The 57,671-nt window shown below is 34.8% G+C and carries 57 protein-coding genes (1 of these 57 cut by a window edge); 41 read left to right on the top strand and 16 right to left on the bottom strand.

Annotated elements, in window-relative coordinates; genetic code table 11:
* From FD688_RS05260 to FD688_RS05245, 4 genes are all read left to right on the top strand, one after another.
* Positions 1 to 541, top strand: partial view of a KxYKxGKxW signal peptide domain-containing protein gene (locus FD688_RS05260; protein WP_138742087.1) — the 3' end only. 3,452 nt of this gene lie to the left of the window's left edge; 541 of the gene's 3,993 nt are visible here — the last part of the coding sequence; the start codon falls outside the window, past its left edge; it ends in the stop codon at positions 539 to 541.
* Between the two features lie 81 nt (positions 542 to 622).
* Positions 623 to 1,435 carry a CPBP family intramembrane glutamic endopeptidase gene (locus tag FD688_RS05255; RefSeq protein WP_138742086.1) on the top strand — a complete coding sequence of 271 codons (813 nt, stop codon included), beginning with the start codon at positions 623 to 625 and terminating at the stop codon, positions 1,433 to 1,435.
* A gap of 223 nt (positions 1,436 to 1,658) precedes the next feature.
* Entirely contained in the window at positions 1,659 to 2,996 is a 1,338-nt protein-coding gene (locus FD688_RS05250; protein ID WP_138742085.1) for an FAD-dependent oxidoreductase, read from the top strand.
* 105 nt (positions 2,997 to 3,101) lie between these two features.
* A complete protein-coding gene (locus FD688_RS05245; protein ID WP_138742084.1) occupies positions 3,102 to 4,616 on the top strand; it encodes a hypothetical protein in 1,515 nt (504 codons plus the stop codon).
* Positions 4,617 to 4,663: 47 nt separating this feature from the next.
* On the opposite strand, the gene FD688_RS05240 is transcribed toward FD688_RS05245, so the two are convergent.
* The 7 genes from FD688_RS05240 to FD688_RS05210 all read right to left on the bottom strand — a co-directional run bounded on the left by FD688_RS05240 (position 4,664) and on the right by FD688_RS05210 (position 12,909).
* Positions 4,664 to 6,124 carry an APC family permease gene (locus FD688_RS05240; protein WP_138742083.1) on the bottom strand — a complete coding sequence of 487 codons (1,461 nt, stop codon included), beginning with the start codon at positions 6,122 to 6,124 and terminating at the stop codon, positions 4,664 to 4,666.
* A 200-nt stretch (positions 6,125 to 6,324) separates the two neighbouring features.
* Entirely contained in the window at positions 6,325 to 7,647 is a 1,323-nt protein-coding gene (locus FD688_RS05235; RefSeq protein ID WP_138742100.1) for an amino acid permease, read from the bottom strand.
* A 369-nt stretch (positions 7,648 to 8,016) separates the two neighbouring features.
* Entirely contained in the window at positions 8,017 to 9,339 is a 1,323-nt protein-coding gene (locus tag FD688_RS05230; protein WP_138742099.1) for an amino acid permease, read from the bottom strand.
* A gap of 365 nt (positions 9,340 to 9,704) precedes the next feature.
* Complete coding sequence (locus tag FD688_RS05225) at positions 9,705 to 10,151, bottom strand: MarR family winged helix-turn-helix transcriptional regulator (protein ID WP_138742082.1); 447 nt, start codon at positions 10,149 to 10,151, stop codon at positions 9,705 to 9,707.
* Positions 10,152 to 10,306: 155 nt separating this feature from the next.
* Positions 10,307 to 11,122 carry a hypothetical protein gene (locus FD688_RS05220; protein WP_138742081.1) on the bottom strand — a complete coding sequence of 272 codons (816 nt, stop codon included), beginning with the start codon at positions 11,120 to 11,122 and terminating at the stop codon, positions 10,307 to 10,309.
* A gap of 126 nt (positions 11,123 to 11,248) precedes the next feature.
* Positions 11,249 to 11,995: an ABC transporter permease gene (locus FD688_RS05215; protein WP_138742080.1), complete on the bottom strand. Its 747-nt coding sequence runs from the start codon at positions 11,993 to 11,995 to the stop codon at positions 11,249 to 11,251.
* Entirely contained in the window at positions 11,995 to 12,909 is a 915-nt protein-coding gene (locus FD688_RS05210; RefSeq protein WP_138742079.1) for an ABC transporter ATP-binding protein, read from the bottom strand. Before FD688_RS05210 ends, FD688_RS05215 begins: the two co-directional genes overlap by 1 nt.
* A gap of 239 nt (positions 12,910 to 13,148) precedes the next feature.
* Between FD688_RS05210 and FD688_RS07420 the strand changes: the two genes are divergently transcribed.
* Positions 13,149 to 13,730, top strand: a complete 582-nt coding sequence (locus FD688_RS07420) for a peptidoglycan-binding protein LysM (RefSeq protein WP_225426110.1) — start codon at positions 13,149 to 13,151, stop codon at positions 13,728 to 13,730.
* 105 nt (positions 13,731 to 13,835) lie between these two features.
* Positions 13,836 to 14,525 (top strand): PAQR family membrane homeostasis protein TrhA, encoded by a 690-nt coding sequence (gene trhA, locus FD688_RS05200; protein ID WP_138742078.1) that lies wholly within the window; start codon positions 13,836 to 13,838, stop codon positions 14,523 to 14,525.
* A gap of 37 nt (positions 14,526 to 14,562) precedes the next feature.
* Here trhA and FD688_RS05195 read toward each other — a convergent pair whose 3' ends face one another.
* Positions 14,563 to 14,886: a DMT family transporter gene (locus FD688_RS05195; RefSeq protein ID WP_138742077.1), complete on the bottom strand. Its 324-nt coding sequence runs from the start codon at positions 14,884 to 14,886 to the stop codon at positions 14,563 to 14,565.
* Positions 14,887 to 15,049: 163 nt separating this feature from the next.
* Between FD688_RS05195 and FD688_RS05190 the strand changes: the two genes are divergently transcribed.
* A complete protein-coding gene (locus tag FD688_RS05190; protein WP_138742076.1) occupies positions 15,050 to 15,652 on the top strand; it encodes a nitroreductase family protein in 603 nt (200 codons plus the stop codon).
* 53 nt (positions 15,653 to 15,705) lie between these two features.
* On the opposite strand, the gene FD688_RS05185 is transcribed toward FD688_RS05190, so the two are convergent.
* On the bottom strand, positions 15,706 to 17,013 hold the full coding sequence (locus FD688_RS05185) for a DUF3290 family protein (RefSeq protein WP_138742075.1): 1,308 nt from the start codon (positions 17,011 to 17,013) through the stop codon (positions 15,706 to 15,708).
* Between the two features lie 202 nt (positions 17,014 to 17,215).
* Here FD688_RS05185 and FD688_RS07460 point away from each other — a divergent pair, with 202 nt between their 5' ends.
* From FD688_RS07460 to FD688_RS05145, 8 genes are all read left to right on the top strand, one after another.
* Positions 17,216 to 17,887, top strand: a complete 672-nt coding sequence (locus FD688_RS07460; protein WP_318530880.1) for a C40 family peptidase — start codon at positions 17,216 to 17,218, stop codon at positions 17,885 to 17,887.
* Positions 17,888 to 17,987: 100 nt separating this feature from the next.
* Entirely contained in the window at positions 17,988 to 18,473 is a 486-nt protein-coding gene (locus FD688_RS05175; RefSeq protein WP_138742074.1) for an MGMT family protein, read from the top strand.
* A gap of 27 nt (positions 18,474 to 18,500) precedes the next feature.
* Entirely contained in the window at positions 18,501 to 18,968 is a 468-nt protein-coding gene (locus FD688_RS05170; RefSeq protein ID WP_138742073.1) for a PH domain-containing protein, read from the top strand.
* Positions 18,958 to 20,424 (top strand): PH domain-containing protein, encoded by a 1,467-nt coding sequence (locus tag FD688_RS05165; RefSeq protein ID WP_138742072.1) that lies wholly within the window; start codon positions 18,958 to 18,960, stop codon positions 20,422 to 20,424. Before FD688_RS05170 ends, FD688_RS05165 begins: the two co-directional genes overlap by 11 nt.
* Positions 20,425 to 20,527: 103 nt before the next feature.
* Positions 20,528 to 20,872: an iron-sulfur cluster biosynthesis family protein gene (locus FD688_RS05160; protein ID WP_138742071.1), complete on the top strand. Its 345-nt coding sequence runs from the start codon at positions 20,528 to 20,530 to the stop codon at positions 20,870 to 20,872.
* 152 nt (positions 20,873 to 21,024) lie between these two features.
* Positions 21,025 to 21,675, top strand: a complete 651-nt coding sequence (locus tag FD688_RS05155) for an SDR family oxidoreductase (RefSeq protein ID WP_138742070.1) — start codon at positions 21,025 to 21,027, stop codon at positions 21,673 to 21,675.
* 135 nt (positions 21,676 to 21,810) lie between these two features.
* Positions 21,811 to 23,433, top strand: a complete 1,623-nt coding sequence (locus FD688_RS05150; RefSeq protein WP_138742069.1) for an ABC-F family ATP-binding cassette domain-containing protein — start codon at positions 21,811 to 21,813, stop codon at positions 23,431 to 23,433.
* A 184-nt stretch (positions 23,434 to 23,617) separates the two neighbouring features.
* A complete protein-coding gene (locus FD688_RS05145; protein ID WP_138742068.1) occupies positions 23,618 to 24,499 on the top strand; it encodes a C39 family peptidase in 882 nt (293 codons plus the stop codon).
* A gap of 35 nt (positions 24,500 to 24,534) precedes the next feature.
* Here the strand turns inward: FD688_RS05145 and FD688_RS05140 are convergent, their stop codons facing one another.
* From FD688_RS05140 to FD688_RS05125, 4 genes are all read right to left on the bottom strand, one after another.
* Positions 24,535 to 26,340, bottom strand: a complete 1,806-nt coding sequence (locus FD688_RS05140) for a M3 family oligoendopeptidase (RefSeq protein WP_138742067.1) — start codon at positions 26,338 to 26,340, stop codon at positions 24,535 to 24,537.
* 87 nt (positions 26,341 to 26,427) lie between these two features.
* Positions 26,428 to 27,639 (bottom strand): DUF2075 domain-containing protein, encoded by a 1,212-nt coding sequence (locus tag FD688_RS05135; protein WP_138742066.1) that lies wholly within the window; start codon positions 27,637 to 27,639, stop codon positions 26,428 to 26,430.
* 14 nt (positions 27,640 to 27,653) lie between these two features.
* Complete coding sequence (locus tag FD688_RS05130) at positions 27,654 to 28,451, bottom strand: methylenetetrahydrofolate reductase (protein WP_138742065.1); 798 nt, start codon at positions 28,449 to 28,451, stop codon at positions 27,654 to 27,656.
* Between the two features lie 91 nt (positions 28,452 to 28,542).
* Positions 28,543 to 30,276: a phospho-sugar mutase gene (locus FD688_RS05125; RefSeq protein ID WP_138742064.1), complete on the bottom strand. Its 1,734-nt coding sequence runs from the start codon at positions 30,274 to 30,276 to the stop codon at positions 28,543 to 28,545.
* Between the two features lie 161 nt (positions 30,277 to 30,437).
* Here FD688_RS05125 and FD688_RS05120 point away from each other — a divergent pair, with 161 nt between their 5' ends.
* The 24 genes from FD688_RS05120 (at position 30,438) to FD688_RS05005 (ending at position 54,845) form a co-directional block, all read left to right on the top strand.
* On the top strand, positions 30,438 to 31,094 hold the full coding sequence (locus FD688_RS05120) for an NAD(P)H-dependent oxidoreductase (protein ID WP_138742063.1): 657 nt from the start codon (positions 30,438 to 30,440) through the stop codon (positions 31,092 to 31,094).
* Positions 31,095 to 31,359: 265 nt separating this feature from the next.
* The gene (locus tag FD688_RS05115) at positions 31,360 to 32,334 is read left to right on the top strand and encodes a beta-ketoacyl-ACP synthase III (RefSeq protein WP_034532414.1); all 975 of its coding nucleotides are present in this window, start codon (positions 31,360 to 31,362) and stop codon (positions 32,332 to 32,334) included.
* A gap of 38 nt (positions 32,335 to 32,372) precedes the next feature.
* Complete coding sequence (locus FD688_RS05110) at positions 32,373 to 32,615, top strand: acyl carrier protein (protein WP_034532415.1); 243 nt, start codon at positions 32,373 to 32,375, stop codon at positions 32,613 to 32,615.
* Positions 32,616 to 32,648: 33 nt separating this feature from the next.
* The gene (fabD, locus tag FD688_RS05105; protein ID WP_138742062.1) at positions 32,649 to 33,548 is read left to right on the top strand and encodes an ACP S-malonyltransferase; all 900 of its coding nucleotides are present in this window, start codon (positions 32,649 to 32,651) and stop codon (positions 33,546 to 33,548) included.
* Between the two features lie 2 nt (positions 33,549 to 33,550).
* Complete coding sequence (locus FD688_RS05100; protein WP_138742061.1) at positions 33,551 to 34,291, top strand: SDR family oxidoreductase; 741 nt, start codon at positions 33,551 to 33,553, stop codon at positions 34,289 to 34,291.
* Between the two features lie 46 nt (positions 34,292 to 34,337).
* The gene (locus FD688_RS05095; RefSeq protein WP_138742060.1) at positions 34,338 to 34,775 is read left to right on the top strand and encodes an acetyl-CoA carboxylase biotin carboxyl carrier protein; all 438 of its coding nucleotides are present in this window, start codon (positions 34,338 to 34,340) and stop codon (positions 34,773 to 34,775) included.
* 50 nt (positions 34,776 to 34,825) lie between these two features.
* Entirely contained in the window at positions 34,826 to 35,191 is a 366-nt protein-coding gene (locus tag FD688_RS05090) for a 3-hydroxyacyl-ACP dehydratase FabZ family protein (protein ID WP_051592197.1), read from the top strand.
* Between the two features lie 20 nt (positions 35,192 to 35,211).
* A complete protein-coding gene (locus FD688_RS05085) occupies positions 35,212 to 36,585 on the top strand; it encodes an acetyl/propionyl/methylcrotonyl-CoA carboxylase subunit alpha (protein WP_138742059.1) in 1,374 nt (457 codons plus the stop codon).
* Positions 36,575 to 37,393, top strand: coding sequence for an acetyl-CoA carboxylase carboxyltransferase subunit beta (locus tag FD688_RS05080; RefSeq protein WP_190242914.1), 819 nt, complete (start codon positions 36,575 to 36,577; stop codon positions 37,391 to 37,393). Before FD688_RS05085 ends, FD688_RS05080 begins: the two co-directional genes overlap by 11 nt.
* Before the next feature lie 15 nt (positions 37,394 to 37,408).
* Positions 37,409 to 38,176 (top strand): carboxyltransferase subunit alpha, encoded by a 768-nt coding sequence (accA, locus tag FD688_RS05075; protein WP_138742058.1) that lies wholly within the window; start codon positions 37,409 to 37,411, stop codon positions 38,174 to 38,176.
* 42 nt (positions 38,177 to 38,218) lie between these two features.
* A complete protein-coding gene (fabI, locus tag FD688_RS05070; protein ID WP_041153065.1) occupies positions 38,219 to 38,980 on the top strand; it encodes an enoyl-ACP reductase FabI in 762 nt (253 codons plus the stop codon).
* Positions 38,973 to 39,563: a 4'-phosphopantetheinyl transferase family protein gene (locus tag FD688_RS05065; protein WP_138742057.1), complete on the top strand. Its 591-nt coding sequence runs from the start codon at positions 38,973 to 38,975 to the stop codon at positions 39,561 to 39,563. The genes fabI and FD688_RS05065 overlap by 8 nt, the downstream gene beginning before the upstream one ends.
* Positions 39,564 to 39,927: 364 nt before the next feature.
* Positions 39,928 to 40,371: a 3-hydroxyacyl-ACP dehydratase FabZ gene (gene fabZ / locus FD688_RS05060; protein WP_034532426.1), complete on the top strand. Its 444-nt coding sequence runs from the start codon at positions 39,928 to 39,930 to the stop codon at positions 40,369 to 40,371.
* A 13-nt stretch (positions 40,372 to 40,384) separates the two neighbouring features.
* Entirely contained in the window at positions 40,385 to 41,623 is a 1,239-nt protein-coding gene (gene fabF, locus FD688_RS05055; protein ID WP_053792048.1) for a beta-ketoacyl-ACP synthase II, read from the top strand.
* Between the two features lie 119 nt (positions 41,624 to 41,742).
* Positions 41,743 to 42,732: a UDP-glucose 4-epimerase GalE gene (gene galE / locus FD688_RS05050; protein WP_138742056.1), complete on the top strand. Its 990-nt coding sequence runs from the start codon at positions 41,743 to 41,745 to the stop codon at positions 42,730 to 42,732.
* 102 nt (positions 42,733 to 42,834) lie between these two features.
* Positions 42,835 to 43,743, top strand: a complete 909-nt coding sequence (locus tag FD688_RS05045; RefSeq protein WP_138742055.1) for an aldo/keto reductase — start codon at positions 42,835 to 42,837, stop codon at positions 43,741 to 43,743.
* Between the two features lie 98 nt (positions 43,744 to 43,841).
* Positions 43,842 to 44,753, top strand: coding sequence for a DMT family transporter (locus tag FD688_RS05040; protein ID WP_138742054.1), 912 nt, complete (start codon positions 43,842 to 43,844; stop codon positions 44,751 to 44,753).
* Between the two features lie 100 nt (positions 44,754 to 44,853).
* Complete coding sequence (locus tag FD688_RS05035; protein ID WP_138742053.1) at positions 44,854 to 45,465, top strand: TetR/AcrR family transcriptional regulator; 612 nt, start codon at positions 44,854 to 44,856, stop codon at positions 45,463 to 45,465.
* 14 nt (positions 45,466 to 45,479) lie between these two features.
* Complete coding sequence (locus FD688_RS05030; RefSeq protein ID WP_138742052.1) at positions 45,480 to 48,167, top strand: MMPL family transporter; 2,688 nt, start codon at positions 45,480 to 45,482, stop codon at positions 48,165 to 48,167.
* 145 nt (positions 48,168 to 48,312) lie between these two features.
* On the top strand, positions 48,313 to 49,236 hold the full coding sequence (locus FD688_RS05025) for a YczE/YyaS/YitT family protein (RefSeq protein ID WP_138742051.1): 924 nt from the start codon (positions 48,313 to 48,315) through the stop codon (positions 49,234 to 49,236).
* Between the two features lie 302 nt (positions 49,237 to 49,538).
* Positions 49,539 to 50,930, top strand: coding sequence for an amino acid permease (locus FD688_RS05020; protein ID WP_138742050.1), 1,392 nt, complete (start codon positions 49,539 to 49,541; stop codon positions 50,928 to 50,930).
* A 40-nt stretch (positions 50,931 to 50,970) separates the two neighbouring features.
* Positions 50,971 to 51,909 carry a DMT family transporter gene (locus FD688_RS05015; protein WP_138742049.1) on the top strand — a complete coding sequence of 313 codons (939 nt, stop codon included), beginning with the start codon at positions 50,971 to 50,973 and terminating at the stop codon, positions 51,907 to 51,909.
* A gap of 152 nt (positions 51,910 to 52,061) precedes the next feature.
* On the top strand, positions 52,062 to 53,003 hold the full coding sequence (locus FD688_RS05010) for a DMT family transporter (protein ID WP_138742048.1): 942 nt from the start codon (positions 52,062 to 52,064) through the stop codon (positions 53,001 to 53,003).
* Positions 53,004 to 53,105: 102 nt separating this feature from the next.
* Entirely contained in the window at positions 53,106 to 54,845 is a 1,740-nt protein-coding gene (locus tag FD688_RS05005; protein ID WP_138742047.1) for a hypothetical protein, read from the top strand.
* 15 nt (positions 54,846 to 54,860) lie between these two features.
* Here FD688_RS05005 and FD688_RS05000 read toward each other — a convergent pair whose 3' ends face one another.
* On the bottom strand, positions 54,861 to 55,496 hold the full coding sequence (locus FD688_RS05000; RefSeq protein WP_225426109.1) for a hypothetical protein: 636 nt from the start codon (positions 55,494 to 55,496) through the stop codon (positions 54,861 to 54,863).
* A 139-nt stretch (positions 55,497 to 55,635) separates the two neighbouring features.
* On the opposite strand from FD688_RS05000, the gene FD688_RS04995 reads away from it, so the two are divergent.
* Complete coding sequence (locus FD688_RS04995) at positions 55,636 to 55,947, top strand: hypothetical protein (protein WP_138742046.1); 312 nt, start codon at positions 55,636 to 55,638, stop codon at positions 55,945 to 55,947.
* 93 nt (positions 55,948 to 56,040) lie between these two features.
* Here FD688_RS04995 and FD688_RS04990 read toward each other — a convergent pair whose 3' ends face one another.
* The gene (locus FD688_RS04990; protein ID WP_371416561.1) at positions 56,041 to 56,274 is read right to left on the bottom strand and encodes a hypothetical protein; all 234 of its coding nucleotides are present in this window, start codon (positions 56,272 to 56,274) and stop codon (positions 56,041 to 56,043) included.
* Positions 56,275 to 56,444: 170 nt separating this feature from the next.
* Between FD688_RS04990 and FD688_RS04985 the strand changes: the two genes are divergently transcribed.
* Positions 56,445 to 56,969, top strand: coding sequence for a TetR/AcrR family transcriptional regulator (locus tag FD688_RS04985; protein WP_034530570.1), 525 nt, complete (start codon positions 56,445 to 56,447; stop codon positions 56,967 to 56,969).
* 114 nt (positions 56,970 to 57,083) lie between these two features.
* Here FD688_RS04985 and FD688_RS04980 read toward each other — a convergent pair whose 3' ends face one another.
* On the bottom strand, positions 57,084 to 57,281 hold the full coding sequence (locus tag FD688_RS04980) for a cold-shock protein (RefSeq protein WP_034530568.1): 198 nt from the start codon (positions 57,279 to 57,281) through the stop codon (positions 57,084 to 57,086).
* Positions 57,282 to 57,671: the final 390 nt, after the last annotated feature.

Below are 57,671 nucleotides of genomic sequence, written 5' to 3'. Positions count from 1 at the left end.
TCGTGAATATGATGGATATTTCTACGCTTTTACTAAGGATGGGAAACTACGTAAGTCAGGGACTGCTGTTTACAAGGGTAAGAAGTATAAGATTACAAAGGGTGGAACTCTTAAAGGTCTTAAGGGTCGTAAGATTCCAAAAAAATCTGATTTAGCAATTCTTACTTCAAAGGTCACTGTTGCTAAGAAATCTTTAGCAAAGGAAAAAGCACAATTATCTAAGTTAAAGAATAAACATACTGCTCACTACAAAAAGCTTCTTAAGAAGTACAACAGTGATAAGAAGTCATATGACAGACTTAAAAACAGAAAGAATGGGTTAGCTGGATACTTCAAGAACGTTGGATTAGTAAACAAGGCAAAATCTAAATTAGCTAGTATTAAGGACCAAGAAGCAAAGATTAAAAAGGATATAAAGAAGCATAATAGCAAGAAGAATCGTTCAGCTCTGAAGAAGTTAAAGGCAAAGGCTACAAAAATTAATAAGACTATGTCTAAATACTATAAAGAAATGAACTCTTTTAAGAATAGTTACAAATAACATGTAAAAAAGAATGCCATTTTGGCATTCTTTTTTTGTGTGTTATGATGTTTTCATCAATTAAAGCGAGGATGGAATAGTATGAAACTAGCAAAAATGTGGTCCATTACTTTTTGGGTTTTATTAATCGATTTTATTGCATTAAATATTGTAGGAGTTACGGCAATTAACTTTAATATTTATAACAATAATCACCAAATATTAGGTCAGATGGATCCAGGAATCATGAGAGCTGTATTTGCGATTGCACTGTTGGTATTTGCAAAACGACATTGGAAAATTAATGTTATGCATGAACATGGCGGATACTCTCATATTTTTAAAGAGGGATGGCTGTTAATAGCTTTAACAATTCTAAATATGACCCTAGCAAGTGACTCTCTAGTATGGAAAAACCTTCTTCATAATATGGATGCTCAAAATATCATCTTAGCTTTTGGTATTGGACTTATTGAAGCACTTTTTGTGGGAATGTTTGAAGAAATATCCATTAGAGGAGTTATGATGGGAGCAATGCTAAAAGGCTTTAAGAATTATCCTGTAATGAAGAGTATTTTCTTCTCTAGTATGGTCTTTGGTTCTTTACACATGTTAAATTATTTAGTTTCACCATTTTGGGATACTACTAACCAAGTTATATATGCGGCTGGACTAGGATTTGTATTAGCTACTGTTTACTACATTAGTAAAAATATTTGGGTTTCAATTAGTTTACATGCGTTGATGGATTACTCGGCTTTTGTTTTTTCTATGCATTCTAATTATGTTAATACTTCTGCAACAAATAAAGTTGATATTTTATCGTTACTAATATTTATAGTGGGGATTCTTTCATCTTATGTATCTTTGATTGTGTATAATCGTAAACAAGGTAAAAAAGCTTGGATATATTAATTACAAAAGCAACGAATTAATTTCATTGCTTTTTTTATACATTTGTGAAATCAGTGATATGATACACAAAGTACAAAGGCGCTATAATAACTGTTAATATTTAAAATGTTAAAATTATCTTAAGGACAAATAAAATTATTGTGTTTTTATTCACAATACATATAATTAGAGTTGTAGAGAAAATATAAATGAAAAAAATACAGAATAGAGAAGGTATTACAATATGAAAGTTATTGTTATTGGTTGTACACATGCAGGTACATTCGCTGTTAAACAAATTTTAAAAGAACACCCAGACGCAGAAGTTACTGTATACGAAAGAAATGACAACATTTCATTCCTATCATGTGGTATCGCTTTATACCTAGATGGCAAGGTTAAGGATCCTCAAGGTTTATTCTACTCAAACCCTAAGGAACTATCCGATTTAGGTGCAAACGTTAAAATGCTACACAGTGTAAAGTCTGTAGATACTGATGCTAAGACAATTGAAGTTGAAAACTTAGATTCACATGACGTATTTACTGATAAGTACGACAAGCTAGTTATGACAACAGGTTCACGTCCTGTTCTTCCTCCAATCGAAGGTCGCGATAACAAGAACGTATTTTTCTGTAAGAACTGGCACGATGCTCAAATCCTATTTGAAAAGGCTAAAGACCACAAACGTATTGCTGTTGTTGGTGCTGGATATATCGGGGCTGAATTAGCCGAAGCATTTTCAAACCATGGTCACGAAACTACTTTGATTAACAGTGATAGCCACGTTTTATCAAAGTACTTTGACAAGAAGTTCACTGACAAGATTGAAGAACTATATGCTGACCACAACGTTAAACTAGAACTAGGGGTACGTGTTCAAAAGTTCTCTGGCGATGATGAACTAACACTATCAACTGGTGATCACGATATCAAAGCTGATATGGCTATCCTATGTGTTGGTTTCCAACCAAACACTGAACTATTAACTGGTAAGGTTGATATGATGGACAATGGTGCTATTATCACAAATGAATATATGCAATCATCAAACCCAGACATCTTTGCTGCCGGTGATAGTGCTGCGGTACACTTCAACCCAAGTGAAACTAACGAATACATTCCATTAGCAACTAACGCAGTTCGTCAAGGTATTTTAGTTGGTAAGAATATTGAAAAACCAACAACTAAGTACATGGGTACTCAATCATCATCTGGTTTACAACTATATGACTACGCATTAGTTTCTTCTGGTATGACAGTTGGTATGGCTGAAAGAAAAGGGATGAAAGCTAGCTCAGTAGTTGTTGAAGATAACTATCGTCCAGAATTCATGCCAACAACTGAAAAAGTGTTAATGGAACTAGTATATGACCCAAGCACACGCCGTATCTTAGGTGGCTCATTGATGAGTCGTTACGACATTTCTCAATCAGCTAACACATTATCCGTTCTTATCCAAAACAAGAACACAATTGATGATTTAGCAATGGTTGATATGCTATTCCAACCAAACTTCGACCGTCCTTTCCATTACCTAAACATCTTAGGACAAGCCGCTCAAGCTCAAGAAGAGAAGTAAAATACCTAATTAATTTTAAAAAATTCCCTAAAAAATTGGTTTTAGGGAATTTTTTTATAGCTATTTTATTTTTATTGGATTATCATTACAAGATGAGGTGAGAAAATGAAAATAATTATAAATAGACTAACCGCTAAGAACATTTTAATGTTAGTGATTAGTTTTGTTTGTATGTTCTTTTTAACAACAGCTTCGCCATTCTACGAATTTAACAGATCAGTAGATGCGAATACAATGTATACTGTTGGAAAAGGATTACTACACGGATTACTTCCCTACAAGGACTTATTTGATAATAGGGGACCATTGATTTACTTAATCCATTCCGCAAATGCGATCTTTTCATACAACTCTTTTACATTTATCTATGTAATTGAATCATTGTTGTTGTTCCTAGATATCGCGTATATTAACAGAATTCTATCAATGAAATTAAGTGCAAGGACAGCAATGTTCTGCAGTTTCTTATTTATCCCATTGGCATTTACCAGTCGAATCTTCTATTATGGTGATTTACCTGAAGAATACGCTATGACATTTGTATTAATCTTGCTTTACTCATGTATTCAATATAACTGGTTTGACATGCCACGTCGTTACTACATAGTTAATGGATGCTTTGTTGCAATTCTATTTTGGATTAAATATTCATTAGTTATTCCATGGGTAATATTCTTTATTTATGTTGGTTTAGCTTGTTTGTTCACTAAACGCTTTAAGAAGTTATTTGTGATTATCTTAGATGCATTAATCGGATTCTTATCGGTAACTTTACCAATCATTATTCTTTATTGGGCCACAGGAGCCTTAAAATTCCTATTTAACGACTATTTCTACCTTAACTTGACTCATTACCATGTACAAAACGCATCGTTCGCATACACACTATTTAAGATGGAATATCCAACATTTGGTTTTTCACACCATTTAGTAATTATTCGAACAGTTTACTACTTGATGATTGCAATATTTATTTGTTCGGTTGTTAGATACATGCGTGAGGCAAAGATGCATGATAGCAATAAGATACTACTTGTGCTAATTGTTTTCATTGATATCATTGCAACATATGAAGTTGGTGGCGCTAGTTTTTCATACTATCTATTTGCGTGTGAACCATTCATCATCTTCTATTTATTCGAGTTAGGATTACTGGTTGATAAATATTTATATAATAAAAAATATTTAATCTGGGGATTGTCTGTAATTGCTTTATTAGGAATTTTCGTTACAAATAGAAATTACCGTACAAGCTTACATTACTCAAAACCTAGCCAATCATATCAATATGAATATTCAAAGATTATTAACAAGTCTAAAGATAAGTCATTATTGAACTACCGTTTCTTAGATGTTGGTTTATATACCTACACTGGAACACATGCTGATAATCGTTTCTTTATCAGAAACAATATCAATTACAAGCCAATGTATGATGCTCAACGTGATTACTTACATTCATTAAAATATAAATTCGTTGTTGCTAAATACCGTAAGGGTTGGCGACTATGGAAAGTCGATACTAGATTCCTAAAGAAACACTACACCAGACTTCGTCATATGAGATTTAACTATCAAGATCATAGTGAAGGTTGGATTGATTTATACGTAAGAAAATAGCATAAAAAAAGAGGACTCAAACGAGTCCTCTTTTTATTTGGTTTTAATTACTCAAAGTCATCTGATTTAACTTCGGCTTGTTGATTTCTTGATTTATGGTTCATACCATAAACAAAGTAAATAATCATACCGATAATGAACCATACCAATGCATAAATCTTAGCATCGTTATCTAGACCCCAGAAGACTGCTAGTGATGCTAGGAACCCTAAAGCAGGCATGATAGGGAAGAATGGTTCTTTAAAGCCAGGCATATTAATGTCTTTTCCTTCACGTTTTCTAAGTGGGTAAATCCCGATAGAAACGAACATGAAAGCAATCAAAGTACCAGCTGAAATTAATTGAGATAGGAATGTAAATGTTAGGAAGGCACCGATAACAACTGAAATGACAGTCATAGTAATGATTGCATTTAGAGGAAGGTGATTTTTCTTACTAATTTTACCTAGGAATTTAGGTAGCATACCATCTCTACCAAATGAGTATAGTAGACGTGATCCTGCCATCATCATACCGATTAAAGCAGTAAACATACCTACAACGGCAATAATTTGAACAACTGAAGCAACAATTGGATGACCAGCTTGACGAAGGGCCCAACCAACAGGTTCAGCATTGTTAGCATAGTTTGTGTATTTGAACATACCAACTAGTACTAGTGATACGGCAACGAATAGTGTAACGGCAATTACTAGAGAACCAATGATACCTCTAGGCATTGTCTTTTGTGGATTCTTAGCTTCTGCAGAGTTTGCAGCAATTGAATCAAATCCAATGTATGATAGGAAAATTACTGAAACACCAGCGTAGATTCCGCTAAAGCCACCGAAGCTTGTACCATCTGCATTAACATGGTGAGCAGGAATAAATGGAACGTAGTTGGCGAAGTGAATTGCAGTAGCTCCAACAACGATAAATACTAATACAGCAGCTACTTTTAAAATTACTAATACATTTTCAACACGAGAAGTTTGTTTATCACCACGTGTAATCAAAAACATAACGATTAAGATTACAAAGACGGTACAAATATCAACTAATCCACCTTTTGCACTAACTGGATTGGCTAAGTATGTAGGGAAATTAATTCCAAGTGGTGCGATTAGGCCTCGGAAGTTAGCCGATAGCCCAGCTGCAACAAAGGAAACTGCAATGAAGTATTCAGCTAGGAGTGCCCATCCAGCAACCCAACCCCAGAATTCTCCAAAAACAACATTAATCCAGGAATATGCTGAACCAGCGAACGGCATGGCTGAAGCCATTTCAGCGTAAGATAAAGCAACTAATCCAGCAACGATTGCAGCAAGCAAGAAAGAAATGGTTACTGCCGGACCTGCATTGTTAGCGGCCACGATACCAGGAAGAGTAAAAATAGCAGTAGAAACGATTGTTCCAACTCCTAAAGCAAGGAAATCCTTTGTAGTCAATGATCTGACCAAGTTAGAATCCTTTTGCTCATAGACACTAGGGTCTTCTTTTCGATTCATTCGTTTGAATAGATTCGCCATAAAAATTACCTCTTTTCGTATGTATAAACAAGATGGCATCTCGTTTATTAAAAAATGATTAGAAATTGATTATATTTTAATCGTTTTTGTTAATTTGTCAACAAATGTTTGCAAATAATAAACAAACGTAACTAATATTCTAACATGAAAATAGCCACCCTTGAATAGAAAAAGGGTGGCTAAATTAGTTTTAATATGAATTATTTTGTTTTCTTATTAAATCTAACAAAGTATAGGATTGTCATTAAAGCTAAGAAGACGATCCCTACAATCAATGGAATTCTTGTATCATCATTGAAGAACATAAATACTAAAGTAATGAATAGTACTAGTAGTGTTAGATAGTTTGAGAAAGGAGCAAAAGGCATCTTGAACGGATGATTAGCTAATTTCTCTGGATGTTGCTTTCTAAACTTAAGTTCAGACATGATGATAACAAACCAAGGAACCATACCAGGTAGAACGGATGAACTGTATACATATACGAATACCTGACTTGCACCCTTATAGAATAGTGGTAGTACTACGTTTAGAATAACTCCTAATAATATTCCGGTTGCAATAGAAATTACTGAAATGTATGGGACTCCGTGCTTGTTAATTTTGTTATATCTTTCAGGTAATTGACCTTGTTGAGCCAATAAGTATGACATACGACTTGAACTATAGATAGCTGAATTAGAACCTGATAGAGCGGCTGTTAAAACAACAAAGTTGATAATTGAAGCAGCAGCAGTGATTCCAACTTGAGAGAAGGTTTCTACGAAAGGAGAACCGATGTTAGCAATTTTATCCCAAGGGTAAATTGAAAGCATAACGAAGATTGATCCGATGTAGAAAATTAGGATACGACCAATGGTATCTTGGATAGCCTTTACTAATGTTTGCTTAGGATTTTCAGCTTCACCCGCAGTCACACCAATTAATTCAATTCCTTGGTATGAAGCAAAAACAATTGATAGAGCAAAGAAGAATCCTTTAACACCACCGGTAAAGAAGCCATGTGACCAAAGGTTTGAAATACCAGTAGGTCCTATTCCGTTGAATCCTAAAACGATAATTACTAGGCCAACAACGATCATTGCAATGATTGTAACGACCTTAATTAATGCGAACCAGTATTCTAATTCACCAAAGGCACTAACCGAAATCAAGTTAGCAATACATAAGAATATTACGGCAATGATGCCTGGTACCCAAGATGGGATTGATGGCCACCAGAATTGCATATATGTACCAATAGCAATCATTTCTGAGATACCAACGACAACCCATTGAAAAATGTTTGACCATGCTGTTAAGTAACCAAAAACAGGGTGCATGTATTCAGATGCAAAATGTGAGAAAGAACCACTGATAGGGTTATCATATAACATTTCACCCAAAGCTCTCATAATTAAATATAAGAACACACCAGCTATTGCATATGCTAGTAATACAGAGGGACCAGTCCATTCAATTGTGGACTTGGCACCCATAAATAGACCAACCCCGATTGTTCCCCCAAGGGCGATCATTTGCATTTGTCTAGAGCTCAATTTACGCTCTAACTTCTTTTCTTGCTTTTCTTCTGCCAATATATTTCACCATCCTATAAGAAATTATGTAATAAAAAACCTAGTACTACATTATCTATTGTACTAGGGATTTTATAAAATTGCATAACCAATCCAATATAATTAAATAATTTTTAAATAATTAGTCAAAATTGCTATAACATTGGTTTGATTTTACAATAGTTAGATCTTTCTGATAGGTAATAAACAATTCCCCAGTAAGATTTTCACTTACATAATTCTAATATTTATTATTTAAGAAATGTTATTACATATTAAAATTAATGTCAAGGAATTTAACAATTGATGAATTTTATTCAACAAACTTATTACTATCTATTCATTGTTTTGATTGAATTTTACGAAGTATAGAATCGCCATAATTAATAGGAAGAAGATTCCGATAATCAAAGGAATTCTAGTAGAAGGATTAATGAACATGAATACCAAGGTAATTGCTAGGAAAATTAGTGTAATGTAATTACTGATAGGTGATAATGGCATCTTGAATGGATGGTTCACTAATTCTTCCGGATGTTGCTTTCTGAATCTAATTTGAGATACCAAAATCACTACCCATGGAACCATACCAGGTAGCACTGATGAACTGTAGACATACACGAAGATTTGGTTTGCTGATGGGAAGAATATTGGTAGTAATACGTTTAATAATAGCCCAATTAAAATTCCAGCTGAAATACTGATTACTGAAACGTAAGGAACACCGTGACGGTTTAACTTTCTGAACACTTTTGGAAGTTGACCTTCTTCAGATAGTAGGAATTCCATACGACTAGCACTGTAAATTCCTGAGTTAGATCCAGATAGTGCGGCAGTTACCACCACAAAGTTGATGATTGAAGCAGCAGCAGTGATACCTACTTGTGAGAATGTTTCTACGAAGGGAGAACCAATTTGACTAATCTTATCCCAAGGATAAATGCTTAGGATTACAAAAATTGCACCAATGTAGAAGATTAGGATACGACCAATGGTATCTTGAATAGCTTTAACTAATGTTTGCTTAGGGTTTTCAGCTTCACCTGCAGTCACACCAATTAATTCGATTCCTTGGTATGAGGCAATTACAATTGCCAAAGCAAAGAAGAATCCTTTAAAACCATTTGCAAAGAAGCCATGGCTCCAAATGTTTGAGATACCAGTTGGGTGAATACCATTAAATCCAAATATGATGATGACCAAGCCAATGATAATCATGGCGATGATGGTAACAACTTTGACTAAGGCAAACCAGTATTCAAGTTCACCGAAGGCACTTACTGATACTAAATTGGCGATACATAAAAATACGATGGCAATGATTCCAGGAAGCCAAGATGGTAAATGTGGCCACCAGAACTGCATATATGTACCAATAGCAATGACTTCTGAAATACCAACAACAATGTATTGGAAGACATTACTCCATGCGGTTAAATAACCGAATACAGGGTGTAGGTATTCTGAGGCAAACTGTGAGAATGATCCAGTAACTGGATGTACGTATAACATTTCACCTAAGGCACGCATAATTAGGTATAAGAATAATCCTGCAATCGCATAGTCTAGTAACACTGAAGGACCGGTCCAACCAATTGTGGACTTGGCCCCCATGAATAGACCAACTCCAATGGTTCCACCTAGTGCAATCATTTTCATGTGACGAGCACTAAGCTTTCTTTCTAACTTATCATTATTTTTTGACAATATTTCCACCTTCTTGAATTTATTTGAGGTGGGGAAACAAAAAAACGTCTCCGACACTTATGTGTCAGGGACGTCTATATTAACGTGGTTCCACCCATCTTTAGCATTACAGATACCTATAATGCCCTCATATTAGTCATTAAAAATAATATCGATTTACATAGAATAGAAAAGTGGTAACCGTTTAACTGCAATAAATTACTTACAGAAAAATGTAATTCTCTCTGGAAAGCATCATTAAGCGGACATGTCTTTTCTTTAACAATTAATATTGTATACTTGCGAAAGACAAGTGTCAATTAAATGATTACAAAAAATTACTTATTACTTTCGTTTGTTCTTTCCAAACGGTGTTGAAGATCAATGATTGTATCCATCGCATCAGCAAATTCTTCATCGCTGTAGTTAAGTCTGTTCAAACATCCTTGAACTGATTCCACAATTGGGTCTTTTTTGTCTTTTCCTAACTGTGTTAAGTGAATTAGGACACGACGTTCATCTGCTTTATCTCGATTTCTTGTAATCCAACCAGCTTTTTCCAAACGTTTCAACAATGGGGTCAAAGTACCGTTTGAAAGACCTAATTTTTGACTTAGGTAGTTAACGGTTACTCCGTCATTTTCCCATAATGAAAGTAGGGTAATGTATTGAACGTAAGTTAAGTTGAATTTTTCTAGTGGTTCTTGATAGAACTTGTTAAATAGTTGGTGTGCTCGTGAAATTTGAAAACAAATTTGATCGTTTAGAGTCACTTCTTTTGGCATAATGCAAAACTCCTTTCATTGTTCGGTGGATTTTGTCTAGCAAGTGATTATATTGTATACAATATTAAAGAATATCACTAAATTTAAATTGGTCAATAAAATAGACACTGTGATTTTATACACGGTGCCTATCTGAGTGCTATATATAAGTAATATTATGCAGTTTGTAATTTTTGTTTTTTATTTTTCTTAGCTTGTCGTTTTGCAATCAATTCTTCATCAGTAGGGAACTTTCTGATGAAGACAAAGATGATAAATCCAATTACGAAGAAGATTCCGGCATAAACAATTGAGCCGGCAATGATTTGGTTCAATGTTAGACGGGTCATCATATGCTTCATACCATCTTGGATTTGTTTTTCAACAAAGAAGAAGTTGAATGGGTTCCAAATAAGTTGACGGTTATTGTAAATGAAGATCATGAAAATACCAGCAATTATTTCGGTGATGTAATTTAAGGCAACACCAAATGCAATGGCACCATACCACGTTTTACAAAAACCAATAACCATGATTACAAATGATTCAAAGATGAATACGTAAGCAATGTTACCTAACGTTGCCCATTGTAATTCTAGTGCTAGCTTACCAGCAAATACACTTTCAGGAAATACTAGGTACTTCATGAAAATGATTGTTAGAACTGAAAGAGCAAGTAAGATGAAGTATGCGACCATGCATGTAATAATCTTTGAGATGAAAATAGTAGTTTTACTATGTTTTGCCATGTTTTCACGAACTTGTTTATTACTGTCTACACCAGCAAATCTAGTTGCAGTAATAATAGTGGCAAGTAATTCAATCACTGGTGTAATTCCACCAAACGAATTCATTAGTTTGTATCCATCCAGTGTTCTTGTATCTTTACCAATAACAGCCATTAAAATTGTAACAACAACTAAGAAAACTGCCATTGCAAGAAAAATAAGACGATTTTTCTTGTTCATTTCTTTTTTTAATAAATCAACCAATACGTTGGCCTCCAAATCTTTATTCGAAATTAATCAATAACAAGAGTTTATCACTTTTATGGTATTCATTCCAATAAAAAAAGCGACTAAACAATAATTAAGTCGCTTTTTTCTACTATATTATTATTAAACATTACGACGGTTATAAACAACGTAAGTAATTAATAGGAAGATAATTCCCCAAATAATTGATCCAACTTCTAATTGAGTTACTGACAATCTTGATAATTGAGAATATTCAGGAACTGAGTATTGTTTTAGGATGTTTAAAAAGTTAAGTGGGTTGTACTTAATCCATTCCATCTTGTCTACTAGAATGTTTAAGAATACGTTAATAACATTTGATACGAAGTAAAATACAATACCAAAAGCAATTGCAACAGCATTACTCTTAAAGATGTTACTGATTAATAGAACGATAGAAAGCATTAGGAATAGGTAGAAAGCCATTCCAATAAGGTATCCAAAAATATCATGCCATAAGAATGCACGATTTTCATTGAATAATACATTTGCAATTGCAGTAGCGATAAAAGTGATTATCACAAGATAAACAAACATAAGTACTGTAGTGATTAGTTTTGAAATTAGAATCTTACCACGAGAGAATTGACGAGCAAATAGATACTTAACAGTGTTGTTTGAGAAATCTTTAGTTAATAGTGAACTAGCAAAAACGATCATTGCGATTAAGACCATTGATAGTCCATTACCAAAAACTCGTCCACTGGCATTTATGGTGCTAAGGGCAGTGCCACCATTGTGATAGAAATATCCACTTAGTAGAGTGATAGCTAGGACAACGATACTCCATCCAATGTAAAACTTACCGTGTAATTGTTTGTATAGTTCTTGTCTAATTAAAGTTAACATTATTTAGCCTCCTTGCTATTATCTTCGGACAGAATCTTCAATAATGATTCTTCTAAGTCTTCTTGATGTCTTGTAACATCAAGGATTTGGACTTCTGATTGACTAAGTAATTCAATAACTTGACTTAATGCAGTACCTTCATCATTATCTGAAATTTCGATTTTCTTGTCGTAAATAACAGGTGATAGACCTTCTGAACTAAGAATGTTCATTGCTTTATCCATATCTGATACTTCGATTCTAATGTTCTTAAGACCATCAGATAGGAATGACTTAGCGTCTGACTTCTTGATTACTTTACCGTGGTTGATTACCACATAGTAATCAGCGATACGTGATAGTTCATCAAGTAAGTGACTGGAGATAAGAATACTAATGCCACGTTTTGATAATTTTACAAGTAAGTCACGTAAATCATGAGTTGATTGGGGATCTAGACCGTTCATAGGTTCATCTAGGATAAGTAGTTTAGGATGGTTAAGCAATGAAATTGCAATTCCTAGACGTTGTTTCATACCCAATGAATATTTCTTGGCCTTACGGTCAGCAAATTCAGTGATTTGAGTTTCGTCCATAATTTCTTGCATTTCTTCTGCGGTGGTAGAACCGTCATTGAATAGCTTTAGATTTTGACGACCAGTTAGGTTCAAGTATGGAGCAGGTGATTCAATCATTGAACCAACGTTTTCTAGACTGCTACGCTTGTTTTTGGTTAATTCTTTTCCATCAATTTTAATGCTACCTGAGTTGTAGTCGGTAAGACCAACGATACTCTTCATAATAGTAGACTTACCAGCACCATTTGGTCCAATTAGACCAAGAATAGTACCAGGTTCGATATCAAATGAAACGTCGAATAAAGCTTGTTTTCTTCCGAAGAACTTGTTTAAACTTTGAACTTCAAGAGTTTTCATAGTGCATCTCCTTATAATATAGTTAATTACTTATGTAACTAACTATATACGTTTTTCTTTTAAAAGTCAATTCTTTTTCATAAAACTTAAGAAAGTCTTAAGAGCTTTTAAATTAGACTTGAAGCTAGTTTTGTTTCACAACTGAAATAAAATGTAATATTCCTGTAACATAACTCTAACAAGATAGTAAAACTGGTTCGTTATGTTATTTAAGTAATTTTAAGGAGGGAAAACATTATATGCATTCGAATAATAAGATGATTACCTTTGCTGTATTGGTATCATTATTGATTGCGACATTGTTTTTAATACCACAAACCGCAAAAGCTGATTCAGTTGTTACACCAGCTACACCAGCTCAAACAAAGACTGTTCAAGAAAACGCTAATAAGAAAGCTACTAAGCATGTTAAAAAGGTACACAAACATAAGAAGGTATCTAAAAAAGCTAAAAAGGCTAAAAAAGTAGCAAAAGCTCACAAGAAAACAGCAAAAAAGCACACTGTAAAACGTGCTAAAAAGCATTCTGTTAAAAAGATTGTTAGTTCAACTCGTATCAAGAAACACTCAACTTATAAAGTTAGAAAACATTTATCAAGAGCAAACGCTGCTGCTAAAGCATGGATTGCTAATCATGAATCAGGTGGATCATACACTGCTTCCAACGGTTCATGTTACGGTAAATATCAATTATTAATCAGTTACTACGGTGGTAACTTATCTCATAAGAACCAAGAACGTACTGCTAACAAATATGTTAAGAGTCGTTATGGATCATGGGTAAAAGCTAAATCATTCTGGTTATCACATAACTGGTACTAAAAAGAACCCTAAAGAGGGTTCTTTTTTTAGTCTTTAACATCTAGTATTGAAAACTAGATTACATAGTTATATAATTAAATAAACATTAATTGAGGTAATTTACTTATGAACAACGACTTAAAACAAAAGACTACTGACTCAGTTAAACAAAAATTTAACTGGATTAAGGATAAAACATACTACCTACTAAACGAAATTTTTAGTGCAATCACCCATGGAATTGGGGAATTACTTGCAATCATTGGTGCTGTAGCATTGATAATTCACGGTGTACATGTTGGTGGAGAGATGAGAATTACTAGTTTTGTCATCTACTCAATCACATTAGTAACTTTCTATATTGCTTCCACTATGTTTCATAGCCTATATTTCACCCGTGTTGAAAAGTTATTCCAAATCTTTGATCATTCCGCAATTTATTTACTAATTGCTGGGAGTTACACTCCATACTGTTTAATTGCCATCGGGGGATGGCTAGGATGGGTCATTTTAACTGTAATTTGGATTATGACGGTATTAGGAATCATCTACAAGTCATTATGGATGGGGAAATTAAAGACACTTTCTACTATTATTTATGTAGTAATGGGGTGGATGTGTTTACTAGGAATTGTGAAATTGTATGATTACCTAGGAATTCATGGATTCCTATTATTACTATTTGGTGGAATTGCATTCACGGTTGGTGCGTTAATCTACAGTTTCCCAAGAATTCCATTCGGACACGTAATCTGGCATGTCTTTGTAATGATTGGTACTATTTTAATGTACTTCTCAATTTATTTTTATGTATAAAAAATAACGCTAGGTTAAATATTCTAACTTAGCGTTTTTATTTTGCACTAAATAGGTTTAAAAGAACTACGCCGATGACTATAAAAACGATGCCAATCATGCTCATGATGTTAATTTGTTCCTTGTAAACTAATGAAGCAATTGCTGTGGTAGCAAGAATTCCTAAAGCGCTCCAATTAGCATATGCAATGTTTAGTGGAATCTTAACCATAGCAATTGATAAAAAGTAAAAACATAATGCAAATGAAATTAGCGATCCAATTGTTGGAAGTATCTTAGTAAAACCCATCGACATTTTTAATAGGTTTGTACCGATGAGTTCACCAATAATAGCGAGCGCTAAAAATAAGTAATAGAACATATTAATTTACCTCATCGAAAAATAATATTATGCTGATACCTAAATAATATCACTTAAGTTTTTATTTGTTCATTAAAAAAATTGAGCAAAAGGGTTTACTAACTAAAAGTAAGTGATATAATGATAATTAATCAATCAGATATAACAAAAGGAGAGATACAATATGAAAACAGAACTACTTGATTTACAAAAGAACCGTCGTACTATTTACGCATTAGGTCGTAATGTTGAACAAAGCCAAGATGAATTAGCAAACTTCATCAAAGCTTCAATTAAGGAAGCACCATCAGCTTTTAACAGTCAATCAACTCGTGCCGTTATTTTATTTAACGACAACCAAGACAAGGTATGGGACATTACTTTGGACAACTTAAAGCCACACTTAAAGGATGAAGATGCCCTAAAGGCAACTACTGACAAGATTAATGGTTTTAAGAATGGTTACGCTACAATTCTATTCTTCACTGATATGGATGTTGTTCATGGCTTAGAAAAGAATTTCCCAGCATACGCTGACAACTTTTACGACTGGTCAGAACAAGCTCAAGGTAACGCTCAATACGCTGTATGGACCGGCTTAGCAGAAAATGGTCTAGGTGCTAACCTACAACATTACAACCCACTAATCGACGAAGATGTAGCTAAGGAATTCGATATTCCAGCTAACTGGAGACTACGTGGTGAAATGGTATTCGGTTCAATTGAAGCACCAGCACAATCAAAGGATTACATGGACGACGAAGATCGTTTCAAGGTATTCAAGTAATAACAATCCCAATAAATAAAATAAAAAAGATAGGTCATAAGACCTATCTTTTTTTATTTTTCTTTTGTCCCTTTTGTACCACGCTGATTAGTAGGTTTCTTATTATCTTTGTTTGATTTAGCACCTAAATGACGCTTCTTTGAAAGTTCTTTAAGTTGTTGTAATGATTTAGCATTCTTAATTCTTTCAGGCGTTAAATTGTGATTGTGTGAGAAGTTTTCTACACGTTCACCAAGTTCGTAGTACCATGGACGCTTCTTATGGGTAGGATATGGAATGATTACCAAATGATCATCAACATATTGCCCCAAGTAAATTTGAGCGATTTCCTTATGTGAATCTTTAGCTAATTGTTCAATCCAGTCCATGTCACGTCCCATCTTTTCTAGGACTTCGGGATTGACAGTTCCATCTGTAATGACAGGATAACTTAGTGATTCATCACCAAAGGTAGTTATCGTAAGTTGTCCATTTTGTTCTAGGACAGCAGATTTAACATCCTGGAAGTTGCTAATTCCCTTAGTTCTTAGTTTAAATGACAAATCGGCTGCTGACATACCATTCTTTAAGGCAGTATCAACATTAACGATTCCATTAGTAATGATGTTTTGTGGATCCCCATTGAATATTCGATGGAATATTGCAAATTGACGACTGAGGATACGACTAGTAAAGATAACCAAAGACCAAATTAACAAGACGATGAAGAATTGTAGGGTGGTGATTTGTTGGTTATAAATCATACCACCAATGATACCCCCAAGAACGTAGTTTTGAATTTGATCCACTGCGTTAGAAGGAGCCAAGTTTCCTTTACCGGAAATATTAATTTGAATTACTAATACGACGAATCCAATTAAGAACTTGAACAATATTTCTAAGTATTCCTTGTTTAAGTCACCGATTTGGAATGATGGTTTGTCATGATAAGTAATATTGGTAGGAATTAATTGAATTGGTTGAAGCTGATAGCTGTTAAAACTAGAGTTAAAAGTTGCTTGATAAAATTTATCTCCAACTTTTACAGTCATACCATTAGTCAATTGTGGGGAGCTAACATAAATCTTTGATGTAGAAATATGTTTGCTTCTACTAATGGCTTTTACCATTTCAGTAGTTTGAGAGTTTTGCGACGAAGAGTTGCGTTGTTGCAAAATATTACTGAAGCCAATACTGATTGATAGTATGGCAACAACAATCATGGTAATAAATAAATCACGATATTTTAGGTTTGTCCTGTCGCGCATATATTTAAAACCATTAAAAATAATCATTAATCCAACAATTACCGCTAATGCTAATAATAGATATGTAACGATAGTATTTGGATGGATTAAGTAGTCATATGAATATAAATCCATGAAATCACCTTATTCTTAAAAGTTGTTAAGTATAGTTCTCATTATAGAACGATTTATATTATAAAACCATTGGATGTAACACTTAGGTAACATTTTTTCATGTTTTTGAAATAGTTTTGTTCCTGTTATGTAGCATTTTGTAGCTATACTTTAGTCATAAGTTAAGAAATTATAAAATTTTAAAAGCGGGGAATAAAGTGCTATGAACAAAACAAAAACGAAAAAGACAATCATGTTAATAATGTTGACTGTTTTGGCGATGGCTACATTATTTGCAACTGATGTTACCAACGCAAGCGCTAATAAGGTTAATCATAAAAAGACTCATAAGGTTATAAAAAAGAAAAAAGCGAAGAAGCATCATACAGTAAAAAAACACAAGAAGAAAGCTAAAAAGTCTTCTTACAAGAAACCAGCTGCTAAAAAGAAAGCACATAAAACTGTAAAGAAGGTTACGCGAAAGAAAGCACGTAAAGCTGCACCTAAAAAAACTTCACACAAGAAATCACGTAAATCACGTTTTTCAAGCATATATAGATCAGCTTCAAGCAAGTTAGGTCACCCATATGTATACGGAGCGGTGGGGCCATATAGCTTTGATTGTTCTGGTTTTACACAATATGCTTATCGTCATGGTGCACACAAAAATTTAGCAAGAACTGCTCAAATGCAATACAACACTAATAAGCATGTAAGTAGAAAGCATGTTAAAAAGGGTGACTTAGTATTCTTTGGTAGTAGTCGTCGTAACATTTACCACGTAGGTATTTACATTGGTAATGATAGAATGATAGATGCACAAAATCGTGGAGTTGTAACAGAAAAAATCCATGTTCCTTGGTGGCATGAAGTTGGCTATGCTCGAGTAGCTTAATACTAAAAAGACACGACATAATGTCGTGTCTTTTTTTGACCTAAAACCACAACTAAGTTATGGTAAGATATTAATAATACTAGAAATAGGAAGGATACAAATGGAAAAACTATACTGGAATCAAGTCGAATATCAAAAGCAAAAAATCTATTTTACCTGTACCAGAGAGGGAATTCATTTTGTTAATAACCCTAATACTGGAATTTCCAATATTTATAACTTTTACTCTAAATTAGATGCTGAATTCATATTTAATAGAAAAGTAACTGAAGAATATAAGATACAACTGCGTGAATATATCGATGGTACCCGCAAGTACTTCGAGATACCAATCGATTTATCAACGAGCAGATTAAACGAACAAATCTATCAAAAAATTAATGATATTGATTACGGTGATACCATGGATATCAAAGAATTTTGTGATATCTTTGACTTTAAAGAATCAGACATAAGAAAAGCAGTGATTACTAATCCGCTAATTTTGATAATTCCCAGCCATCGTATTTTAAACGTCGACTATTCAGATAGCTATCGTAAGTTAGCTGACTTCAATAACTTTTTACTAGATTTAGAGAGAGAATAAAATATCAACATTTAGGAGAGAATATAAATGAAGAAATTACCTGAGAGTGTCAAAGTAGTATGGTTATATTCAGCTATTATCACCATTGTTGTCGAAGTCATTATCTTTACTGCAGCAACAATTGGTGTGAAATATTTGGATTGGAAATACGTCGAATACATTTTGCCCGTTTTAGGAACAATTTTAGTGATATCGGCATTAGTAGACATGATATCAATCCCTTATCGATACGCATTTCATCAATACGCAATTTATGACGATCGTGTGGAAATACAAAATGGATTTATCTTTAGAGAACAAGCAACTATTCCGATTGCTCGTGTACAAAACGTTGATATTGAACAAGGCCCCATTTTAAGACACAAGAATCTATATAAGATCAGCATTTATACTTCTGCTGACAGTCATGATATTGATGCTGTAACTAAAGAAGAATCAGAAAACATTAAGACCCAAGTGATGAGATTAGCGATGGAGGCTAGAAATGCAAGATAAACATCTAAGCCCATTAAATTTTGTAAATCATATTACCGATATCATTGCGGCGATATTCTTAGGTCCTTTTGTCGGAGAACCATTACATCTTAATAGTTCTATCCTTGGAATTGTATTTGTAATTATTACGATAGTATGGAATATATCTTCTTATCTTTGCTTTACCTATTCAATAGAAGATAGTCAAATTGTGATTAAAAAAGGTGTCTTTTTTAAAAAAGTTATCCACGTTCCATTTGCTAGAATTCAATCAATTGAACACAGTCAGTTTGTGTTGTTTAGGATTTTTGATGTTGAAAAACTACAAATTAACAATGCCAGCAAGAGCGGATCTAAGGATCAAGTTACTTTGGACGCGGTTAAAACCTATGTTGGTGCAATCTTAGAAGAAAAGCACAAGCAATATGAAAACCAAGATATTGATGCTAGCGATGAATCAAAACAACTAATAGTTGAAAAGACTGATGATAAAACTGAATCAGAAACAAATAAAGCTCATGAATATGCTCAATACAAAATTTCTACCAGAGATATTGCACTTTATACCTTTACTAGCTTTAGAGTCTTTATTACTATGTTTGTGATTGTACATATCACGCATGGTGCAATTTTAGAAGTCGCTATTAGTCTTTACCAAAAAGGGGCTGGATCCAACATTTTTACTTTGGTTGCCTTTTCAATAATGGCGATTATATTAGCGTTATTATTATCGTTTATCTATACGATGATTCAACTTTATGATTTTACCCTGGTAAAAGAGGGCAAATATTTGGAATATGAAAAAGGACTTATAACCAGAAGCAAGGTTAGACTATCAACTGACAGGATTCAAAGTGTTTTGGTAGAACAAAATATTATGGGTAAACTATTGAAAATTATGACAATTAAAATCGTTATGGCTTCGGATGACAATGATGACGACTCATCTCAAGCTGTGGTATTACCAATTTTAGACGCACGTAAGTATGATGATGTAATGAGTGCATTTTTTGAATGGTTACCATTAAAAACGATTGAAAAATTCAATTCTCGCAAACGATCAATATGGCTCTTCTTTAGAAATATTTGTTGGATATTGTTAATCATACCAATCGTAATTTACTTCATCGGATGGTCGACGCTATCTTACGTGTTAGTCGGATGCGATATTTTTCTCTTTGTTTACATTTTTGGTAATGCTTACTTTAGGTACCGCGTTAGTTCAATCGGTCTGACCGGAGATACTAAGGATGATTATTTGATTGTATCTAATGGATTTTTGTTTAAACAGAAAACATATTATGTAGGGTGGCACGAAATTCAAAGCATGCATTTTAACTCCAGTATATTTATGAAAAGAAATAATCTTGCTAATATCACTGTCAGTATTAGAAAAGGTAATTCATCAAAAAACATCGAAGTTTCTTACATTAACTATGAAGATGGTCAACGTATTTATGATTGGTACCGCCAATAAAAAAATATCGCATATTTAAATTAAATCGTGTACAAACTATTGACACAAGATTTTATATGAGTATTATAGATAATTGTAATATAAATGAAGGGGGTTCATTTTTATGAAACTAACTATTACAGATGCAGCAAAAGAAAAGATTCAAAACAAGATTCAAGGCGATGCAAAGTTCTTCTTGAGTCTAGATGATGGTGTTGGAAACTACTCTGACGCAGGTTCATGTGCGATTGATACATCTTTTGACTTGATTGCAGTTGACCCTGATTTAGAAGACAAAGACTTTAACGCAAGTATGGATTCAGATTTAGGACCAATCTACTACAAAGACTATAGTGGATCATTCCTAGAACAAAATTTAAAGTTCGACGTTATGTACAATGCTTTAATCCTATCTGGTGACTCAGGTATGATTGATGGTAACGTTCCAGTTATTGATAAAAGAAAATAAAAACAATTATAGACAAAACGCTTAATAAATAACAATTATGGTAAAAGACGGCTATCTTATGATGGTCGTCTTTTTTTGAGCAAATTATTTTATGAGTTGTTTTATTACTGATAAAATTGCTATCAATAAGTAAGCAAGGAAAGGATGATATTATGAGTAATGTTTTAGTAATTGGGGCCCATGGTCACGTAGGTTTTAAGATGGTAGAAAAACTAGGTAAAACTGGAGATAACGTTTTTGCCGGTGTTAGAAGTGATAATCAATTTTCTGAATACAATGACATGCAAAATGTCACTCCGGTTGTCTTTAATTTGAACGGCACAATCGATGAAATGGCAAAGGTTTATACTGATAATTCCATTGATAAGATTGTCTTCTCAGCTGGTTCAGGTGGTGCTACCGGAGATGATCAAACATTGATTATCGATTTAGATGGTGCTGTAAAGTCAATGCTAGCTGCTAAACAAGTAGGTGTTAACCGTTACGTCATGGTGAGTGCTATGGGTGCTGACGATAGAAGCTTCTGGGCTAATTCTGGTTTGCATGGATACTACATCGCTAAACACTATGCAGACGTTGAGCTAATAAACAGTGGCTTACAATACACTATTGTTAGACCATCAGCTCTAACTAACGATGAAGAAACAGGTAAGGTCGATGTAATCGAACAACGAGCATCAGGTATGAATATTCCTAGAAAAGATGTTGCTAACTTCGTTGTTGCTGTATTACATGACGACAAGACCATTAACCACATTTATGAAATTACAAGCGGAAGTAGCGATATTAACGACGTGCTTTAATAATTAGCTTGTCTAAGTAGTTTTCATATGATATGGTTATCTGAGTTATTAATAGAATCAATAATTAAAAACGCCCTTGATTCAATTGAGAAACAAGGGCTCTTTTTATCTTAATTGATTGGATGGAGGTATGAAATGATAACTGTAACTAATATGGGATTACATTTTTCGGGTAAAAAACTATACGAAGATGTAAACCTAAAATTCACACCTGGTAACTGTTATGGTGTTATCGGGGCCAATGGTGCTGGTAAATCAACTTTTCTAAAAATGCTAGAAGGAAAGATTGAACCCACTAGTGGTAGTATCTCAATCGGTAAGAATGAACGAATTTCTAGTTTAAACCAAGATCACTATGGTTTTGAAGATTGTGAAGTCCTAGATACTGTAATTCAAGGACACGAAAAGCTATACAAAATCATGAAGGAAAAAGATGCCTTGTATGCTAAGGAAGACTTTTCTGACGAAGATGGTGTTAAGGCTGCTGAATTAGAAGGTGAATTCGCCGAAATGGACGGATGGAACGCCGAAGCTGATGCATCACAATTGCTACAAAGCGTGGGAATTGATGAATCCTTACATTATGAAAAGATGAGTGAACTTTCCGAAGGACAAAAGGTGAAGGTCTTATTAGCTCAAGCTTTATTCGGGAACCCTGATATTTTACTTCTTGATGAACCTACTAATGGTTTGGATAACCATACCATCGAATGGTTACAAGACTTCTTGGCTGATTACGAAAACATCGCTATCGTTGTATCACATGATAGATACTTTTTAAATCAAGTATGTACTATGATGTGTGATGTTGATTTCAAGAAGATTTCACTATATGTTGGTAATTACGACTTCTGGTTGAAATCAAGTCAACTAGCTGCTAAGATGCGCCAAGATGCTAACGCTAAGAAAGAAGATCAAATCAAAGAATTGAAAGAATTTATTGCTCGATTCTCTGCTAATGCTTCTAAGTCAAAGCAAGCTACTTCAAGAAAGAAACAATTAGATAAGATTACACTAGATGATATCCAGCCATCATCACGTAAATACCCATTTATCAAGTTTGAAAAAGAACGTGATTTAGGAAATGATTTGGTTTCTGTAAAGGGTGTTTCAAAGACAATTGATGGTAAGAAAATTTTGGACAATATAACCTTTACACTACGTCCTGGTGAAAAGACAGCAATCATCAGTAGAAATGACGTTGCTACTACTGTTTTAATGCAAATACTTGCTGGCAAGATTGAACCAGATGAAGGGGAAGTAGTATGGGGTCAGACTACTCGTACTAGCTACATGCCAAAGAACATCAACTCTGATTTCGAAGATGATTCATTAACCATCATTGATTGGTTAAGGCAATTTGCTTCTAAAGAAGAAAGTGATGATCCATTCTTACGTAGTTTCCTAGGTAGAATGTTATTCTCTGGTGACAATATCCAAAAACAAATCAAGGTATTGTCAGGGGGAGAGAAGGTTCGTTGTATGTTATCCAAGATGATGCTACAAAAGGGTAACGTATTGATGCTAGATGATCCTACTAATCACTTAGATATGGAATCAATTACTGCACTAAACGATGCTTTAATCCCATTTGATGGTTCTATTGTCTTCACTTCTCATGATAGAGAATTCGTACAAACTATTGCTGACCACATTATTGAAGTATCTGATAAAGGGATGGTTCAAAGAGCTGATACCCACTACGATGATTTTGTAAATCATCCAGATGTGCAAAAGCAAGTCGAAGAATTGTACTAAATATAGAAAAATATGCCAAAAAAGACATGATTATCATATTAATCACGTCTTTTTTAATAAAGTTGTCAAAAATATTACCAAAATGTTAAAACTTATTTACAGAACAGTTTATTCTAAGTATTTAAAATCAGTTTGTATTATATTATTAATATAAATAATATTTTATGGATGGAGTGGAGACATAATGAAGAAAATATTATCTGCACTTGGTGTGGTAATGTTTTTAGGTGTAGTTATCGTCGCATTGGGCGTAGCTCATTCTGATACATCAAACGCAGAAAGTCAGAACTATACTATTAGTTCAGCGCGAAACCAAAATGCAAGAATCGTTAACAAAAACAACGTAGATACTTACGTTTCTCCTTACAAAGAAGGAGTAAAGGTGATGAAGAAAATCAATCTTCAAAACCAACTTGTTCAATTAACTCAAGTAGCTAAATTAAAAAAATCAGTTTACTACAAGATTAGTTATCAAGGGATCAACCAAGGTTGGGTTAGCTCAAGGGATTTGAGCAAGACTAGCGTCTACGAAATTCCTTTCGTATATACAAGTCAACACTTCCCATTTGATGCCCCAAACGGTTGTGAAGGGACTGCCTTAAAGATGGCGCTTTCAACTAGAAGTATTGGTTTAAACAAGGGGATTAAATACTTCTTAGATAGAATGCCAAGATCTACCAATCAAAACTACGGATTCGTAGGTAATCCATTCGCTAAGAATAACACCAGCCAAAACTGGACAATCTTCCCAAGAGCTTTAGCTAAGTACGGTCGTACTTACAGAAAGACAATTTACAATTTCAGTGGTGCATCAAAGAATCAAATCATCAATGAAATCAAACACGGTAACTCAGTGATTGCTTATACTGGATATCGTATGAAGAAACCTACTGGACACACTTTAGTTGTTGTTGGATACAAGAACGGATTCTTCAAGATGGCAGATCCATCATCATGGAGATACCAATTCAAGAAAGGTAAGAGTAACCCAGTATTCTGGGTTTCAACCTCACAATTCATGAGTCTATACAACTACGAAGGTAAGATGGCCGTTGTAGTTCGTTAATAAAAAAGAAACGCTCGTTATGAGCGTTTCTTTTTTTATACATATTTTTTTGTTAGTTTTATGAATTCATCGACATCTTTTTCGATTAGTTTTACACCAGCTTCCCAGAAGTCTGGTTTGGTTAAATCTACGCCTAGGTGTTTTTTTGCTAGCTCTTCAGTAGTCATATTAGCAGTATCTCTTAGTAACGAGATGTATTGATCTTCAAAATTATCAGTAGTTTGTGCCTTAGCATAAATTCCTAGACTGAATAGGTATCCAAAGGTATATGGGAAGTTGTAGAAAGGAATATCATCGATGTAGAAATGCATCTTACTTGCCCAGAAATGAGGGGAGTAGGTAGATAGCGATTCTCCATAAGCATCTTTTTGTGCTTGTAACATCAAATCATTAATTTCATTAGCGGTTAGAATCCCTTTTTGTCTTTTTTCGTAGAAACGAGTTTCAAATAAGAAACGAGCACGAATGTTTAAAAACATTGCGACAGGGTTATCCATTTTAGCATTTAATAAGCTAATCTTTTCTTCGTCTGTTTTTGCTTCCTTAACGTTGGCATCTGAAACAATTAGTTCGCCAAAAGTTGATGCAGTTTCGGCAACGTTCATTGCATAGTCCTGGCGGAAGTATGGTAAATCGTTCATTACGCTACTGTGGAAAGCATGACCTAGTTCGTGAGCAATGGTTGATGCATCGTTTGGTGAACCGGTGAAAGTTAAGAAGATTCGGGCTTCACCTGTTTCTGGTAGATCTTGCATGTATCCGCCAGGTTCCTTACCTGGACGATTTTCTGCTTCAATCCATCTGTTTTCGAATGCCTTTTGGGCTAGTTTAGCCATCTTAGGAGAAAAACTGTTGAATTGTTTGATAATGAATTCTGCAGCCTCATCGTAAGTGAATGTCTTAGGCTTTTCGTTGCCAATGTTAATTGGTGCTGCAACATCTTCCCAGCCAATCTTATCTTTTCCAATTAATTTGGCTTTACGATTTAAAAATTTAATCAAGACATCTTTGTTATCGTCAACGACTTTCCACATGGTATCTAGTGTTTCTTTTGACATGCGATTAAGTTCTAATGGGTATTTTAAGAAATCGTCGGTACCATGGAATTTATAATCCAAAAGGCGACTACCAGATAGGTGATTTAGTGTATCTGCAAATAGATTTTGCTTTTCTTCAAATGCAACTTCCCATTTTGGCATCAGGTCTTTACGATACTTTGTATCGGCATTACCCAAGATTTCGTTATCTGCTTGACCGGCTGATAGTGTTTTAGGATTACCTTCATTGTCTCTAAATTCAATGTTAACGCCTGAAATTAATGTGTTGTAATGGTTTGACCATGAACTTAAACCTTCTAAGTTCATTTCTGAAATGATGGCTTCTTGTGTATCATCCAATAACTCTTTTCCAAAACGTCTGTTTTCCTTCAAAGAAAAGGCAATTGCGTCTAAACCAGGTTGTTTAATTAGTTCATTAAAACGATCATCTGATAAATCAGTTAACTTCTTTTGAAGTAGTTGTTCGACTTGGGCAGCCTTAACATCTAGTGATTGAACTTTATCAATCATTGGTGGAACTTCTGCGTTATTAACGTCGTCGGAATATTTACCATTTATGTACATCGATACTTGAATAATTCCGGCCTGAATCTTTTGTAAGAAGTCGGTTAGTTCAGAAAATCTAGAGAATTGTTCGTCATCGTCATCGAATTCATAATCGTTAATGACTTGGCGAAATGTTTCGATTGATTCGCTGATGACGATTAATTTATCAGTTAATTCTTTACCATGTAATCCTCCGGCAAAGATTGAATCTAAATCCCAGTTAAGCGAGTATTTCATATTTTGCCCTCCAAAAAACTTAATTGAAACAATTATATCAGTTTATACACAAAAGCCACCTAGAAATGATTATCTAGGTGACCTTTTTTATAACTTTTTGTAGTCGTCTAAGAGACGTTGACGTAATTTTTGGTTATGCACAAAGATGTATAAACCTTTAACCCCGCGTTTTAGTAAAACGTTGGCTGAGTTTAATACTAGTTGTTCTTTAATCTTTTCAAACTCGACGGGATCATCCATGTCCTTACGTTTCTTAAGTGATTCAACGTCGGTGAATTTACTCATTTCAACGTGGACATCATCACCATCTAGATAGATTGGAGGTCCTAAGATGACGCCAACGTAGTTTAAATCGAATCCCTGACATGTAAACATTGAACCAACTTCGTTAACAGTTTCCGGGATTTCTGCCCATGGGGTTTGCGTGTAGTTATATTGGTCCCATGGCATCTTGAAGTCAGGTTCGGTTACATAGTGTTTGCCGCCATCTAGTGTTGATGGATATCCTGATGTTGAAACGATTCTAGAAAGACCAACTTCCTCGTTTCTAGCAAAGATAGCCTTACGCATTTCTTCTGCATTATCAAAAATGCGAAAATCATAATTATCCTTTGCATTAGCGGGAAGTGGAGTTAATTTACCATCAGTAAAGGTATTAATCCATTGTACCAATGAGTCACTGGCGGTCATTCTGAATTGATGAGTTAGGTGGTATTCACCATTGGTATATGGGTCGATGATGTGGTGGAGTCTGTCCAGATTCCAAAATGATTTTGTCCTAAGAACTTGACGATGGTCAAACACTAGGATGGTAATTTGAGAACGTTTGATGATTTCAGATAATTGATTATCATAATAAAAATTATTGTAGTGATCTCCACGGGATAATAATAAATGGGCTTCATCGATAATTGTAATGTCTACATTTTGATGGTTCTTGTCATTTTGGTTAATAAATGAAGTAGGGCGATTGAAGTTCTTCTTTAATACGTTATCCTGACTTCCAGCCATCTTCTTGTAAACTTTCAAAATTTCAGGATGATTAACTAAGAAGTAGTTATTTGTTTTATATAATGGATTGCTTTTTTCATGCGCCATTTGTTGAATGTCGTAGAATAACTTACTTAAAATAACAGACTTACCAGTACCTGCATCACCATAAATGGTAAATACAGCATGGGTATCATCCTTTAAGTGATTGATTGCAAATTGTTTAATCTGTTCTACTAGGCGAGATTGTTCGTCAGTAAGTTGCTTGGTTGGTGCAAGCTTATTATCAGCAGCATTACTGTTGTCCATTGCAAGATGCTCCTTTATAAGTTTTGTTTGATTTGTTCGAATACTCGATCAGTTACCATCCAATCATTATGAGTATATAGGTGAATACCATTGACATTGTGTTTATACAAATCATTGATTTGATTAACGGCAAATTTAATTCCATCATTTAATAGATCTTCCGTGGTATCAAAAAAATTAGGCATTTTTACCTCATTGTGTTCTAAGTAATGTTTTTTATATGTGTCAGTGATTGGCATAATTCCAACGCGAATTGGAATGTTGATATTGTATTCACGTGTTTTTTCTAAAAATTTGTAAACCCTATCATTATCAAAACACATTAACGATACTAGACTGTCTACACCAGTATTTACTTTTTTCTTTAAGTACTTAACATCTTCTGAAAGTGATTCAGCGAGAGAATGTGTATCAGGATAACAACCAGCGATAATATTTATTCTAGAATCCTCATCTAGTTGATTCACGTATTTAATCAAATCACTAGCGTATTTAAAATCATCTTTTATATGCATATTATGATGGATGTTTCCACGAACTAACAATAAATTATGGATATTTAAATTAACTAATTGATTAAATGCTTTTTTTATCTGTTCTTTTGTATGTGTTAATCCGGTTAGGTGAATGACAACGGGAATATTTAAATCCGTCTGAATGTATCTGGCACATTGGACCATTTCTTCGTAAGAGTAGCGACTTAGATTACTAATCGAAACAAAATCTGGTTTCCATTTGTTCAAATAATGCTTCATTTGTAGCAGGTCGTTCGGATTGGCCTCAATTTCAACAGAGAATGTTTGCTTTCTCATGGAAATTTCCTTTCAACTTGAATTTATATTAATATTCTATCACTAAACATAAAAAAAGCATTATTAACATTGTGTTAATAATGCTTTTGAATTATACAAGTTGTTCAATTAATTTATCGACAGCATCCACATATGACTTTAATTTGTTGTTAACAGATTCAGCAGAATCATCAACAGCACCTAAGTAGAACTTAATTTTTGGTTCTGTTCCTGAAGGACGAATAGCAAACCATGTACCGTCATCTAACCAGTATTTTAATACGTTTGCTTTAGGTAGTTCGATTGTTTCATTAGAACCATCAGCATTGATCTTGACAGATGTTTTAAAGTCTTCAAGTGATTCAACTTTTTGATTGTTGAATTCGTTTAATGGGTTTGAACGTAGTTCGTTCATGATATTGGCCATTTTTTCTTTACCCTCAATACCACTGAATGTTTTTGAAATGGTCTTTTCCTCATGATAACCATATTTCTTGTAGATTGATTGAAGACCATCATATAGCGTTTGACCTTTTTGCTTGTAGTAAGCGGCAACTTCAGCAAGTAAAACAGTTGATTGAATAGCATCCTTATCACGAACGAAAGGCTTGATTAGGTAACCAAAGCTTTCCTCGAAACCGAATAGGAAAGTGTGATCGTTATTTTCTTCAAAGTCTTTAATCTTTTCAGCGATGTATTTGAATCCAGTAAGAACGTTCTGCATTTCAACACCATAGTTATTAGCAATCTTTGTTGCTAGTTCAGTAGATACAATTGATTTAACAACTGCTCCATCAGTAGGTAGTTCGTTGGCGTTCTTTTTAGCAGTTAAGATGTAATCCAATAATACTGATGCAATTTGGTTACCAGTCATTAGTTCATATGAACCATCTGGTTGTCTCACTGCAGCGCCTAAACGGTCAGCATCAGGGTCAGTCGCGATTAAAACGTCTGCATTTTCTTCGTTACCTAACTTAATAGCATAGTTAAATGCTTCTGGGAATTCTGGATTAGGGAAGTCCACTGTTGGAAACTCTGGATCAGCAATTGCTTGTTCTTTAACTAATGAGTAGTTTTTAAAACCAACGTTATCTAAAGCACGACGACAAATAATTTTACCTGTACCGTGAAGAGGTGTATAAACAAACTTTAGTTCCTTACCAACTTCTTTAATAAGATCATGGTTAACGTTAACTGTTTTGACATTGGCTAAGTATGCATCATCAACATCTTCACCAACAACTGACAGAAGTTTTTTATCTCTTAGGTCTTTTATGTTAGCAACATCGATTGAAAATACATCTTCAGCTTTTCTGACGTATTCAGTAATCATGTCAGAAGCCTTTGGTGGCATTTGACCACCATCTTGTCCATAAATTTTGTATCCATTATATTGCATAGGATTGTGACTTGCAGTAATCATAACACCGGCAAAAGTATGTAAGTGTCTAATTGCAAAAGACAATTCGGGAGTTGGACGAATATCATCAAATACGTAAGTTCTGATGTTATGTTGTCCTAGTACTCGAGCTGTTTCGTATGCAAATTCTTTTGAGTGGTATCTTGAATCAAAACTAATGGCAACACCACGTTGTTTTTCTTCCTCATTTAAAGTATCCATGTAAGATGCAAGACCTTCGGTAGCTTGTCTAACGGTGTAGATATTCATGCGGTTGATACCAGCACCAATTAACCCACGCATACCGGCAGTACCAAATGACATGTTAGTACCAAAAGCATCATTAATTTTTTCATCATGGCTAGCAATAGTTGCTAGGTCATGTTTTACAGATTCGTTTAGATTAGGTTGATTAACCCATTTTTGATATAAGTCTTGTGCTTTCATAATAAAGTCTCCATTAAACTTGTTTAAATTACATTCTAAGTATAGTTAAATCAGCATAGCACGTCAATTTAATTGCAGTTATGTCAAGTGTATATTGTTGAATTTAAATAAATCTTTATGTTAAGTTACATCTAATATGTACGTAAAAGGAGTAGATAATAATGGATAAGAACGAAGAAATTATCAAAACTGCCCATCGTCGTTATGCTACAAAAAAATTCGATGCTGATAAGAAAATTTCTGACAAGGATTGGGATACAATCATGGAAGTTGGCAGACTTTCACCTAGTGCATTTGGTTTTTCACCATGGCAATTTCTTTTAATTGAAAATGAAGATGTTAAAAAAGATATTTATGAAGATGCTTGGGGTGCCCAAAACAGTTTAAATGGTGCTAGCCATTTCTTAATTATCTTAGCTAAGAAAGGTATCACTGCAACTAGTAAATATGTTCAACACATTACTGAAGATGTTAGTGGTCACCATTTTGCACCTGACTCACCATTTTCAAAGAAGTTCGATGAATTCCAAAAGACACAATTTGATTTAACTGACGACAGAAAGCAATTTGACTGGGCGTGCAAACAAACTTACATTGCACTAGCAAACATGATGACTGCAGCAGCAGAGTTAGATATCGATAGTTGTGCAATTGAAGGATTCAATCGTTCAAAGATTGAAGATATCTTAACTAATAAGGGAATATTGGATCCTAAAGAATGGGGAGTTTCTGTAATGGCTGGTTTCGGATACCGTGACCAAGACATTACTCCAAAGAAGCGTCAACCAATGGATGAAGTATATCGAGTAATTAAATAACAAAAAGCCACCTATCAAAGGTGGCTTTTTAATTTTATAAGAAAACCTAATATTTAATTAGTTACATAATATATAATGCGTAACTTTTAAAAAAGTGAATAAAAAGTACATGCAAACCGTTGATATATCAACGGTTGTTGTTTAACAATAGGTCGATATGAGTTATTATCAGTTGAAAAAAAGGGAAAATTAATTAAAAATAAATGAGTGGTATTTTATAGATACTATCGAGAAAGTAAACTAAATTCAGTTTAGAGGAGATATCATGAGCAGTTTTTCAATTTTAGCTACTGCTAAAGCTGTTCCTGAAAAGATAGTTACCAATGACGATTTAGCTAAAATCATGGATACTTCTGATGAGTGGATCAGTAAAAGAACCGGGATTAAGCAACGCCGAATCGCCACTAAGGAAACTAACACTTCTTTGAGTGCTGAGGTTGCTTCACAATTACTTAAGAACGGAAACGTTGATGCGAATGATATTGATTTTATCATTGTAGCTACGATGTCTGGAGACTACCATATGCCATCAACTGCTTCTGCAGTTCAAGGTATTGTTGGTGCGAAGAATGCTGTTGCATTTGATATCAGTGCTGCGTGCTCTGGATTTGTTTTCGCTACTCATATTATGCATTCATTATTTGAACTAAAGCCTAACGCTTTAGGGATGGTAATTGGTTCTGAAAAAATGAGTAACTTGATTAACTGGGAAGACAGAACAACCGCCGTATTATTTGGTGATGGTGCTGGTGGAATGCTAGTTTCAAACCAAGGTGATGGAGAAGTATTATCCAGTAACTTGAAGAATTATGGAGATAGAAGAGAAGCTCTTCTTGCTGGTCATATATTGGGAAATGAAACATTTGGACCACGAGATGATGACGACACAGATCGTTATTTGCATATGGATGGTAGAGAAGTATTTAACTTTGCAACTAAGAATGTTCCATTATCAATTAAAGAAGCAGCAGAAAAAGCTGGAATTGAGTTAAGTGACATAAATCACTTTGTGTTACATCAAGCTAACGCTCGAATTATTAAATCAGTAGCCCGTAAATTAGGCGTTAGTAAGGACAAATTCCCTATCAATATTAATCTTTATGGGAACACCTCTGCAGCTAGTGAACCTATTTTGTTGTCAGAAATGATGGAAAATGGTTTAATAGCTAAGGGAGATATTATCGCCCTTTCTGGTTTCGGTGGTGGCCTAACCACAGGAACTATTATTTTAAGGTATTAATTTATTATTTTAATTTTATATATGGAGTGAATTATATTATGGCAGACAAGAACGCAATTTTTGACAAGGTAAAAGAAATCGTTGTAGATCAATCAGACGTTAAGGCTGAAGACATCAAGATGGACACTAACTTCAAAGAAGAACTAGACCTAGACAGTTTAGACTTATTTGAAATCATCGATGCTCTAGAAGATGAATACGACATCGAAATTGACAGTGACAACGACATCGCAACTGTACAACAATTAGTTGACTACGTTGCTGGTAAAGTTGAAGAATAATAATTAGTTTTAATTAACTAGGAGTGTTTAAGTTTGAATATTTGTTATCTATTTAGTGGCCAAGGTAGTCAATTTAAGGAAATGGGACAGGATTTGTACAAGTCAAACCCTGTGTACAAACGTACAATTGACGAGGCTTCAGAAACATTGAATTTAAACTTAGCTGATCCGGAAATTTTTGATAATCCTAATAATACTCAAATCGCTATTTTGACGATGAGTGTAGCTATTCATCGTATTTTAGAAGACAAAATAGAGAAACCTGTTGCAATGATGGGATTGAGTTTAGGCGAGTATAGTGCTTTAGTTGCTGCTAAAGCACTATCTTTTAAATCAGGGCTAAAGCTAGTACACGATCGCTCACATTACATGGATGAAGCAGGTAAGCAAAATCCAGGTTCTATGGCTGCTGTATTGGGTCTTAGCCCTGATTTTGTGAAGAGCGTTTGTGATGAAATTGATGACGTATACCCAGCTAACTACAATAATAAGTCACAAGTTGTTATTGGTGGTACTAAAGAAGGGGTTCAAAACGCTATGGAAGTATTGAAAGAAAAAGGCGCAAAACGTGTGGTTCCACTACAAGTTGCCGTAGCTTCACATACTCCATTGATGCAACCTGCATCAGATCAATTAGCTAAACGTCTTGAAAGTGTTGAATTTGATGAACCACAAGTAGATGTAATCAGTAATACTACTGTAAAACCATTTGCTAAAGATTCCATCAAGGAAACATTAGTTAATCAACTAATCAACCCAACACACTTCATGCAAGATGTGGCTTCTTTAGAAGACAAAAACATCGACGCTTTTATCGAAATTGGTCCAGGAAATACGCTAAGTAAGCTTGCTAAAAAGACATTAAAGGCTGATACATATAATGTAGAAAGTGTTGAAACTCTAGATGCCTTATTAGATAAGTTAGGAGAATAATTATGGAAAATAACGAAAAACAAGTAATTCTAATCACTGGTGCTACAAAGGGATTAGGTTTAGCTGACGCAGTTCGTTTAGCTAAGGATGAAAACAATATCGTAATCGCTAACTCACACCGTCAATTGAATGAAGAAGAATTGAAGGCTTTCCAAGCTAACTTCGACTCAGACATTGATGTATTGGTTGGAGACGTTGCTTCAGAAGATGATGCTAAAGCAATGATTGACAGTGTTATTGAAAAATACGGCAAACTAGACGTATTGGTTAACAATGCCGGTATCACCCAAGATACTCTATTAACTAGAATGAAGGGTGATTCATTCAAACAAGTATTAGACACTAACTTGTTTGGTGTATTTAACATGACTAAGTTTGCTATGAAGAAGATGCAAAAAGCTCGTAAAGGTTGCATTATCAATCTTTCAAGTATTGCAGGTCTACATGGTAACTTAGGTCAAGCTAACTATTCATCTACTAAGGCCGGTATCGTAGGTTTAACTAAGACTACAGCCCAAGAAGGTGCTCTACGTGGAATCCGTTGTAATGCGGTTGCTCCAGGTATGATTAAGACTGCTATGACAGCTAAACTAGGCGATAGTTACATCGCTGATTGGGAAGAAAAAATCCCAGCAAAACGTTTTGGTACTCCAGACGAAGTTGCTCAAGTTGTTGAATTCTTAATCAATAACGAATACATGAATGGACAAGTAATCACCGTTGACGGTGGATTAACTATGTAATCAAAGTTAAGTAAGAACATTCTTAATTAACAGGAGATATAAAAACATGGAACAAAAAGACATTGAAAAATTGATGGACAAGTTCGATAAGTCCAGCATGAAAGAATTTAAGATTACTGCCGATGATGGTACTGACTTATACTTTAGTAAGTTAGAACATGCTGCAGTTCAAAACGTTGCTCAACCAGCACCAGCTGCTGGAGCAACTTCAAATGAACAACCGGCTGCTCAACCAGCAGCATCAGGTGCAAAGATTAAGGCTCCACTTGTTGGAATCGTATACTTTGCCCCAAGTCCTGAAAAGCCAGTCTACAAAAAAGTGGGCGATCACGTTAAGAAGGGCGACACTGTTTGTGTAATCGAAGCCATGAAGGTTATCAACGAAGTTAAGAGTCCTGTTTCTGGAACTATTACTAAGAAGGTTGCTGAAAATGGTGACATGGTTGAATATGATCAACCAATTTTTGAAATTGAGGAGGATTAATTTTGGACTATAACGTACAAGATTTCATTCCTCAAAGATTCCCATTCCAAATGTTAGACAAGATTATTGAAGTAAGACCTGGTGAAGGTGCAAAGGCTGAAAAGCTTTTAACTGTTAATGAATGGTTCTTCTCAAAACAACATCTTGAATTTGGAATGCCAAGACCAATCGCGATGGAAATGCTAGCTCAAACTGGAGTATGTGCATTACTATCAATGCCTGAATACAAAGGACATAATGTTTTCTTTGGTGGTATCAAAGAAGCTACTTACAAAGACAGCTTTAGACCAGGCGACAAGTTGGAATTAGCTGTTGAAATGACAAAGCTAAAGAGAAACATTGGTGAAGGTCATGGAACAGTTACTAGAGATGGCGAAGTTATTTGTGAAGGTACTTTAATCTTTGCAATTGAATAAGTTCATAAAGGATGAGTGAAATGTTTAAAAAGGTATTAATTGCTAACCGTGGTGAAATCGCGGTGCAAATCATAAGAGCACTTCATGAGATGGACATTAAAGCTGTTGCCGTTTATTCAACTGCCGACAAGGATAGCATGTTCGTTAAATTAGCCGATGAATCAGTATGTATTGGTGGTCCACAACCAAACGAATCATACTTGAACATGGCTGCAGTGATTGACGCTGCAATTTTAACAGGATCAGAAGCTATTCACCCCGGTTACGGATTTTTATCTGAAAACGCTGAATTTGCTGAACTTTGCGAAAAATGTTCAATTAAGTTCATTGGACCAAGTTCAAAAGTAATTGATTTAATGGGAAATAAATCTCATGCCAAGGCAGCGATGAAGAGCAGTGGAGTACCAACCATTCCAGGTTCAGATGGCTCCATTGATAGTCTAGATGATGCTTTAAAATTAGCGGATGAAATTGGTTATCCAGTTATGCTTAAAGCTGCTGCCGGTGGTGGTGGTAAAGGTATTCGTGAATGTGACGATAAAGAAGCATTAAAGGAAATCTTTAACACTACTAAGCGTGAAGCAAGAATTTCATACAATGATGATTCATTGTACATGGAAAAAGATTTAAGCGATGCTAAGCATATTGAAATGCAAGTTATCGCTGATCAAAAGGGAAATGTTGTTTACTTCCCTGAACGTGACTGTTCTTTACAAAGGGGTCACCAAAAGATTATTGAAGAAACTCCATGTATGGAAGTTTCTCAATCTCAACGTGATTATCTAGGTAAACTAGTTGCCAAAGCAACTAAGGAAATTGGTTATGAAAATACCGGGACTTTCGAATTCCTATTGGACGAAAAGACCAACAATTTCTATTTCATGGAAATGAACACTAGATTACAAGTTGAACACACAGTTTCTGAAGAAGTTGCTGGAGTTCAATTGATTAAGGCTCAAATCCAAGTTGCTGCTGGTGAAGCTTTACCATTCACACAAGATGATATAAAGGTAGATAGTTACGCAATCGAATGCCGCATTAACGCCGAAGATCCTGCACATGGATTCTTACCAGCACCAGGTACTCTTCACAAGGTTAATTTCCCATTTGGAACTAAGGGTGTTCGTATTGACTCAGGTGTTGAACAAGGCGACACCATTTCACCTTTCTATGATTCAATGATTGCTAAAATCATTGTACATATGCCTGACAAGCCTCAGGCTGTCGTGAAAATGAGAAGAGTAATTAATGAATTTAAGGTTGATGGAGTAAAAACTAACCGTCAATTCCTAAATGATTTGTTACAAGACAAACATTTCAATGATTCAGATTTCAACAATCTATACATTGAAAAATCATTCTTGAAAGAGTGGTTGAAAAACGTTGAAGAATAATAAATCAGAAGAAACCAAAGATTTACAAACTTTAATGGACAAAGTTCCAGATCATTTGTTTATCAAATGTCCAGTTTGTGAAGAAAGCTTTTACAACAAGAAGTTAGGGGAATACAAGTTATGTCCTAACTGTGGTTATGGTTTTAGACTGGGTGCACAAGAAAGAATCAATATGACTGTGGATGAATTCACACCAATAGATTCTGAAATCAGTGCACCAAAGCGTTTCCTAGACGACGAAAAGTATGCTGGAAAGCTTGAAAAGTCAAAGAAAGCTACTGACCTAAATGAAAGTGTTCAAACCGGTTTTGCCAAGATTGGTGATACTGAATTTGCCCTAGGTGTAATGGATTCTCGTTTCATCATGGGAAGTTTAGGTACTGCCACTGGTGAAAAGCTTGCTAGATTATTCGAACAAGCGACCGAAAAGAATCTACCAGTAGTTGTCTTCTCATGTTCTGGTGGTGCCAGAATGCAAGAAGGAATCCACTCATTAATGCAAATGGCCAAGGTATCACAAGCGGTATCTGATCATGCCGAAAAAGGATTACTTTACATTTCTGTATTAACTGATCCAACTACTGGTGGAGTTACTGCTAGTTATGCGATGGAAGGAGATATCAACATCTCTGAACCACACACATTAATTGGTTTTGCTGGCCGTCGAGTTATCGAAAAGACAATTCAACAACGACCACCAAAGGATTTCCAACGTGCAGAAACTCTACTTAACAATGGTTTCTTAGATGCCATTGTTAAAAGAGATGAAATGAAGTCAGTATTAGCCAAATTATTGGCTTGGAATTAGGGGGATATTAGTATTATGGGAAAAGCATATGATCGTGTTTTAGCGGCTAGAAGTGCTGATAAGATTAGTATCCAAGACCTAGTTGCTGGAATTACTGATGATTTTATGGAATTACACGGGGACCGTGCTTACAGTGATGATCCTGCAGTATATGCTGGTATTGGAACAATTGCCGGTCAACCAGTTACAATTACAAGTATCCAAAAAGGTGACGACACAGATGAAAATATCGAAAGACATTTTGGATCAGCCGAACCTTCTGGATACAGAAAAGCTTTACGTTTGATGAAACAAGCGGAAAAGTTTAACCGTCCAATCATTAACTTGATTAATACACCTGGTGCATATCCTGGTATGGACGCTGAATACAAGGGTCAAGGTTACATGATTGCTCAATCAATCATGCAAGGACTTAAGTTGAAAGTTCCATACATCAGTGTCATCATTGGTGAAGGAGGAAGCGGTGGTGCCTTAGCGCTTGCTGTCGGTGACACCGTTTGGGCCTTGGAAGATAGTATTTACTCAGTACTATCACCTGAAGGCTATGCCACAATCTTGTGGAAAGATTCAAGTAAGGCAGCAGAAGCTGCTGAGCAAATGCAACTTACACCAAAGGAACTATTAGACAATGAAATCATTGATAAGATTATTCCCGAAGTCAAAGATGCAAAATCAATGCAAAACTTCAAAGAAGCTTTAATTGAAAAAATTAATGAACTTAACAAATTACCTAAAGAAGAATTATTGGCCCAACGTCACGAACGTTACCGTAAATTCAACTAATGTAATTTAATTGATTTGTATATTTTAGGAGGCCAAATCATAATGTCAAACTTATTAGATGGAAAAACAATTGTTGTTATGGGTGTTGCTAACAAGCGTAGTATTGCCTGGGGTTGTGCTAAGTCACTAATGGATAACGGTGCTAAAGTTATCATTACTTACCAAAACGAAAGATTAAAGCGTCAATTAGACAAGCTTGTTCCAGAAGGAACTGAAATGATTGAATGTGACGTTGCTGAAGATGCAAACGTTGAAAAGACTTTCCAAGACATTCAAGCTAAATTCGGTAACATTGATGGTGTTATTCATGCTATTGCGTACGCTGACAAGGAAACTCTTGAAGGTGGCGTTATTGATGTTAAGAAAGATGGTTACAACTTAGCCCAAGACGTTTCAGCATACTCACTAATCTCAGTATCACGTTACGCAAGTCGTGTTATGAACCCACAAGGTAGTATTGCTACTCTAACTTACATGGGTTCAACTCGTGCAATCCCTTCATACAACATGATGGGTGTTGCTAAGGCTGCCCTAGAAGCTAATGTTAGATACCTAGCTTCAGACTTAGGTCCTAAGAAGATCCGTGTTAATGCTATTTCAGCTGGTGCCATCAAGACTCTAGCCGTTACTGGTATCAAGAACCACGGTGACCTATTGAAGGAATCAGAAGCAAGAACTGTTGATGGCGAAGCTGTTGACATCCACCAAGTTGGTGACGTTGCTACATTCTTAATGAGTAACCTATCATCAGGTGTTACTGGTGACTTAATTTACGCTGATAAGGGTGTTCATTTACTTGCTTAATAATACAGAAATTTTTATCGATTCTATTCAAAATCCAAAGTACCAAGAAATCTTCAAAAAGGCTGATGTTGATTTTACAAAGTATAACAAACGTCAAGCAATTGTTGGTAACTTGATGCTGGCAGATTACATGGGAATTAGTATTGATGAATTACTTCATGGTGACCTATTCTATTACGGTAATCATGGAAAACCATTTCTAAAATCAAATCAATTTCAATATAATATTTCAAACTCATATGATTTAGTAATCTTAGCGGTTTCTGATCAAGAGGTTGGAGTAGATATTGAGAAATTGCGTCCATTTACTTACAAACGAATTACTCGTGCGTTTACTGATAACGAATTGGATTACTTAAGTAATCTAGATGAATCAGTAGAGGGTGATGAAACTCTTAAGTTATGGACAATCAAGGAAGCAGCATTAAAATTAGTCGGTACTGGATTATCCGGTAAGGTTAAAAGTGTCGATATTGATGTTGATACTAAAAAATCTGCTAAACGATTAGATCGTAAAATTAAATTAACCGATATTGAGGTAGCTGATGGTTACGTTGGAACCCTTGCTACATATGATGACTAATATCTGCTGTTAAATGATTTTTCCGGGGTAATGGGATGTTCAAACATTAAACGAATCAAATCATGATAATTAGATAATCTCTAATAAAAAACAGCAAAATAGATATACATTTAACCATGTGTCACATAAGGTAATATACGTAAAACACTGCTATGACAACGTTTTGTCCGTTTTAAGCAATAAAAAGATTCATGTACGTTGTAACTTAGTACGGTAATTGTTAAACTTATTTGTGTTAATTAGTTCATCTAGATATTAAAACTAGATGAACTAATTAATAATCCTATTGGGTTAGGATCATAAATTAGATTAATAAAAACGTTTAATTGTTAAAATTTTGAATTATATATGAGGAGTGCTTATTGTGAGTGTTTTAAATACAACAGAAATTATGGATTTAATTCCAAACAGATACCCAATTCTATACATCGATAAGGTTGATGAATTAATTCCCGGTGAAAAGGTAGTCGCTACTAAGAACGTTACTATTAACGAAAACTATTTCCAAGGTCACTTCCCTGGAAACCCAGTTATGCCTGGTGTTTTAATTATCGAAACTATGGCTCAAACTGCTTCAATTCTTATTTTGAAGAGTGAACAATACAAGGATAAGACTGCTTACCTTGGTGAAATTAAGGGTGCTAAGTTTAGAAAGATGGTTAAACCTGGTGACGTTGTACGTTTCGAAGTTACTATGGGTAAACAAAAGAAGAACATGGGACAAGTTGACTGTACTGCTTACGTTGGCGACAAGAAAGCTTGTTCAGCTCAACTAACATTTATCGTTCCAGACGTAAAACGTAAATAAGGAGGATAACTCTATGGAAAAGCGTGTTGTAATTACAGGTATTGGTGCCGTTAGTCCTTTGGGTAACGACGCTAACACATTCTTAGACAATATTTTTGCTTCAAAGACAGGTATTGCTCCAATTTCAAAGTTTGATGCTTCAGAAACTGGTGTTACTTTAGCTGCTGAAGTTAAAGATTTTGATCCACTAAAACGTATCGATAAGAAGATCTCAAAACGTATGGATGACTTCTCACGTTACGCTTTATACTCAGCTTATGAAGCCATGGAACAAGCTGGCCTAAAAGAAGGCGAATTTGATCCAGATGAATTAGGTGTTATCTATGGTTCTGGTATTGGTGGTTTAACAACTATCCAAGAACAAGCAATCAAGATGTCAAAGAAGGGTCCGGGTCGTGTATCTCCATTCTTCGTTCCTAACTCAATCATTAACATGGCTGCTGGTAACATTTCAATTAACCTAAATGCTAGAAACACTTCTCAAGCAATCGTTACTGCTTGTTCATCAGGTACTAACGCTATTGGTGATGCTTTTGACTACATTCGTTTTGGTAAAGCTAAGATGATGATTACTGGTGGTTCAGAAGCTTCAGTTAACGAACTAGGTATTGCAGGTTTCGCTGCACTATCTGCTCTTTCAACTTCAGAAACTGTTGAAGGTGGTTCAATTCCATTCGATAAGGATAGAAATGGATTCGTTATGGGTGAAGGTGCCGGTACTTTAGTTCTTGAAGAACTAGAACATGCTAAGGCTCGTGGTGCTAACATCTTGGCCGAAGTTGTTGGTTATGGTACTAACTCAGATGCTTACCACTTAACTGCTCCAAGACCTGACGGTTCAGGTGCTGTTGATGCTATGAAGTTAGCTCTTAAGGATGCTAACGTTGATCCTAAGGACGTTGACTACGTTAACGCTCACGGAACAAGTACTCATGCTAATGATTCAGCTGAATCACAAGCTATTAAGAAAGTATTTGCTGATAATGACCACATCAAGGTAAGTAGTACAAAGGGTATGACTGGTCATGCTCTTGGTGCTGCAGGTTCACTAGAAGCTGTTATCATGGTTGGTGCATTACAACGTCAACAAATGCCTGTTAACTACGGTGTTAAGAACATCGATCCAGAAGTTGAAGTAGAACTAGTAAACGAAGACAACAAGAAGTCACCAGTTAACTACGAAATTTCAAACTCATTTGGTTTTGGTGGTCACAACGCGGTTCTTGTATTCAAGAAGTACGAAAACGACTAATAAAACAATTAGAAGACGCAGTATGATACCGCGTCTTTTTTTGTGGAATTTATTGAATTTTTAAGGTTTCTGATTGATAATGATATTATAAGCAATTTAAATAAAGGGAGTATTCTTATATGGCAATTTTAGTACCAGGTGGGGCCGGATACATCGGTTCACATACCGTAGATAGGTTAATTGAAAAAGGATATGATGTTGTCGTTGCAGATAACTTAGCAACTGGACATTTAGATAGTGTTAACAAAAACGCCAAATTCTATGAAGGAGACATCAGAGATGCTGACTTCCTAGACAAAATTTTCAATAATGAAAATATTGATGGAATTATTCATTTTGCCGCTAATTCTATCGTACCAGAATCAATGGAAAAACCATTAAAGTACTTTGATAACAACACAGGTGGAATGATTACGCTACTAGAAGCAATGCAAAGACATAACGTTAACAATATTATCTTCTCTTCTACGGCTGCTACTTATGGAGAACCTGAAAGTATTCCAGTTAAGGAAACAGATTCTCAAGTACCTACCAATCCTTATGGTGAAAGTAAGTTAATGATGGAAAAAATGATGAAGTGGGCTGATGTTGCTTATGGCATCAAGTATACTGCACTTCGTTACTTCAACGTGGGTGGCGCTAAGATGGACGGATCAATTGGTGAAGACCACGGTCCTGAAACCCATTTAATTCCAATCATTTTACAAGTAGCCCAAGGCACTCGTGACAAACTACAAATCTTTGGTACTGATTACCCAACTAAAGATGGTACTAACGTACGTGACTATGTCCACGTAGTTGACTTAGCAGATGCACATATCCTAGCGTTAGATAGATTGATGAAGGGTGGAGAATCAGAAGCATTTAACTTAGGTTCATCAACTGGTTTCTCAAATAGAGAAATGTTAGAAACTGCTCGTAAGGTGACTGGTAAGGAAATTCCTGCTGAAGATGCACCGAGAAGAGCGGGGGACCCAAGTACTCTAGTTGCCGACTCAACAAAAGCACGCAAAATATTAGGCTGGAAACCTCAACATGATAACGTTGAAGATATCATTGCCAGTGCATGGACTTGGACTCAAAAACACCCTCATGGTTATGAAGATTAATATTTAATTATATTTGATTATAATCATTTCGTTTTTCTTGAAAATCATTTCTATTGGTTTTAACATGTACTTGAACTTATGAAATAGGAGGCTGAATTTTCTATGAACAGATTAGAAGGACTTGAAGAAACAACCACTTTAAACAACGGCGTTGAAATGCCACGTCTTGGATTAGGTGTTTGGAAGACAGATAACACAAGTGCTAAAGAATCAGTTAAAGAATCAATCATCAAGGGTTACCATCTAATTGATACTGCAAAGCAATATGGTAATGAAACTGGTGTTGGTGAAGGAATTAAAGAAGGTTTAGCTGCAACCGGACAAAACCGTAAAGATTTATTTATTACAACTAAATTATTTAATGGTGATCAAGGTTATGAAAGTACAATTAATGCCTTAAATGGTACATTAAAACGTCTTGATTTAACATACATTGACCTATATTTAATGCACTGGCCAGTTGATGGTAAGTACATTGATACATGGAAGGCAATGGAAGAACTTTATCGTCAAGGTAAGATTAGAGCTATTGGAATTTCAAACTTTGATAATGAAAGATTACAAAATCTATTGGATCACAGTGATATTGTTCCTGCTGTTAACCAAATGGAATTTAACCCAGTGAACCAAGAAAAAGAAATTCTTGAATTCAATAACCACGCTGGAATTCAACTAGAAGCATGGTCACCACTCGGTGGTGGAGAAGCCTTATCTAACGAAGAAATTAAGAAGATTGCTGATAAATACAATAAGTCAGTTGCTCAAGTAATTCTTCGTTGGGATTGGCAAAAAGGTGTAGTAACTATTCCTAAGTCTTCACATGAAGAAAGAATTATTCAAAACTCGGATATCTTTGACTTTAAGTTGTCAGAAGATGACATGAAGACGATTGAAGGTATCGACAAGCAAAAGCGTAGTTTATGGTACCCAGATTTTACTTGGCATACTACCGGCGAAATGCAAGATACTGTTGATAAGTGGGACGATTCTCCTGCTAACTACAAAGATTAGTTATACTAGCTATTCAGAAAAAAGCGTTGTCATTAATGACAACGCTTTTTATTTTGTCCTATAATGGTATTAAATAATTAGAGAAATGGAGAATTGGATTGAAAAATAAGACACAAGCACAAAAAAGATTGATTGGTGGAATACTAGCTGTGACTGGGGCAATTCTTTGGGGGATTCAAGGGCCTGTGTCACAATTTTTATTTCAAGATAATAACCTTTCACCTGAATGGTTAATGGGAATTAAAATGGGAATATCAGGTATTGTAATTTTGTTATTTACCAATTTTGTTAAAAAAGAACCAGTGATGGATCTTTGGAAGAAGCCAAAGAATCTAGGCGTTTTTGCTGCTTATGCCGTGTTTGGGCTAGCTGCTGTTCAATATTTATACTTAGTAACGGTGAATTTAAGTAATGCCGGAACTGCAACGGTTCTACAAAGCTTGGGGACAGTATTGATTGTTATATTTACTGCCATTTTTTATCATCAATTGCCTAACAAGTATGAGGCGACGGCAGTATTAGTGGCCCTAATAGGAACATGGTTGTTAGTTACAAAAGGGCATTTAACCCAGTTAGCTATTTCAACTCCTGCATTAACTGCGGGACTATTGTTAGCTTTAGCTGGTGCAATTCAAACCATGCTGCCTGTAAACCTATTAAAGCGTTTTTCAACACTAGTAGTAGTTGGATGGGCAATGCTAGTCGGTGGTATTATCTTTACTTTTGTTCATCCTTTCTGGGTAGATGTTCCTAAACTGACTCTTGGAACTGTATTAGGAGTCGGGTTCATCGTATTCTTTGGAACCATGATGTCATTTATTTGCTTCATTAATAGTTTGAAATTTATTTCGCCTACAGTGGCAGGAATGCTAGATACGTTTGAACCACTATCAGCGACCATAGGTGCAGTAATTTTCCTTAATACGTCTTTTAATGGTGCAGAAGTTATAGGTGGGATTTTAGTATTAAGTACAGTATTTATATTGGCTTTAGGAAATAAAAACGAATAAAATAAAAAAGATAATGAACAACGTGTTGACTTTCTCACCACGTTGTTTTTATAATGTAATTGAATTATTAGATAAGTGATTTTTGAGGGGAGACATAGGTATGGTTAAACAAGATAGTAGAACTATCAAAACCAAGTCCCAAATTACTGATGCCTTAATTGAATTGATTCATACTAAGGGATTCAATAATTTGAGTGTTACTGATTTAACTAGAGCAGCCGGAATTGGTCGCGGTACGTTTTACATTCATTATTTAGATAAATTTGATTTGTTATCAAAGACAGAAACACGTTTATTAGCTGAAATTCAAGATATCTTAAATGCAATTGTTCCTGAAGAATTAAAAGCGTTTTCTGAAAATAGTGAAAATACTCCATCAGAATTGGTAATCAAGACGCTTGACTACTTTTACCAGAATTCAAAATTATTGTCTGCGTTGCTATGCCCAGATGGTGATCCATATTTAATCGGAAAAATTAAGAAGATGTTTAAGGAAGTAACGATTGAATCATTTCATGCGGCACCTTCTGAAATCGAGTTCCATCCAGGTATTCCTAAAGATTATGTAATGGAAATCATTTTGGATAGATTGATGAGTATCGTTGTTTATTGGATGAGTAAAGAACATCCAGAGTCTCCGAATGAAATCGCTGAAATTATCAAGACGACGCAAAGAACAGCGCCACAAGATTTAATTAATATTAAAAAATAAGGGGGAGAATTCAGATGCCAAAGTTTATTAAGAAGTATACCGGAAGCTTGATTGCATGGTTAGCCATTGTAATCCTAAGTGTGGTTTTTTTACCAAACATGTCTAACTTAGTTGCGCAAAAAGGTCAAACTAAGATTCCAGCTACTTCACAAAGCCAAGTAGCACAAACGATTCAAAAACATTGGGGTCATGGTATTAGCAATACCATGGATACCGTCGTTGTTTTTAATAATGGTAATAGTAAAATCACTTCAAGTGACCAAAAGAAAATTGATGCTACAATTCAAAAATTAAAGGACAACAAGTCCAAGTACGGTATCAAGGGTGTAACTGCACCATTTGATAACGATGCAACTAAGAAACAATTAATTTCAAAAGATAAAACAACTGAAATTGTTCAATTAAATGTAACAAAGAAACGTTCAATCCAAGATGTTAACAATCAACTTAAGGATGCGGTTCAGACCTCTGGAGTAAAGACTTATGTCACAGGTGGGGATATCCTAAATGATGATTTTAGAGTTTCTACACAAGAAGGAATTCAAAAGACTGAAGTTATTGCTGCTGTATTTATTCTAATCGTATTGATTATTGTATTTAGATCACCAATTGTTCCATTGGTATCACTATTAACAGTGGGTGTTTCATTCATTGTTTCATTAAGCATTGTAATGAACCTTGTTCAATACTTTGGTTTCCCACTTTCAAACTTCACTCGTGTATTCATGGTGGTTGTATTATTCGGTATTGGTACTGATTACAACATCCTGTTATATAACCAATTTAAGGAAGAACTAAGTAGGGGTAAAGACCGAATTCAAGCAACTATCGATGCTAGAAAGGTTGCTGGAAAAACAATCCTATACTCAGGTACATCAGTATTGATTGGGTTTGCTGTATTAGCATTGGCAAAATTCTCAATTTACCAATCAGCCGTAGGAGTTGCCGTTGGTGTTGCCGTATTGCTAATTGTATTGGTAACATTGAATCCATTCTTTATGTCAGTTCTAGGTAAGAACATCTTTTGGCCATCAAAGAACTTTGATGGTGAAGGTGAAAATAAGCTATGGAGATTCTTATCTAGCAAATCGACTAAGTGGGCAATCCCAGCTATCATATTGGTATTGGTTGCAACGGTTCCATTCATGGCTACTTACAAGAACAACCTAAACTATGATAATAGTGTAGAATTGCAAAATAATGTTCCTGCTAAACAAGGACTATTGACGGTTCAAAAGCATTTCTCAAAGGGAACTGCGGAACCTTCAACTATTTACATTAAATCGGACCACAAGCTAAATAACGAAAAAGACTTGAATGAAATTGATCGACTAACCCAACAATTGGGTAAACAATCTGGCATAAAGACAGTTGCTTCTGTAACACAACCAAGCGGTATGCCAATTAATCAACTTTATGTCAATGACCAACTAGAAACATTAAATTCCAAGATGAAGACTGCTAAGAAGGGGATTAGTACCATCAAGCAAGGTACTAAGAACTCATCATTCAACGCTACTCCACTGGAAGATATCGGTTCTTCAGCAATGACAATTGGACAATATCTAAAGAATATTCAAGCAATGAGTAGTCAAACAGGTAGTACCAATGGTCAAGAAGTACTAACTCAATTACAACAAAAGATGGCCTCAGTAGGTCAACCACTTAGCCAAGCACAGCTTCAAATTGTAGGTGCTTTACTACAACAAAGTGCAACTAAACAACAAACATTAATGAGTGGTTTACAATCACAACTAGAAGGGATTGCATCTAATACTCAAGGTATTGGTGACAATGCTAAGGCATTAGCTGAACAATTAAAAGAGACTCAAGCCAAGCTAAAGAAAGCGGGCGTTGGTTTAGATAAAATTGAAAAAGGAATGGGTAGTGCTAACACTTACCTAAGTTCTCTATCAAATTCACAAGCTGCTGATTCATTTAACATTCCAGAAAGCGTCTTGAAGAGTGATACATTCAAACGTTCAGTTAATACTTATCTATCAGAAGATAAGAAGACTGCAAAAATTACTGTTGTCTTAGATAAAGACCCTAATTCTGAAAGTGCAATGAACCAAGTTGATAACCTACAAACTAAGGTATACAACAATATCTCAGGTACCTCATTAGATCACAGTGTGGTTGCAATTGGTGGTCAGACTGCAACTACTTCAGATACTCACCACATCGCTAGTTCCGACTTTTTGAGAACTGCAGTAATTATGGTTATCGGAATTATGATTGCACTAATGGTTATTACAAGATCAATTCTTCAACCATTCTACATCTTAGGTACATTAATTATTGCTTACATTTCATCACTAAGTATCACTAAGTTAATTAGTTCTGCCGTATTAGGTGAAAAATTCTTAACTTGGAACACACCATTCTTCACATTTGTAATGTTAATTGCATTAGGTGTTGATTACAGTATCTTCTTAATGATGAAATATCGAGAATTTGGCAGCGTTGACGCAACACCTGAAAAACAAATTCAACATGCTTGTGCTGTTATCGGTACTGTAGTTATCTCAGCAGCAATTATTTTAGGTGGTACTTTTGCGGCATTGATGCCATCAGGAGTATTAACTCTAATTCAAGTTGCTGTTGGTGTGATTGTTGGATTAATCATCCTTGTATTTATCATTCCAATGTTAATCTCAGCATTGATCAAATTGACTTATGGCCAATCTGAAGATAAGTAATAGATGGAAATAATAATAATGAGAGACGATGGATTTACCATTGTCTCTTTTTTTAGTATAAATTATTTCATTTAGAAACATAAAAGGGTTATAATGTAAGCGCAATCATAATTAATAAAAACAAACACAAGAAGGTATAAAAATTATGAAAAACGTTTCATACGATAACTCAAAAAACGTCATTAACAAGCCGCTAGATTTATTTTTACGTGCAGTTATGTCCTTGATAGGAGTTACATTAATTGCTCTTGGAGCTGCTTTTATGCGCTCAGGACATGTCGGAATTGATCCATTTACTGCTATGAATGCAGGGATGGCCAATAAATTGGGGACTTCATTGGGGTCATTCCAATTATTTGCTAACTTAGCATTATTCGTTATTGTTTTAATTTTTGATCGAAAACAAATCGGATTAGGAACCATTTTTAACATGGTATTAGTAGGATATGAAATTGAATATTTCAGTACTTTTTACTCAATGATTTTTCCTGGTAAAATTAGTATTCCTATGATGGTCTTCGATGCTATTGTTGGTATTTTAGTTTTTACATTAGGTACTTCAATCTATATGGCAACTAAATTAGGTGTATCTCCTTATGATGCACTGGCACCAATCATTTCTGAGAAAACACATATTGAGTACAGAAAAGTGAGAAGTGCTCAAGATATTATCTTTATGCTTGTTGCCATTATTGTTTCAGGACCATTTGGAATCATGACCATCTTTACAGCATTCTTTGCTGGATCATTGATTAGTTTCTGGAACAACACCATTAGTCGTGAACTAATGACTCATATTGATCACTTTAGTCAAAGACCCAGTCTACATGATGCAGCTGGTGGATTAGTTAGTTTGGGAAAACGTGGTTACGATATCGTAAGCAGTGCTTACCAAGATACTTATATTATGCAAAAACAGATGTCAGGTTACACTAACACTGAGATTGAAGAATTAATTAAGAAGACTAACGATAATATGAGAAAAAATCAACAAGTCCAATTGATTCTTAATAAACGTTTGGAATCATTAAACGCCGAATTAAAGGAAAGAAAAGCTAATAATAAATAAAAAAACTTGCATTCTTCATACATTTTCGGTAAGATTATTACAAATAAATGAACGAATGAAAATTGGAGGTTCAATCATGGCTACTTGTTGTATTCTGACAATAAAACAAGATAATAATAATTTCTTCTTTAATCTGAACTAGCTGTTTAGTATAGTACGTAGAAGAGATTATTTCGCTATGAAAACTTCGGAAGCACTAGAAAAATGGCTGGTAAGCAGTTATTCTTTCTAGTGCTTTTTTACCGCACTAGTTAGGAAACTAGTGCGGTTTTTATTTATTCATGTAAAAAAGGGGGATTTTTATGAATATTCTGTCTAAGGTGAATCGTAAAACATCATTGGCTAAGTTCATCGATAGGGATCAAAATTTACAAAGAACTATCGACACTAAAGATTTAATCATGATGGGAATCGGTGCCGTTATTGGTGCTGGAATCTTCGTAATACCAGGAACAGTTGCAGCAACAACTGCGGGACCTGGAATTATCCTCTCATTCGTAATTGCGACAATCGTATGTTCACTTTGTGCAATGTGTTATGCTGAATTTTCATCAGCATTACCGGTTGCAGGGAGTGCATACACATTCGGTAATGTTATCTTCGGAGAAATTACTGGATGGATTATCGGATGGGGTTTGATTCTTGAATACATGCTATCAGTAGCAACTGTTGCATCAAGCTGGTCAGCTTATTTGCAATCATTACTGGCTAATTTCGGAATTCACATGCCAAAGGCACTATCAGCTAACTATGATCCGAATCACGGCACATACGTTAATCTGATAGCGATTCTAATAGTGTTATTGATTTCATGGATCTTAACCAGGGGTGTTAAATCATCCACACGTTTAAATGACATAATGGTGATAGTCAAAATTGCAATCATTATTGTCTTTGTAGTTGCCGGGGCATTCTTTGTTAAGCCAACTAATTGGAATCCATTTATGCCATTTGGTGTTAGTGGGGTTTTCAAGGGGGCTTCCTTAGTGTTCTTTGCATACTTAGGTTTTGATGTTATTGCTGCCTCAGCAGGTGAAGTAAAGAACCCTAAAAAGACAATGCCAATCGGTATTATTGGCACATTAATCATTTGTACAATCTTGTACATATTAGTCTCAATTATTCTTACAGGAATTGTACCTTATTCAAAATTAAACGTTTCGGATCCAGTAACATTTGCACTACAAATGATTCACTTGGACAAGCTTGGAATTTTAATTTCATTGGGTGCGTTAGCAGGAATGTTTACTATGATGGTAAATATGGTATTTAGCAGTTCGCGTCTAATTTATTCCATTGGTCGTGATGGACTTTTACCTAAAAAATTGAGTAAAATAGACACAAAGAAAAATGTTCCAGTCCACAGTGTTATCTTCGTAACGATTGTGATAGCAGTGATGGGTGGTATCTTTTCGCTAGATAAGCTAGCTAGTTTAGTTAATATTGGGACTTTGATTGCCTTTACTTTCATGTCAATTGGAATAATATATCTAAGAAAACGTAAAGATATAAAAAATGATGGATTTAAAGTTCCATTATATCCAGTCTTACCAATTGTATCAGCGGTAGCATGTATTTATTTATTAATTCAATTGCCACTTGATACATGGATTTTAGCAATTATCTGGTTTGCTGGCGGATTATGTATTTATTTCGGTTATGGGATTAAACATAGCCAATCAAACAAATCGTAATAACTATTTTGTTATTATGAATAAACGGGGAGTTTTAAAAATGGAAAAACAACATACAACGACTGAAAACGTCATGAAAGGTATTTTCTGGTCTGCAATGGCTTCAACCCTATGGGGTTTCTCAGGAGTTATCATGCAATTCGTTGCTAAAAACGAAGCAGTTCCTACACAATGGTTCATTTCAGTTCGTACATTATTTGCAGGTATTTTATTGTTAACTATCGGTTCAATTCACGTTGGTAAACATGTTTTTGATGTTTGGAAATCAAAAGAATCAATCATTAGATTATTCATCTACGCAATTTTTGGTTTAGCAGTTAACATGTCAACATTCTATGTAAGTATTCAAGAAGGTAATGCTGCTACTGCCACAATTCTACAATACTTAGCACCAATCTTTATTGTGCTATATGGATTAATCTTTATGAAGAAGAAACCTCTAAAGGCTGATGTAATTTCATTCTTGTTAGCTTTAGTGGGTGTGTTCTTGATTATCACTAACGGTCACATTGGTGAACTATCAGTTCCATTGACTGCTGTTATTTTTGGTTTACTTTCAGCTGTTTCAGCTGCCGTATACTACTCAGTTCCCAAGCCACTAACAAAAGAAAACTCACCATTTGTTGTTCTAGGTTGGGGTACTTTGATTGCTGGTATTGGTTTTAACGCTTATCACCCATTCTGGTCAGATGCTCCTAAGATTACACCAGGTATTGTTTTAGGTATCGGTGGAGTTATCTTAGTAGGTACTATCTTTGCTTTCTCTGCTGTTCTATACAGTTTAAAGTTTGCTCCATCAGAAGTGTCAAGTATCGTTGATGCCGTTGAACCAGTTGTTACAATCATCCTAAGTATGATTGTATTCCACTTAATTCCAACACCAATTGAAGCACTTGGTGCAATCATTATTATCGTGTCAATTTACTTCTTACAAAGATCTCATCAAAAGAGAGATAAGAAGGATCCAGATATTAGATAGAATGTCTAAAAAAGACTATTTTTACGCATTATTTCGTAGAAATAGTCTTTTTCTATTTTCAAGTTTTCTTACTTGTGATATCTTTTTATTATAGGTTTCAAGTAAGAAGAGTTTACATCTGTTGGAATTATAGCTTTATATGGGGTGAAAATATGGAAAACGAAACAGGCCTTTTAGAGACTAATGTCATGAAAGGTATCTTCTGGGCTTTTTTAGCTTCAGCACTTTGGGGTGTTTCTGGTACGATTTTGCAATTTGTATCTCAAACAGAACATTTGGAAGCTAACTGGTTCCTATCAACTAGAACCATGATTTCTGGAATTGTGTTGTTAGTTATTTCTGCAATTGTTTATAAAGGACACATTTTCAACGTTTTTAAGTCATGGAAATCATTTATTTGCATTGTTGCTTACGGTATATTTGGTCTAGGTGCTAACCTATACACTTTCTACATGAGTGTAAAAACCGGTAACGCAAATGCTTCAACTATTTTGCAATATCTAGCACCACTATTTATTCTATTGGGATCAATTGTATTCCAACACAGAAAGCCATTACCAATTGATATTATGGTTTTCGTAATCGCTTTGGCGGGAGTGGTATTATCTCTAACTAAGGGTGACTTCTCATCTCTTTCAATTACTCCTGAATCATTAATTTGGGGAATTTTATCTGGTGTAACTGCTGCACTTTACGTTGTGTTACCACGTCCCATCGTTGGTCAAAGCTCACCAATGGTAATTCTAGGTTGGGGAACGCTAATTGCGGGAATTATCTTTAACCTAAAACAACCAATCTGGGTACACATGCCACATTTAACTACTGGTATCGTTTTTGGAGTTGGTGGAATTATTCTATTTGGAACGATTCTTCCATTCATGCTATTGCTACATGCTTTGAATTTCGCACCATCAGAAGTTGTTAGTTTAGTCGATGCAACTCAACCAGTAGTTACATTTATCCTAAGCATTATTTTCTTCCAAATTTCAATTAGTTTTATTGAAATTGTGGGTGCAGTATTAGTTATTTTAGCAATCTTCATTTTACAAAAGTCACATCGTAAATTAACGATTGATAAACATAGCGAAGTTTAAAAAATATTGATATTACACTAAGAAGCGGACTGATTTTAAGGTTCGCTTCTTTTTTATATGTTAATATTGAACTTGTAAATTATTTTTTAAGGAAGAATATCGATGAAAAAAGCGATTAAGTTTTGGCCATACATGACAATCTTTCTGGTTGCCGTGTTAATTATGTTGCCGCAAATCGTAACCGGATCATATATTTTAGGGGTTGACTCTATTTTTCATATGAATCGATTCTATGATGCGGCAATGCAACTAAAAACTGGTCATTTAAGTTACTTCATATCCATTTATGGATACCAACAGTCAGGGAGGATTATTAATGCATTATATGGCCCATTAGCGGCTTATTTTAATGGATTAATTTTGTTAATTACTGGCAATTGGGTTAGATACCAGATTGTCACTTCGTTGTTAACGTTATGCGTCGCTGGGATGACAATGTATAACCTTGCAATTAGGACTAATATTAAGAAAATATACGCAGTCTTTGTCGGTATTGCTTACATGTCATCTTATTTGATTATGGGATGGGTTGTAGGGATGCAATTTACCGGATGGGGAGCTGCCTTATTACCTTGGCTATTAGCGGCTGGTTTTGACATGATTGATTACAAATCTATCAACGTATTAAAACTAGCAATTCCAATGTCAATTTTGTTGCAAACACACATGTTGAGCAGTCTAACTGGTGCATTGGCTCTAGTCCCAATGTTTATCTATGGTGTGATTCATAGTAAAGAAAAGCTGAAAATGTGGCGAAATGCTATTTTGTCAGTTTTATTAACATTATGTTTGACCGCCAATGTCTGGTATGGAATGATGCAAATTTCATTCACCAACCATGCATTAGGGGTGGCTCCACAACTGGATATGTACGAGGATTCGGTTGCGTTGTTTGGCAAGAATGTTTTTGTATTGCCACCAATTTATTCAATTGGTTTTATTATCGTGGCAATTTACTTTTTGATTAACTTTAAAAAGATTAGTTCATCTAGAAAGATTATCTTTACTACCGGATTATTTTTCATGTGGATTTCATCAGTGTTATTTCCATGGGGACCACTAGATAAGAAGTTTCCAAGTATTTCCTACCTAATTCAAATGCCACGACGTTTTGTTGTGATTCCGTTTATTTTGTTATTAATTTGTGTCGGAATCATGATTAATGATACTTCTAAAAGGCAATGGATTAATGCTTTTAAGAACTACGTATTGTTGATATTAACTTTCTTTATTATTTATGATGCAGGTGGATCAGTGAGAAAGGGTGTGCACCATTTCTTCTCACCTGAAGTAGTCCAAAATGATTATAATCTTCATTATCAAACGACAGACACCAACGCTATCAGAGATAGTTTGTCATCTCATGATACAGGTGCTGTTCTAAAGATGTTAACGAAAGCAACGCCTGATTACCTACCGGTGCAATATAAGATGACGGCATATAATTATTTTGATTATCATCCATATGGTAACTATGGTGATCAAATCATCAATTATAAGGGTGAAGTGACCAAGAAGATTAAACGCAATGGTCATTTATTGCTAACTTGGGATAATGAATCTGATGATAACAAATCGATGCAATTACCAATCTTTAAGTATGATGATACTAAGCTGATTTTAAACGGTAAACACATTAGTAGTGTTAAGCAAACCGAAATTGGTAGTGTCATCGTCAATTCAAAGCCGGGGCATAACAAACTAGAAGTGTACTATCATGCGACGCCAATATTGCTAGCTTTACTATGGCTTACCGTATTTAGCTGGATGGGATTGATTGGCGGAATTATGATTTACCTAATTCTAAAGTGGAAAAAGCATAAAAAAAGAAACGCTTCATAATGAAACGCTTCTTTTTTATTTTTTAAAATGCTTTTGAATTTGGGTATTAATGTTTTCGTTATGCTTAAGGGATGGAAAAACATACTTATCTGCGGTCTGAATCAAGATACCGTTAAATGCGATTGAGAACAGTGTTCCGATACTTACTGAGTAGATGCGATGTAAGAAAATCGCACAGATTAAAATGATTATAATAGGTGGAGTAAAATCTAACAATTGTGATTTAATTGCGCTACCATTTAAATAATCAAAACGAAGAATGTTGGTTGTATCATCATTTGGATGCATGAAGATATTTGCACGTTGATATAGTGAGATGGCTGTACAGAAGCAGCAGACGCCGATTAATGCCATTGGCACCCTGATGTATGGTGATAGATTATTCCAACCAAGCGATTCAAAGTAGTTGGTAAAGATTTGAATGAATGAACTGAAGAAAATGATAAAAATTAATTCTTCAACAAAACGTAAAATATCAATGTGTTTAATCAATATTTGGTTAGTTAAAGCATTGATGATCCCAAAGATGAAAATCATAATCCCAACGTCGACACCAAACAATTGATGAATGTTTACACACGCGGCGGTCCAGATACCTGAACCACAGCCTGATACAATTGTAAGTGCGTTTCCAAAAGCATTTAATAACAATCCAAAGACTAAAGCTATAATCCTTGTTTTTAATGTATTAACAGATCGAATAACGATCATCTCCCAAAGTAAATTCAACTGTTCAATGATATCACATATATTGCATCAGTTATGGTAAAGTATAAGAAAGGTGATTGATATGAAGGGTAAATATGAAGTAAATCGATATATTGGCGTTGTAGTTGATGAAGACCAATCGGGCCAATATATAATTAAAAAAGATGACAAATGTGATTTCAAGCTGCACGATTGGCGGACAGGGAAGCATACTAAGGGTAAATTCAAAGGTGTTGGTCAACTATTCCTGACAGAAAATAATATGTTAGTGGCTGTTGTCGACTATGAACCGGTCAAGTTCAAGGATCGTCATGAATTTACACCCTTGCAAAGATTTACAAGTGAATTCCTGAGTGATGAACAATTAAATGAAGCTAAAAAAAGACTTGATTAGTATCAAGTCTTTTTTTGTGGCGTTGTCATAACCAGTTGAGCTTATTAATAAGTAAGTTGAGCTTTGTTAAGCGTCGAAATTAATAGCAAATGCTTACTTTTTTAAAAGTTTTTCAGCGTTTGCTGCTACTTCATCATTAGACATGTCTAGGTAAGGATGCATCTTAGCTTCAGTAGCCATGGTGTCCTTGCCATCTTCTTCCATGTAGTGATTCCATAAAGCGTCACGAACAGGGGTTGTATCTTCTGACCAATCGAATTCCTTGTTCATTGGTGTGTCTAATACTCTTTCTCTATCGTTTACTTTTTGTTCAGCAGTCATTGCCATAATAAATTTCCTCCTTATTTTTAAAGCTCAATTACATTGTAATTCTTATATTTTTATTTGTTAAAAATTATGACTCGAATTTTTATTCAAAGTAAAGAAAATTGACTTAACTTGCATTTAAACCCAATTTCGTATATATTCATAAATATACTGAAGTGAGGCAAAAGTTTATGAGAGATAAATTTGCAACAAAGAATAAAATTGTTAATGGAATGTTCGAACTACTTAAGACCACGCCATTTGATGAAATTAATGTGAAAGATATCTGTGCACAAGCTGATGTTTCACGAATGACGTATTATCGAAATTTTCATAATAAAAAAGATATCATTATTTACAGATTTGATAGCTCATTTACCACGTTTATACAGCGTTTAGCGTCAAGTCAGTCACATAATTTAACCGATATCGCCACCATCTTTTTCGAACTTGTTAAAGAAGATCAAGATATGATGGAAATGATTATGAAAAATGATTTATCCATGATCTTATTAGAACGACTAAAATACTATATTTCCGATTTAATTGATGAAAATGTTTTGGAAACTAGGGAAGAGTCTTCCAAGATGTTAGTTTCATTGATTGCTGGAGGACTAACAGAAATTATTATTACTTGGACTGAGGATGGAATGAAGGAACCTATCCAATCATTGGTAATCTTCGTATCTAAGTACATGCATTTCAAGATTAATTAGCTTCTTATCAATAAAGATAGGAAGTTTTTTATTTTAGATAATAAAAAAGCACCCGAGAAAATCTCGGGTGCTTTTGATCTCTTTTTAAACTAAAAGTTAACTAAGAGGTTATCCTTATGCAGGAGTAACGTTAGCAGCTTGTGGTCCACGGTCGCCGTCTTCAACGTCCAATGTAACCTTTTCGCCTTCTTCTAGAGTCTTGAAACCTTCTTTGTTGATAGCTGAGAAGTGAACGAATACGTCACCATCTTCAGTAGTGATAAAACCGTAACCTTTATCAGCGTTGAACCATTTAACAGTACCTTGTTTCATAATATGAAACCTCCTTGCACATATCGTGCGTTATAAAATCTTAATGTATCAAAAGCCTGAATCAAGGGGTCATTTCATAAAACTATAAAACAAGTAACCTTAACAATCGAAACTATGTAACACATTGGTAATAATATACCCGAAATATGGGGTGATGTCAACTAATATCAGAATAATAATTTTATTTATTTTTAATAATAATTATTGTATATAAATAGTTGATATAAAAGCTTTTTTTGGCTTTTTGATACTTATAATTCTTAAAAAATAGCGAAAAAATTTTAAAAAAATAATTTCAAAATATGCGAACAATTGTAACGTACAATGATTTAATATACGTGAATTCGTTATAGTGTAAATTTTAACCAAAATCATTTAAAATAGTGATAT

This window comes from Apilactobacillus kunkeei (assembly GCF_005930975.1).
In the GTDB taxonomy this organism is placed as follows: domain Bacteria; phylum Bacillota; class Bacilli; order Lactobacillales; family Lactobacillaceae; genus Apilactobacillus; species Apilactobacillus kunkeei_E.
This window is presented reverse-complemented; position numbering and strand designations above follow the sequence as displayed.

What these genes read in the sequence shown, in the direction of transcription:
- FD688_RS05165 (WP_138742072.1), top strand. Translation starts at nt 18,958, where the DNA reads ATGCAAGATAAACATCTAAGCCCATTAAATTTTGTAAATCATATTACC.
- FD688_RS05085 (WP_138742059.1), top strand. Translation starts at nt 35,212, where the DNA reads ATGTTTAAAAAGGTATTAATTGCTAACCGTGGTGAAATCGCGGTGCAA.
- FD688_RS04995 (WP_138742046.1), top strand. Translation starts at nt 55,636, where the DNA reads ATGAAGGGTAAATATGAAGTAAATCGATATATTGGCGTTGTAGTTGAT.
- FD688_RS04990 (WP_371416561.1), bottom strand. Translation starts at nt 56,274, where the DNA reads ATGGCAATGACTGCTGAACAAAAAGTAAACGATAGAGAAAGAGTATTA.
- FD688_RS05195 (WP_138742077.1), bottom strand. Translation starts at nt 14,886, where the DNA reads ATGTTCTATTACTTATTTTTAGCGCTCGCTATTATTGGTGAACTCATC.
- FD688_RS05235 (WP_138742100.1), bottom strand. Translation starts at nt 7,647, where the DNA reads ATGCAAATGATCGCCCTTGGGGGAACAATCGGGGTTGGTCTATTTATG.
- FD688_RS05150 (WP_138742069.1), top strand. Translation starts at nt 21,811, where the DNA reads ATGATAACTGTAACTAATATGGGATTACATTTTTCGGGTAAAAAACTA.
- FD688_RS05250 (WP_138742085.1), top strand. Translation starts at nt 1,659, where the DNA reads ATGAAAGTTATTGTTATTGGTTGTACACATGCAGGTACATTCGCTGTT.
- FD688_RS05005 (WP_138742047.1), top strand. Translation starts at nt 53,106, where the DNA reads ATGAAAAAAGCGATTAAGTTTTGGCCATACATGACAATCTTTCTGGTT.
- FD688_RS05125 (WP_138742064.1), bottom strand. Translation starts at nt 30,276, where the DNA reads ATGAAAGCACAAGACTTATATCAAAAATGGGTTAATCAACCTAATCTA.
- FD688_RS05230 (WP_138742099.1), bottom strand. Translation starts at nt 9,339, where the DNA reads ATGAAAATGATTGCACTAGGTGGAACCATTGGAGTTGGTCTATTCATG.
- FD688_RS05130 (WP_138742065.1), bottom strand. Translation starts at nt 28,451, where the DNA reads ATGAGAAAGCAAACATTCTCTGTTGAAATTGAGGCCAATCCGAACGAC.
- fabI (WP_041153065.1), top strand. Translation starts at nt 38,219, where the DNA reads ATGTCAAACTTATTAGATGGAAAAACAATTGTTGTTATGGGTGTTGCT.
- FD688_RS05190 (WP_138742076.1), top strand. Translation starts at nt 15,050, where the DNA reads ATGAAAACAGAACTACTTGATTTACAAAAGAACCGTCGTACTATTTAC.
- FD688_RS05185 (WP_138742075.1), bottom strand. Translation starts at nt 17,013, where the DNA reads ATGGATTTATATTCATATGACTACTTAATCCATCCAAATACTATCGTT.
- fabF (WP_053792048.1), top strand. Translation starts at nt 40,385, where the DNA reads ATGGAAAAGCGTGTTGTAATTACAGGTATTGGTGCCGTTAGTCCTTTG.
- galE (WP_138742056.1), top strand. Translation starts at nt 41,743, where the DNA reads ATGGCAATTTTAGTACCAGGTGGGGCCGGATACATCGGTTCACATACC.
- FD688_RS05240 (WP_138742083.1), bottom strand. Translation starts at nt 6,124, where the DNA reads ATGGCGAATCTATTCAAACGAATGAATCGAAAAGAAGACCCTAGTGTC.
- FD688_RS04985 (WP_034530570.1), top strand. Translation starts at nt 56,445, where the DNA reads ATGAGAGATAAATTTGCAACAAAGAATAAAATTGTTAATGGAATGTTC.
- FD688_RS05210 (WP_138742079.1), bottom strand. Translation starts at nt 12,909, where the DNA reads ATGAAAACTCTTGAAGTTCAAAGTTTAAACAAGTTCTTCGGAAGAAAA.
- FD688_RS05010 (WP_138742048.1), top strand. Translation starts at nt 52,062, where the DNA reads ATGGAAAACGAAACAGGCCTTTTAGAGACTAATGTCATGAAAGGTATC.
- FD688_RS05090 (WP_051592197.1), top strand. Translation starts at nt 34,826, where the DNA reads ATGTTAGACAAGATTATTGAAGTAAGACCTGGTGAAGGTGCAAAGGCT.
- FD688_RS05025 (WP_138742051.1), top strand. Translation starts at nt 48,313, where the DNA reads ATGAAAAACGTTTCATACGATAACTCAAAAAACGTCATTAACAAGCCG.
- trhA (WP_138742078.1), top strand. Translation starts at nt 13,836, where the DNA reads ATGAACAACGACTTAAAACAAAAGACTACTGACTCAGTTAAACAAAAA.
- FD688_RS07420 (WP_225426110.1), top strand. Translation starts at nt 13,149, where the DNA reads ATGCATTCGAATAATAAGATGATTACCTTTGCTGTATTGGTATCATTA.
- FD688_RS05015 (WP_138742049.1), top strand. Translation starts at nt 50,971, where the DNA reads ATGGAAAAACAACATACAACGACTGAAAACGTCATGAAAGGTATTTTC.
- FD688_RS05100 (WP_138742061.1), top strand. Translation starts at nt 33,551, where the DNA reads ATGGAAAATAACGAAAAACAAGTAATTCTAATCACTGGTGCTACAAAG.
- FD688_RS04980 (WP_034530568.1), bottom strand. Translation starts at nt 57,281, where the DNA reads ATGAAACAAGGTACTGTTAAATGGTTCAACGCTGATAAAGGTTACGGT.
- FD688_RS05255 (WP_138742086.1), top strand. Translation starts at nt 623, where the DNA reads ATGAAACTAGCAAAAATGTGGTCCATTACTTTTTGGGTTTTATTAATC.
- FD688_RS05170 (WP_138742073.1), top strand. Translation starts at nt 18,501, where the DNA reads ATGAAGAAATTACCTGAGAGTGTCAAAGTAGTATGGTTATATTCAGCT.
- FD688_RS05225 (WP_138742082.1), bottom strand. Translation starts at nt 10,151, where the DNA reads ATGCCAAAAGAAGTGACTCTAAACGATCAAATTTGTTTTCAAATTTCA.
- FD688_RS05030 (WP_138742052.1), top strand. Translation starts at nt 45,480, where the DNA reads ATGCCAAAGTTTATTAAGAAGTATACCGGAAGCTTGATTGCATGGTTA.
- FD688_RS05160 (WP_138742071.1), top strand. Translation starts at nt 20,528, where the DNA reads ATGAAACTAACTATTACAGATGCAGCAAAAGAAAAGATTCAAAACAAG.
- accA (WP_138742058.1), top strand. Translation starts at nt 37,409, where the DNA reads ATGGGAAAAGCATATGATCGTGTTTTAGCGGCTAGAAGTGCTGATAAG.
- FD688_RS05145 (WP_138742068.1), top strand. Translation starts at nt 23,618, where the DNA reads ATGAAGAAAATATTATCTGCACTTGGTGTGGTAATGTTTTTAGGTGTA.
- FD688_RS05045 (WP_138742055.1), top strand. Translation starts at nt 42,835, where the DNA reads ATGAACAGATTAGAAGGACTTGAAGAAACAACCACTTTAAACAACGGC.
- FD688_RS05155 (WP_138742070.1), top strand. Translation starts at nt 21,025, where the DNA reads ATGAGTAATGTTTTAGTAATTGGGGCCCATGGTCACGTAGGTTTTAAG.
- FD688_RS05110 (WP_034532415.1), top strand. Translation starts at nt 32,373, where the DNA reads ATGGCAGACAAGAACGCAATTTTTGACAAGGTAAAAGAAATCGTTGTA.
- FD688_RS05120 (WP_138742063.1), top strand. Translation starts at nt 30,438, where the DNA reads ATGGATAAGAACGAAGAAATTATCAAAACTGCCCATCGTCGTTATGCT.
- FD688_RS05140 (WP_138742067.1), bottom strand. Translation starts at nt 26,340, where the DNA reads ATGAAATACTCGCTTAACTGGGATTTAGATTCAATCTTTGCCGGAGGA.
- FD688_RS07460 (WP_318530880.1), top strand. Translation starts at nt 17,216, where the DNA reads ATGAACAAAACAAAAACGAAAAAGACAATCATGTTAATAATGTTGACT.
- FD688_RS05215 (WP_138742080.1), bottom strand. Translation starts at nt 11,995, where the DNA reads ATGTTAACTTTAATTAGACAAGAACTATACAAACAATTACACGGTAAG.
- FD688_RS05020 (WP_138742050.1), top strand. Translation starts at nt 49,539, where the DNA reads ATGAATATTCTGTCTAAGGTGAATCGTAAAACATCATTGGCTAAGTTC.
- FD688_RS05035 (WP_138742053.1), top strand. Translation starts at nt 44,854, where the DNA reads ATGGTTAAACAAGATAGTAGAACTATCAAAACCAAGTCCCAAATTACT.
- FD688_RS05175 (WP_138742074.1), top strand. Translation starts at nt 17,988, where the DNA reads ATGGAAAAACTATACTGGAATCAAGTCGAATATCAAAAGCAAAAAATC.
- FD688_RS05135 (WP_138742066.1), bottom strand. Translation starts at nt 27,639, where the DNA reads ATGGACAACAGTAATGCTGCTGATAATAAGCTTGCACCAACCAAGCAA.
- FD688_RS05115 (WP_034532414.1), top strand. Translation starts at nt 31,360, where the DNA reads ATGAGCAGTTTTTCAATTTTAGCTACTGCTAAAGCTGTTCCTGAAAAG.
- FD688_RS05095 (WP_138742060.1), top strand. Translation starts at nt 34,338, where the DNA reads ATGGAACAAAAAGACATTGAAAAATTGATGGACAAGTTCGATAAGTCC.
- FD688_RS05245 (WP_138742084.1), top strand. Translation starts at nt 3,102, where the DNA reads ATGAAAATAATTATAAATAGACTAACCGCTAAGAACATTTTAATGTTA.